The organism is Hungatella sp. L36 (assembly GCF_014288035.1).
Genome location: NZ_JACOPC010000025.1, coordinates 1 through 57,671, shown reverse-complemented (window position 1 = coordinate 57,671; position 57,671 = coordinate 1). Strand labels below are relative to the sequence as shown.

Genomic DNA, 57,671 nt, shown 5'->3' with positions numbered 1-57,671 from the left:
AACAACCTATTATATAAAAGAACTTGCCAGATCCGAGGGATACGAGCTTTCTGTCAATGGGAAAACAAATCTCATTACAAATGGTCAGAATAACTTTGAGGGAGAATTTAAGGCAGCCGATGTAACAATAGGGCCAATCACCCTTGATTTGACGAATAATGGCAACTATTTTGATATAACAGCACAGAATGTAGAACACGATATTACTTTGCAAGGAAATGACTTTCCGGCCGGGGCGGCCTTTTCGATATCTACAATCGAAAAGGTTCCAGAAAAAATAACGGTACCTGTGTATAGCATAATTAAAAAACCAGTTATTGCAACTACAGGAGCATTTGTTTTCCGCGACGGTCAGAAGGTATCGGCAGATATTGGAGATACTGTTTCATTTGCCAGCGGGCGGACCTACACAGTAAATGCGGTATCGGCCAAGACAGATAAAACGATTGGGGCCAAACCGCTAAATTATCACACGCTGGGGACGCCAACTGTAACCGATCTTCACTCCGGGGGATCTGCAGCCGCTTTCCAGAGTTTATACAATACAGAACTTGAAAATCTGGGATATAAAGAGCCAGGAACAGATGCGCCATGGATAAGAGTGAAATTATCAGGAACAACAGATACAGAGAGAATCACGGCAATTACAACGGCCATATTGAATTATGACTTACAGTATTTTAATGCTCTGCGGATCACGGATATGGAGCAATCAGGCGGCAGCCTGTACGCAGTTATGCAATACGAATGGCAGCTGTATGGTGATAGCCGTGATAATAGCATTTATGTACCAGACAAAGACCGGCTGTATATGAAGAAAGACAGCGGTAATGGATATTTTGTTTATGCCAGATATGATGATGTGGCTTCAAATCCTGCAGTTATATCCTTCCAAATGAAAAATGGCTTTCTGGAACGGGCTACATTGAAGGATCAGGAGGTTAGCGGCCTCAATGTAACGTATCCTGAACAGCTTCCGGAAATGTATACTCTGGTAACAGCACAGACGCCTTCATATTGGGTGTATGCAGCTGGTGAGCAGCAAATCGATGATGCTGGGGAATTAAAATATACAGAAGAGACAAAAGTGGAATATGTGCAGCAAGATGGTTTTAAAGAGGTCGAAAGGACAATAGAGCTTACCTCGCTATATGACGCAGCACAGAAAACTTATACCATTACGCTTCCGATGGAAGCCTTTGATAATGCGGAGAAGATTAAATTTAAAGTCTCTGATGATGGAAGCGGAGCCTATTCTGTGAAACAGGCGTATGTAAAACAGAGTTATTTTACTTATCTTCCTCTAAGTCAGAATGATGATTCCTATGTCATGTATATAACACTTACGCGGCCAGCAGCGGATCAGCCATGGCAGGATGGAAATACGAGAGTAGATAAAGTAGGTGTATTGCAACGTCCGATCCAGCAGAAAGTAAAAATCGTAAAGGATATCTCCATAAATGAGGACGGAAAATATGAAGATAATACTTTTGCGGGTTCTGGCCATGAGGATGGTTTTACCCAGAATGGAGGCGGCACAGAAGATAATGCAGCTTACCGGCCAAACTTCCGCTTTAAAATCTATTTAAAATCTAATTTGGAGCATTTATACAGAGATGAGGAAGGAAAAATTGACTGGCAGGATCGAAATGGAAATATCATAGATATTGCAGCGTATCGCGCGGCTTATCCGGAAAAAGTACAAAAAATATATTCGAAGGTACCACACCTGACGGATCCGTTGGTAAGGCGATCAAACGATGCAGCTATCGCAAATACTGAGTTATACAGTTATACGTCGGGCAAAATAAATGATAATCAGAATAATGGTTATACGTCAGTGTTGGAAACTACCATGCAAACTGTACAGGAGCCAGGCGGAGACGAAAGAACGATTGCACGTTACAACTACAGCAAATTCTTTCATGCAATTAATGTCGCCAATCAAGATAAATGGGACAAAGTGAATGATAGAAGCACATCATTTAAACCATTTGCTATCATAAAATCTTTACTATTTGGTAAAGATGGGGCTGAAAACGCATATCCAGCCGGGCATAATAACGCTGAGATTCGGAATGAGATTAACACCTCAGATGCCGCGAAGGAAAATGCAACACGATCTGACCATGTGAGGCAATTTGCAATTTCCTGGTATCTGGATGACGAAGTAAAAAAACTTGTGAAAGAAAACAATGCCGGGGAAACGGAGGGAGCAACGGGCAGTGAAAGCTACCAGGACGAAATATATGATATAGCTCTCTTTCAGGCCATTATGAAAGCAGAAAACTACTTGAAGCCATTCTTTACATACGATTTGGATGAAATTTATTCAATCGAGTGGGATGGAGAGGCGGATGGTGGTAAAGATGGCGACAAAACAACCCTAAGTGCAGATCAGGAAGATGCGGCAGCTGAATACTGTTATGGTGTATCTGAATATCTTCCCTACGGATCTTATGTAACTGTCGAACAGCAGCCAGCCGAGAAGGATCTGGACGATTTCTACAATAAACATTATAAAATCGATGAACCAAAAGAAATTGAACTTCCAGCTGTGTATGAAGGTGGAAAGGCTGGGGTCGATACAACTCCGGAGCAGTTAAGTAACCATTACAAATATAAAGAGAGTGAGCCGGTCGCAAAATTAACAGCAAAGTACTACATACGATTCAATGAAGAGTGGCCAGAGGTGGGAAACGAAAATAACTATATAATAAAAGCCCATGGCTATTATGGCGATTATGAGATCTACAAGTACGGCCTGGATCTGGATAAGCTGGACGGAACTGCCGCTGGCGATCCCACCGGGGCGGCGCATTTTCAAATCACCCAGTCTCCCATGGATCCGACGAAAGACTACTATAATACCATCGTCGATTCGGAAGAGCAGGGCGGCAATCCGGACAGCTACTATTTTGCTGACGACGGGAACACCGGGAAGACAACAGCCAACGGTGAACAATATGAAGCCGATGCGGTGGAACGGATCTATCACTATGGCTCTATTTCAGAGGACAAACAAGTTTATAATAACGTTTCTTACCCAACAGAGAAGGGAGAGGAGTATCAAGATAACATTACAGTCATGGAGGGGATGCAGATTGCGTATGACGGAAAATATGCTCCTATGTTGGTTCCCTGGACTGTAACAGAGCCAGTAGATGAACTGGTTGATATGGCGCAGAAACCGGATGGTTCTTCCAGCTATAAAGGATATGCATATCGCAAGTATCGGAACACCTATTATACAAGCAAACTCCGCATTGAAAAGCTCGATGCAGAGACAGGCGAGAATATTCTTCACGATGGTGCCTTTTTTGCTCTTTATGCAGCGGAGCGGGAAGACGGCCAAGACACGGATGGTCTGATAAAGTTTTATGAGCAGGAAACATTAATAAAGGGTTCAAAAGAGTTTTTAGAGGCCATGGGGGCTACACAGATCACGCCGGCCGCCAGGGCTCTTCCGGATATCGGTGGATTATGGACGGGATATGTGCCAGCCGGTACACCGATTTGCAGCGAGGCGGAACAAATTATACTAACCGATCAATCGGGCCGGCGGACAGGGCTGTTTGAGGCGTTCACGACGACTCGGGACGGTATACAAGCAAAAGAAGAAGATCTAACACAGACGGCCATCCAAGATCAGAATACCGGATATCTGGTAACTCCGCAGCCTTTAGGGGCAGGAACTTATGTCTTATGTGAAGTACGGCCGCCAGCTGGCTACGTCCGAACGAAACCGGTGGCTATTGAGATCTATTCGGACAAGATTTCTTATTATTTAAACGGCGACAGAGACAACCGGGTGGCAGCATCCATTTACGAGGACGAGACGGGTGAGGGGCCGCAGGGAATTGAAGACACGGCCAGAATCTATGTGGGTAATACCCCGATCCGTCTGGAGATCTCGAAGATCAAGGTCAAGGATCAGACTGTCACTTACAAAACAAATACGCGGGTCGAGGGAACCGAGGCGGAGCTGGGGGCAAAATACGGAAAAGAAAATCTGGAGTATGCCTATAAAAATGGTATGTACCTCGGGTATGCATGGTATAAGGGGACGCTGGAATATTTAGAAAGTCGGAAAGCGTCTGGAGAGCCAGTGGAGCCAGTATACATTGATGGTATTTTTGCTGGTTATGGGTTGGTAACGCGGCCGTTAGATACTGCCGATGATATTAACCGATACGTGGCCGGGGCCAGAGTAACCCTGTATGATGCCATCGAAGTGACGGCCAACGGGGACAGCGGCGATTACGGCTATGATGGAGTAGAGGTAGTCCGGGATCGTAATAATAATGTGCAGAGCATTAAGGTTCTGGAAGGCTATGCCGGGAACCGAGTAGAATTTGTCAACTTGGATGATGTAGCCGGGAGTGTTTCTGGATCAACGGGGCCGGGAACCTGGACGTACCAGACGATTGACCGGAAGGATTCGGATATTTTGTATTATTCGCTGGGAGGTTTGACGGTAACAGAGACGGGAGCAGATGGCCGTATTTGGGGATTTGACAGATATGGGAACCGTATACAAGTAAAAAATCAGGAATCAATTTATGTATTGAAAAATGGCCGGCCGATTTTCGAACTTACGGGAGGGGATCTGGAGCAGGTACAGTATTCTTCCGTGGATAAACGCTTTACGCTGCCGGCGGGAACAAGCCTCTATCATGTTTCAGATGGCAACCGGGATGCTATGGTGCATCCGACAACCGGCATGGCCTACATAACGGAAGATGCTATAAGTGCAGACGGGAAACCATACAAGAAAATTATGGTATGGCCTGTAAATGTTTCGAAAAGAAATGGCGAAATAATTGCGCAAGAAAAAATTAAAACTTACCGGATCGCGTCCATAGATGCCGATACAGAAAATGAATATACGATTGGTACCTATGATGGAGCAGGGCTTAAAAAGTCCGTAAACCCGACCATAGATGAGCATGGGCTTCCGGAATATTACCAGAGATCCGACCAAGAATACACGAAGGGAGAGCCAGTCTATGACATTGACAATGACTATGTAAGATATCGTTACTATGATCTTCTTCCCGCGTTCAATCGAAATGCTTACCGGATTAATAACGAACAGGAATTACGAGAGATTGGGGAAGAAGAGGATCCTGCAGATGACCAAAAGCTATATCACCGCCAGGGCGAAGCCTGGATCATGGAAAATACATGGATTACAGGAGAGAAATACCCAAATGATCCATTTGGGGCAGAAATGACAGTGGGACAGGTAGATATGTTGAAGCGTGTAATTCCTGGAACCTATATTCTGGAGGAGTTAGAGGCATCGGCCGGTTATGTGCAGAGCCTTCCCGTGGCTGTGACAGTAACGGAAACTACGGGCATACAAGCGGCAGAGCTGCAGGATGGGAAAATAAAAGTAGAAATAGTGAAGACGGATGCTACCGATCAATACCGAATCGATGTTATCAGCGATTATCAAACTGGATTAAGTACTACAGAGCCAAAGGGAAGCTATAGCTACGGGCAGATAGCGGGATCACATCTGACCATGTATAAGGCGCGGCGGGTATATACGACCGATACGGCAACTCATCCGAAGGGCTACTACCTTGAAAAAGTGGAGGCGCGGCCGGCTGAGTGGGTGGTGGAAAATACCGTTGATAATACCCCAGTAACAGTGGTTGCAGACTGGATAACGGACGGAACTCCCAAGTATTTTGAAGGGATTCCCGCCGGCGACTATATTTTAGAAGAAAAAGAGGCCCCGAGTGGTTTTGTGCGTTGTTCGATGGAAGTAGAGGTGAAGGCATCTGGAGAAGTCCAAACCTACAATCTAAAAAACGACCATGTGAAGCTTGAGATATATAAATATTATAGGGACTCGAATGGAAATATGAGTCAGCTATTAAATGACCACGCTGCAGGACTGGCACTTTATAGGGCCAAGACGGATGGAAATGGGAATATATTGATTGTAGATGGCCAGCCGCAATATGACGAGGCCCAGCTGATCGAAGAGTGGATGACTGATGATTTATCGGATTATACCGAAAATTATGAGACAAGCACTAATTTTGTAGATCGCATAAAAAACTTTTTAGGGTTCAGAGGCAATACCTCTTTTATCGCAAGCTTTGAAGAAAAATATCAAGAAAAGGGGGATCAGCTTGTATATATAACCTGGCAAACGAAAAGAGGTGAGAGATCCGCAAATAGGATTTCAGATAAACAGACCGGGCTGACAGACAGTGCAGTTCAATTGTGGCAAACCGATGAGGGCAAGACGATCCGGATTACGATTTACCGGAATGTGACAAATGGAGCCACTGACGATTCCGGCCAACTCCCATTAAACTTTGAATACCAATTTAACTACCGGGAACTGGCAGACATGATGAAGAGCTATGACACTCTGGAGGGGATGCACAGGATTGATTATCTACCTTTTACTGATGTACGGGATGGTATGAAAGTTGGAAATTATGTTCTCGTAGAAACGCAGGTTCCGGAAGGGTATGAAGCTGCAAAACCGAAGGCAATTACGATCACAGAAACCGGTGCCGTACAACGGTTCAGCCTGGAAAATATAGATAAGTATATACAGGTACTCAAGGTGATTACGGATGGCGTAGAGGATTACGCTGTAGAAGGTGTCAAACTGGCCCTGTATCGAGCCGATGAAAACGGGAATTTTGCTGAGACTGACACACTTCTTGTTGAAAGCTGGATTTCCGGATCGGATGGGCGATATACAGAGCAAGACAAGTTTGCAGGGGACATCCCGACAGGTTTTGAGGTTGGTGATCTAAGGCCCCATAAAATCAGCGAGATTCCATATGGGACATATTACATTGCGGAATTAGAGATTCCACCCTATATGGCAATGGCGGATCCAGTAAAAATTGAGGTGGGGGCTGAAACGGTACCGGTGTATCGGATTGTAAACAAACCGACACAAGGCCGGTTGGAAATTAAAAAGACGGCGGAAGATACTGGGGAAATGCTTGCAAATGCCCGATTCAAAGTAACAAATAAAGATACTGGGGAAATGTGGTATATAACTACAGGCCAATCCGGTCAAGCGGAATTGCCGGGGCTACCGGTTGGGGTAGTTCAGACCGACGGAACAATATCGCCATATACGTATAAAATCGAAGAAATATCGCCTCCAGACTTGTATCAGGTTGATGGTGGAGTGAAATACTTTCAGTTTGATGGAAATGTCAATAGTCAGGTAGTCACTTACACGCATGAAGTAGTGGATCGGCCGACGGAGATTAGGTTTAAAAAGACTAATTTTAACACCGGAATGGCTGTAAAAGGAGCCAGGATTGCGATATATAACGCAATAGTTGTAGATGGTCAGTATGTGAAAGATGGAGAAGCCATTGAGGAGATCATATCTGGAGCTGATGGTTTTACCGTAAAGAGAAAGTTATCAGCAAACCATGTATATATCATGGAGGAATTGGAAGCCCCTGCAGGGATGCATCTGGCGGATCCGGTGATCTTTACCGTTAATACCTTCGGAACTGGCCTTCGAAATATTGCAAATGATTTCAGCGTAATTAAATTTGCCGACGATCATGGAACTATTGAATCTATGACGGTTACTGGCCGAGTGGCGAATAAGGTTTTTACAGTCTTTAAAGATTTGGATGATGGAAGCGAATTGCCGGCATTTATAGGCAGCACAGATCTAAAACTGACAGAGGCTGATGGGATCCTGGAGGGGCATTTGTATGAAATTACAGAGTATACCAGGTACTCCGATGGTCATGTAGAAAAGAGCAGTAAAGAGACAAAACGAATTTATTTTGATGAGGAGGGTGGTTATACACAACCGTTAAGGACATATTTGGAGACGATGCAGGAGCTTACAGACCAGGAGGGAAGCACACTGGCGGCCTGGATTGTTAATCCGAATCAATTGGAGTATACAATCGAAAATCCTGTAGTGGAAGAAGCGATTGTTGCTCAAGTAACTGGAAACGTAGGAAAGGGATATGCGGCGGTTAAAAAGGGTGACGTAATGAAATATACCATAACCTACGAAAACCCGTCAAATCAGCCGGCAGACATAACGATTAGAGCAATATTACAAGAAAGCTTGGATTACATGAGATCTTCGGGATCATCGAGAGAACAGAATGGAATCGTAACATGGCAGATACAGGACGTAGAGCCTCATAAGATCGGGACGGTGGAACTGGTGGCAGCTGTAGTGGAAACCAAAGGATGGGCCAAAACAGCCTTCCAAGTTGGGGATATCCCGGAATTTGAATTAGGGAATCCCATTGCACCTGCAGGCAGCTTAACGATTCGAAACCATCTGTCAGGAACTGGAAAGGAGATAGAAGATATTTTCAAATATAAAATAAAGTTCTTTGATAGTTCAGGAAATATTCTGAGAGGGTATCAGAATTTCACCGGCTCCCGGAATGGGAGAATTAAAGGCGAAGGTATGATTACTCTGGCTGGAGAGGAAGCGGTGACATTTGAAAGCCTCCCGTATGGAACCCGGTACGAGATTAACCAGGAAGCTGCCTATGATTATGAATTAATTACGGAAACCTACACGGGTGAGATTACACCGGATCTGCAAAGTGCTGTGTTTGAAAATCATCGTAATGATGAGACGAAACGTAATATTCTGACGGCAGGAGCAAATTACCGGTTGATGGAGACAACCAGGTATAGTGATGGCGAAGAATGGCAAAGCGGTATCTACCGATTTAGCTTAAACGAATCAGGATCGGTTGACAATGTGGACATGGAGGATCGCCCGGTACAGGTATATTTCAGTAAGCGCGATATCACAACGGATGAAGAAATTTCTGGTGGCCACTATAGCCTTCTGGATGCCGCGACAGGCGGGCTCATTTATGAGTTCGACAAAACTGCAGATAAAGAAGTTCTGATTCCAGCGGATATTCTTATGCCGGGGAAGGAGTACATATTGCGTGAGGATCTGGCACCCACCGGCTATGCTTATGAGGAAGAAATAAAGTTTGCGGTCAACGAGGATGGAATACCAGAGGTAGTAATTATGCAAGATACTAAAACAGACGTGGCATTGTTAAAAATTGATGCTGTTACAAAGGAACCATTAAGTGGAGGGCGATATCAGGTATCCGACAGTAATGGTGCAGTTGTTTATCAGTTTACGGCATCGGGAAAGCCAGAACAGCTTAATGGTATTCTGCGGGCTGGAGAAAGTTACACACTTGAAGAAGTGGAACCGCCTTCGGGCTACGCATACAGCAAAAAAATCCCATTCACGGTACCCAAAAGCCCAAAAACAATAGAAATTGTTATGGAAGATAAGCCAACTAATCTATTAGTTGAAAAGTTGACAGAAGCCATGGTAGCCAGCCCTTCGGAAGCAGAACACCAATTATCAGGGTTCAAGCTGCAGATCCTTAATGCAGATAAGTCGCCGGCAATTGCAGCCAGGACAACCGAAGATTTTAAGGCAGGAGAGGAGCTGATATTTACTACTGGCAATCAGTTTAAGCAGCTTATCGGCCAGCTTATTGCCGGTCAAAGCTACTGGCTCCATGAAATAAGTCCGCGTGATGGATACGCCTATGCAGAGGATGTAATGTTCACGGTAAGCTTAGATGGACGCGAAGATATCGTCCTTATGGTCGATAAACCTACACAGGTAATTGTGTCGAAGAAGGCGATAACTGGTGACAATGAGCTGCAGGGGAATTATATGAGCATCCGCAACATGGCTGGAGCAGTGATAGAAGAATGGATATCAGCAGAAGATCCCCATATAATTACCGCTAAATTAGTAGCTGGAGAAACCTATCTATTGTGTGAGGAAAGACCACTGGAGGGCTATGCTTATGCATCTGCGGTCGAATTTACGGTAAGTCTGGATGGAACCATCGACAGAATTGAAATGAAAAATGAAATGACCAAAGTACGCATCATTAAAATGAATAGCTCGGGGAATCACCTAAAGGGGGCAGTGCTCCAGGTGCTTGACGCACAGAAGAATATTGTTATTCCTGATTTTGAGAGCACAGGTGACGCCATGGAGATTACAGGGCAATTGACTGCGGGCAGACAATATTATCTGCATGAGGTACAGGCTCCAGCTGGTTATTTATTATCAGCGGATGTCCCGTTTACGGTACCCAAGGGAGCGGAAGTAGTAGAAGTAAGGATGTCAGACCCTAAAAAACCAACATCGGGGCCAGACGTAAATCAGATGTACCTGCGAAAAGTGGATGCATTGACCGGAAAGGGGATAGAAGGTGTTGAATTTTCCGTGTATCAGCCGAATGGTAACTTATATTCTGTGTACGTGACTGGATATGATGGCTATGCAAAGTTTGATGTGCCGCGAGATGGCACATACACATACCGAGAAACGCAAGCAGCCCCGGGATATATTGTGACGGATGAAGTCTATAGTTTCACGATCAGGGATGGCCGAATTACGAATCAGAGTACGGTAAGTGTAGTAAATGTACCGGTACCAGATATCAAAATCGAAAAAATCGATGGAGTATCAGGGGAACGCTTATCCGGAGCCAAAGTACGAATATGGAATGACACATGGACGACAGTTGAACTAACGGAAGAGGATGGCAGCTTCACAATTAACCCGCCGGCCGCTGGTAGATATTATATCCAAGAAATAGAGGCCCCGGCCGGTTACAAACTAAATGATACGGTCTATGAATTTGTTATCCAGTTGGATGGCAGCATAACCGGCACCACGGTAATTTACAACTATCCAGAAGACGGTAAGCCTGAAAAGAAGATAGGCCGAGTTACAGCGGTATACCGATCCGGATTAAGTGGACGCGGATATACTGAGTTCGGAATACCAGGTATACATGTCCCAGGCGTAAAAACCGGTGATGATACCCCAATCAGGAGATATCTGTTACTGTGTGCTGCATCTTTAGCGGGTATCGTTGGAATTGCATTTATCCGGAGGAGGAAGAAAAAATGAAGCGGTATGTATGTGCCTTAATTGCGCTGGTTATTACTTTTTCCGGATCGGCTTATGCCGCAGAGGAGATCATGGCTACTACGGAGAATTCCGTAGTAGCCGACGATAACCAGAAAGTGAGCTTAACCGGGGAAGAATTGATTATTATATCTCCGTTCATTGCAGATCCGCGAGAATATGAAATATATCTGCCAGAAGCTCAGTACATCTATGAAAACCGTGAATATGATCTGGAGAGCTATGAGGTTATAGAAGCGGTTATAGAAGAACATACGAAATGTGCAGGGGATACCATCACCTATGATGCAGTTGAACAAATCGACAGGGTACCAGGGACTTGTGAAATCGAAGCAACGGATGACCTATCTGGACAGAAGAATACAGTGGAGGCCCCACTGATTAATTATGAATACGATAATTACCGATGGATTAACGACTTTGAATTTCCAGTAGTTGTAGAGGCTGCCGATGCGGATACATATGCAATCAATAATACCTTAATTCCGCAACGTGAAGAGGCCCCGTTTGCCGGTTACGAGGACTTACTTCTTGATTTGATCCACGTTGATCCAGAATATTACAGGATTGATAGTGTGGAATGGGACACGGAACCCTGGACGGAAAATGGGGTTGTGTATCGAAAAGCCACTGCGAAGGGCTCAAAGCTGGTGGCTGATGTGGTGGCATATTACGAGGGCGTTACAGTGTTTGAAAGTAGAAGGGGGTATGCAGTCAGATCTATTTATAGTCTACATGAAGACAGTACCATTGAACAGACAGAGGAACCGGTGGATCCGATAGATCAGGAGAAAAATCTCAGATGGTGGGAGTTTTTAAAGCGATTAGGGGATATGATTATCAACTTTATTAGGAACCATCCAGTAATCAGTATAAGTATAGGGCTTGTTATCTTAATATTTGCTCTTATCCTGATACTGCATCGGTTATCCAAAAAGAAGAAAGAGGAGAAAAAAAATGACGGTGGGAATCGCGGGAAGCCAAGCGCGGATTGGGACGACGACACAAGCTCTACAGATGATACTTAATCTCAAGGCGTTAGAATACGATGCGGCCTATGTTGAAATGGGCCAGCAGTATTTGAAAAAATTACAGGAGTTAGAAAAAGAAGATATTGTGAAAAAGGAACACTGTATTTCCTTCATGGATGTAGATTTGTATAGCAGCGGCCAGATCGTATATGCAAATCGCCAAGGATATGACTACATAATTAAGGACTATGGAAATATTCGTGATCCGGATTTTGAGCAGATATCGTTCTTAGAACAGGATCTGAAAATTATTGTTGGAGGCATAAAAGCAAATGAAATAGAGTATGTAGAGAAAATTATGCTGGAAAAATGTTATGAAGACGTAAAATATATATTTTCTTTTATTCCGGATCACGAAAAGCAAAACGTGAAGAGAGCCATGGGGCCATATAAGTTAGATACGTATTTTGCATTGTACACGCCAGATCCGTTTGCCTATGTTGAGAACGATATCTATGCGTATATTTTAGGAAACTGACTGTCAATAACCCGCTAAAACAGAACACAGGGCTTGTGTATGCATAAGCCCGAAACCCATTATCAAGAAAGGAGCGCCTGAAATAACGCCAATTCCTCCAACTGCCTAAAGAGGCGGGGGTATCCTTGGCACAGGATTATGGTGAAATTTGATGATAGGCTTGCCAATAAGGTTATAAAAAAAGAGGAGTTCGAGCAGCAACAGCAGAAGTTGCGAAAAAAATATGATGTGGAAGAGGAGGGAATTATCCGGATAGAGAAGAAGCGGCTGACAGAGGTATTAATAAAAAATATAACAATCCTGATTAAAACAATATTAGGAATTATACATATTTTGCTGTCAGCACTCGGAGCAATCTGCATCCTCTATCCGGATACGAGGGTAGCTATGTATAACGTTTTTAAAGATTTGATCCAGCAAGCGATTAACTTGTTGGGCCTATGAGAAATAAGATATTTGCGATTGTTCTTATGTGCTGTGCAGTGGGATTTTTGTATTCTGGCTATGGCCTGGTCACGGCCTGGAATACATATACATCTGCAGCGTTGTGCTACGAGACAATACAAGACCAAAAAAAATTGGAAGATTTGGTTTCGATTGAGGCAAAAACTGGTGATGTTCAACCAGAAGATAACTTAACTCATACTATGAAGCAAATAAATGCGGATTACATAGGCTGGATAACAATAGGTGATACGAAAATTGATTATCCCATAGTACATAGCAATCCTAAAAAAAACTATTTAGATCATGATTTCTATGGAAATAGGAGTGTCTATGGAACCTTATTTATCCGGCATGGTCAGAAATTATTCGAAAATCGAAATACGGTGATATATGGTCATAACATGAAAGATGGGGGGATGTTCGCAACATTAAAACGATATCTGGAAAAGTCGTGGTTCGATGAACATCCGGATGTGCAGATCAGATATGATGGACAGGCAGTCAATTGCAAAGTATTTTCAGTACAAATTATATCTGAAAATAATGATTATCCATATGCAGATCGATTTAATGATGTGGAATACAGTACATTTCTAAATGAAATGGTGCAGCTCTCTCGGATAGTACCTGGAGAGCTCCCGGATCCGGAATACCCCATCATTACATTATCAACGTGCTATGGACAGAAACGCCTTATAGTTATGGCTCAGTCTAAGGAGGAGAGGGAGAATGGCATCAAAACAATCACAGATAGATAAAGATATAGATGCAGCATTATCCAATATAGTCATGGGGATCGGCCATGGATTCAAAATGATATTTTATGGCATCAAAAAACTAAATTCAATAAAAAATGTGGTATTTCTTTTGGTTATGCTGGCTATATCGGTTTTAGCTTATGTTTATCGAAATCCTGTATTCGATTGCCTGAAATCAGTGGAGATGCCGGGCGTATTTCAAAAAATAGTATTTATTGTAATACTATGCCTTCCATTGATTTATCTAGCAATTATCGGTAGTTCGACAGATCGGAAAGCAAAGGAATTCTATAAGATATTTCAGGCAATCGAGTTTAAAGGGAGGGATGGAAAATATCCCTATTTTCTGGATATGTACCAGGATGAGGATAAAAGGACTATTTATACTTTTAAAACTTCAATTAGTGTAGGGGAATGGCGAAAGAATCAAGAACGCCTGGAGACGGCATTAGATTGTACGATTTTGCAGATTAATAATAAGGGCAGCAAGAAAATTGTTGAAATCATATCCCTTTCCAGCGATTACAAATTGCCGACATTGGTTGAATGGGAGGATTCGAGAGCTCCAGAAGGTGAAAGCCGCATGGCGGTAGGGGAATGTGTCATGGGCCAAGTATCATTTGACCTAAACAAAACGCCCCATGTACTGGTTGCTGGAGAAACAGGATCTGGTAAATCCGTAATTTTGCATGTCCTGTTATGGCAGATGATATTGAAACAGGCAAAAGTAATCATGCTGGATTTTAAAGGCGGTGTAGAATTTGGTCTGGACTACGAGGCTTATGGTGAGGTAATTACAGATAGGGAGCAGGCCGTAAAAGTCCTGGAAGAATTGGTGAAGGAAAATCAATTGCGTCTTCAACTTTTTCGACAATACCGAGCGAAAAATATAGCAGAGTATAACGAAAAAACTGATAGCCGCCTATGTAGGATCGGGGTGTTTTGCGACGAAATCGCAGAGATGATGGATACAACGGGGGTTCCCAAGAAAGAGCGCGAAATATATGAAAAAATCAAGGGACTGTTATCTACATTGGCCAGATTATCACGTTCAACAGGCATCAATATGATTATGGGAGTGCAGAGGCCAGACGCGAATGTACTGACAGGTCAGATCAAAAATAATATACCGGTACGTATATGTGGGAGATTTGCTGATAAGGCCGCTTCTGAGATTGTATTAAATACGACAGCCGCAATCAATTTACCGGACGTTAAAGGGCGTTTCCTTTTTCTACGCGGTAATGAATTGATTGAATTCCAGGCATATCTATTCGAGGATTCGATGATGCATGAGGTATATGCAGATATTGGTACTATGCTGATCGATCAAAAGCGGACTGGGAAAGCTCCTAAATACTATGAGCAGCCGCCAATTAATGCACAGGAAGATCCCGAAGATCCCGACCAGGTAATTGCAGCGGTGGATTATGGTCTGGATCGCTATAAGGATGTCGGAAATTTGGACTTTGATTTTGATGAGTCAATCGAATGGGGTGTGGATGATGTTGTTTAAACAAAAGAAAGATAAAGAGATAGAGCGTAAGAAGAAACTTACTAAAAAAGGAGAAAAGCCACAACCAGAAAGTGATCCCATAGCAGAACCGCAACAAAAGAAACTGAAAATAAAAGAAAAAAAGGTGGTCAAAAAAGAAAAAGACGATTCCTATGTGATGAAAAAAAACACGGGAATGAGAGTTTTGCGAGCGATATTTTGGCTTATCCTGTTTTTCATTTTCTTTCGAGGCGTCGTCCAGATCATCAAACCTGACAAAGTATCGGAAATTTCAAGAATAATCAATGAATTTAAGGAAGAGCAAAAAAATAATGGGGATCATGAAGAGGAATTAATGAGGTATGCTCAAGACTTTGTAAAAGAATATTTGACCTACACGAAATCAGGAGAGGAGGAGTTTAAGAAACGAATAAGCCCATATGTATCAAAGCGGGTTTTGAATATCGCTGGTGTCTATGGATTCCGCAGTAATGCAACGGCTACATATGTAGATGCCTACAGAAAAGAAAAATATGCGGAGAACATATACGATGTATTTGTGGCAGCCGAAGTTCAATATGATTTAATGGATGCGGCTACGGGGGAAACCTCGGAGATCAAAGAGCGTTGTACCCTAAAAGTCCCCGTAGTAGTTACTGATAACGGATACGCTATAGAGGCATTACCTGTTTATGTTACGGATGTACGCCAAGACACTGATTACAATTCACAAGAATCTGTTTTAGGAAATGAGATAGACAGTGAACCATTAAAGTCGGCAGTCACTAATTTTTTGGATGCCTATTACTCACAGGATCAAAGCATGATTAATTATTTACTTGCGGCGGGTGCCGATCAGAATAAATTCATTGGCTTATCGAAGCGGTATACATTCCAGAAATTAGAATCAATACGATCCTACATGCCAGTGGGAAATGATATTATCTGTCTTCTGAAAGTGAAAATTCAGGATACAGTTAATGAAGAAATTATATATCAGGAGTATAACATTACGATGGTGAAGGAGGGCGATCGGTATTACATCAAAGATATGAACTCCAAAATAAGTAACATTAACTATTAAAATCAGGAGGAAGAGAAATGTGTAAATTATTGAGAAATGACAATTTTAAAAGGTGTGTACTTATGGTTTTAACCATCCAGCTTGTTTTTGCTATGACAATGATGAGTTTTGCGAGTGGTGGTGGCAATTACGCTGAATCAGGCGTCAAATGGTTTCTGGATCAGGCGTTTTGGGTTGTGATTGCGATTACGGTTTTTGGAGCAATCGCGGGAGTCTTAAAGCACGCGACATCTGCAATTATTATAACAATTATAGTAGGAGGTCTTATAGCTTTCTTGTGTAAACAGCCAGAGACAATAGCAAATATTGGAGATACGATCGGTAGAATTGTAACAGGTGGTTGATATGGAAAAGCCAAGCGAAAAAATTACATTATACAGTTATCATAAGATCTGGAAAATTGAAAAGAAGATATACGCAATCCAAAATATAGTTCTTCCTATACCGATTGATCCCTGGGAGCTGTTGTATTTTGGAGCTACATGGGTCGTATGTAATGTGATTTTTGGATTATTACCGGGAGTTTCAAATATCCCGGTAATGATCCGATCCATTATGCTTCCATTTGCAATCAGTAAATTTTTAATGACAAAAAAACTGGATGGTAAGAATCCATTACGGTATATGTTAGGTGTCATTACATTTTTATTTGTTGAACAAGGAAAATCTGTTGAGTTTTTTCAGACGACGCCAGATAAAGAAGCTACCATAAAGCTCACATGGAATTGTAGTGAAGGTAGAATATAGCAAAGGAGAGGGATTATGTATCAGTGTCCAATTAATTACTTTGTAGATAATCTTATTTTTAATGCAGATGGCAGCTGCTGGTCGGCATATAGATTACATGGTTTCAATTATGATTATCTCAGCACGCAAGGGAAGGTTAATAAGCTCTTGCAGCTGGCGAGATTATTTATGGGTATAATGAGCGAGGCCCAGATATTAATAATTCCCGTTGAGCAGGATCTGAAAGAGCACTTTGATAATTTGAGAAAACGAATCAAAGAGAACGATATATTATATAACACAGCACAACAACAAATCAAATTGACAGAGGAATATCTACAAGAAAAAACTAAGAAGGCAGGACTGACAAATGACTATAACACTTACATAGTCATAAAACTAAATAAAGCAGCGGAATATGAGGCGGTTGAAAAACTTTGGGATGCGGTGCAATACTTTTTCCGGGATCCGATAAATGCCATAAACGTGCAGATGAACCTGGATACAAAAGATATCCTACAAAGTAAAATCAAAGCTTATCAAAAAATGGCAAAAAGATGGTTGGATGAAAATGAAATTAAGATGGCCATGGAAGCAACTACGACAGAGGAAACTCAATGGCTATTCCGGAGATTACCATATAGAGGGACAGGAAAATCCGCAAAATTATTTTATAAGAATCTGAGAAAAGAGAGTTGGAATCCAAGATACGATGAAGTCGATGTTGAGAAAGAAAAAATTGTACGTCCATATCATCGGGATGTAGTTAATTTGTTTAATGGGAATATTTCCCGTGAAGATCGGCGCCTTAAAATAAGTACCGGGTTTACGACTTCCTATCAGACTTTCTTAACATTGGCTCACATCCCAGATGTTACGGAGTTTCCGGGAAATGAGTGGATTTACATGCTGCAGAAACAAAATCTGCAGACAGAAATATGTATACAACTCAAATTGATTCCGCATAAATCAGCATTGCACCGCCTGGATCTTAAAAATCGAGAAATTAATAGCCAAATTGAACATATTACAGAAGCAAAAGCCAAAGTACCGGAGGACTTATTGGAGGCAGAGGAGTACGCAGGATACATGGAACAGGAGCTAAAAGTCAACAAAGCCCCCATATTGGAAACATCGGTAACAATATGCGTAGCAGACGAAAATCCAGAAGAATTAGAGCGGAAATGCAGCTACATACGGGAATTATACGATGAAATAAACTTTGTTGTCGAACGGCCTCTTACGGATCAGTTTAAGCTATATATGTCATTCATACCATCTGTAAGAAATATGATGAAGGATTTTGTGCTACCGCTTACCCCGATGACTTTGGCAAGCTCTATTGTAGGGGTTACACGGGAACTGGGGGACCGTAGAGGCGGTTTTATTGGTACCACCGGCGGCGAAGAAAAACCGGTATTTTTTGCACCAGAACTGGCATGTCTCACGAATTTATCACCGGCCATTACACTTTTTGGAGATTTAGGTACTGGAAAATCGTTTAATGCCAACCTACTGATATATCTATTGGTACTGTATGGGGGATATGGTTTAATCATAGATCCCAAGGGAGAGCGGAGCCATTGGGAAACTGCAATGGTTGCACTCAGAGGATTAATTACTATTGTAACATTGGGGCCAGATGAAGCAGATCGGGGAAAGTTGGATCCATATATTATGTATCCGGATAATATGAGCGAGGCGAATGAATTAGCTCTTAATGTCCTCTCGGATCTACTGGCAATTGACCCTAAAAGTGACGAAAATACGATCTTAATTGAATCAATGCAGAAGATTAATCAGTTTCCCGGAAAAAATAGTATGCTGAAATTAGTGACCGTACTGGAGGCAGTACCAGAAAAAGATGAACTCCATGGAATCGCTCAAAAATTGGCCAGGAAGATCCGATCACAGCGAGAGAATGGAATGGCCGGCTTACTAATCGGGAACGGTAACGAGGAAGCCATAAGATTAGAAAATCGGCTTAATATTATACAGCTGCAGAACCTTAAAATGCCAGATCCGACAACCTCAAAGGAGGATTACAGCAGGGAGGAGATCCTTTCCGGTATCATTTTTGGCCAGGTATCAGCCTTCGTCAAAAAGTTTGCTCTTGTGAAACGTCCGGTTCCCAAAGGCATTTTGATTGACGAATCCTGGTTTGTCTCTAAATCAAAACAGGGGCGGAATATGGAAGAATTCATATCACGTATGGGACGATCCCTATTTACAATCATTATGTATAATGGCCATTCCGTGACGGATCTACCGACAGAGGGCATTAAAAATTCAATTACATATAAGTTTGTTTTTCGCTGCCGCAATAACAAAGAGGAAGCAGAGCGGCTCCTGGAATATATTGGGCTGGAAGTCACACCGGAAAATATGGCAATTATACAGAATCTACGTTCCGGGCAGTGCCTGTTCAAGGATATGTATAATCGTGTGGGCGTACTTCAATTTGATGCAGTTTTCCAAGATATTATAGACGTATTTTCAACAACTCCGAAGGAAGATGAGGAGGATAACTATGCAGAGGAGGAACTGGAAGAAGAGACGATAAAAGCCGATGATGAAGAGCAGGAAGAGGTATATCTGCCAGAAATAGATTATGAAGCAGATACTGAGGATCCGTATACGCAGGATCCATATGTAGAAGATTCTGGCGGATATGTAGATGATAACGATGCTTTTTCCCTGGAGATTGCTTTCTCGGAGGAGGATATATTTCAAAAGGAGCAATTATGAGTGAGAAAAAGAATAATATACTGATTAAACTTTTGGCTCCGTTGGTTGCGATTGCACTTTTGGGGGGATTATGTATTGCTGGATTATTTGGCGGATCTGGAAATGCATTGCCTGCAGAAGAAGATACTGCAATAGAATATCAAATGATAGGAGGCCAGATGCATGTAAACTGGCAATGGATAATGCTCATTGACATGTTTTTTGCACAGATGGAGGGGCAGCTGGATATATTACAACAAAATCCAGTATACACAGTACTCAATTGTCTTCAAGTTGAGATAAAAGTGTATGATTATGACTATGATCCGGAAACGCAGACTGGGGGCTGGAAATACGATTATACGGATTATGCGAACGGAGCAGAAGAAATACTAAGCTATTTTAAAATTCCGGCAAACACGAAAGACATCAATGTAATTGTACGGACTATCGGCAGCAAAAATTCGGATGAATTTCAAGTTAGCATAGAGCCATATGCATCGATTGAGGATGTTTTGAGCAATTACTATTCTTTCCCAGAGGATATATTAAACGATATTATAAGCTTGAGTGAGAGCAATTATTTGGCGGATGCCTTTGGCCTGGATGCCTGGACTGGATCCGGTGGGATATTCGAAGGCGCGGTAGGTGATTTTGGAGAGCTACCAGAGATCGGGATGCAAATCCCCTTATATTATCAGTATCAATCCCCATGGGGGAAAATCAAGTTTGGAGACGGTAACATAGCATCTTCTGGCTGTTCAATCACATGTCTGGCCATGGTGCTGAGTTATCTAACTGACGATACTGTAACTCCAGATGAACTTGCTGCCTGGGCTGGTAATCGATTTCATGTCCCGGAGGTCGGGCAAGGGTGGGGGATATTCCCGGCGGCAGCCCGGCAATATGATGTTAATTGCGTGGGTCTGGGAGAAAGTATGAATAACGTATTAACTGCATTAAAGAGTGAAAAACCGGTAATTGCCAGTATGGATACCGGTACGTTCACAAAAAAAGGCCACTTTATCGTTTTGCGAGGCATTGATGAGAACGGAAAAATTCTGGTCAATGATCCGAATGACAATGGAAATAAACGGCATTTCTATCGATCATTTGAAATCGGGCTCATACAGAGAGAAGCGAAACAGTTCTGGTGTTTTGATTAATCGGAGGAAGTAAAATGAGATATGGTAATGTATACAAGATATTAATACTCCTATTTGGCATCGGTTTTCTGGCTCTGATATATATACGACTTTTCGGTGCAGAAGATCTAAATAATAATCAGCCTATCCAATATACGCAGGAAGATTTTACAAAGAACGGAGCTGGAGACTATGTGGAACCTGTGGAACCAAAGCCAGAATCGAAAAGCGAAAATGTAGATTATACAGTTGAAACTTATCCAGATATAGCACAGACTGTCCCGGAAGAAAATATATTTCCAGAAGCAATTACGCTGGCTCCGGATGATATCACTACGTCGTGTTATTTTTCTAATACTGAGAACGTGATCGACGCAGTGCTGCCATTATATGCACAAAAAATATTAGTAACTGAAATGCAGAAATGGCTTAATGAGCAGGGGATGAGCGATATCGAGGAATTGTTGTGCATTGAGGGATCCTTTCAGGAAGAAGAATATAATATGATTTTCCAAGTGGCGGCCGATAACGAGAAAACTATCACATGTAAATATAATACCGAAAAACGTACATGGAAGTTCGAGGCCGAATAGAAAGAAGGGCGAGATCATGAAAAAAATTACCGTGGCATTTCTTATGGCCCTGGTTATATGTATATTTTGCATCCCCACAAAAACATATGCCTCGAGCGGTATTATGATATCTGATGAATTGGATGATCTGGAGGGAGATGGAAAGTACGTAGGCTCAGAGTACCGTAATAACTATCAGCTGGATGTCGAAAAATTAGGGGTCACGGAAGTTGCCGAAAAGGCATTAAATGCATTAGCTAATATAGTTTTTTCCGTGATCTCGTGTTTAGGATTTTTAACAGTGGCAATATTTTATCATGCCTTGAGCTTCGATTTGGCTGCACTATTACAACCTCAAATCGATAGTATACAATTGGCATTACATGATAGTGTTTTTACACCATTGCTGCAAGTTGCGCTTATGGGAGCGATCGTACTTGCGATTACAAAATATGCCAAGAGGGATTTTTCGGGCCTTTTGGGGCAGTTAGGAAAAGTAATATTTATCATGGTGTTATCATTGATGATAGTACGCGATTCGGCTACATTACTAAGCTATGCGACATCAGTGACAAAGAGCGTATCGGTTTCGATATTAACAGGCATAAGTGGCACTAATGTCGAATCTAATATCAATAATTATTCTGCTTCGGCAGCTGGGATATTATGGGTTAGTCTTGTACATGAACCATGGAAGTCGCTGGAATTTGGTGAATATGATTACACAAGTGAGGATGTAGAATTTTTTCTTTCGACATCTTCTGAAAAGGATCGGGCGGATCGGGTCGAGGAAATGATGGAGGGGGACAGTGGGCCCTTCGCAAAAGGGCGATCGGCCACGAGGATCGGCCAGGGGCTAATTATTTTAATCACCATGTCTGTAAAATGCGTAGTATATATGTTGGTCGCCATTATGTACATCGTGTTTCAGTTAATTGCTGTGTTCTTTACAATGATGGCCCCACTGATATTACTTTTGGCCTTGATACCAGGCTATGATTTTGAAATCTTGGGAATATGGGTCAGAAAAATTATTGAGACTCAGATCGGAGTGTTAATCATTACATTTTTGATGGGGGTCATGATAATGATAGACGGGTTATTGTATAATTTGGCGAGTGAGATGGGGTGGTTTGTTGTGCTTATTCTGCAGATCGGAGCAAGCCTAGGACTGTATGTGTTCCGAGGACAGATATTTTCAGCCTTCAATTATGCGCAGCGAGGTGTACAAAACCCTTGGCTCGTGAAACGTGATTTAGCCCGTAGCGGAAATCCTTATCCAGGGATCGAGAGATTATATATGCAAGCTCAAAATACAATGAGATATCGGAGGAAAAAACCTCAAGCCAACAAAGAATATACGACTCAAGAAATATTAGGGAGGCAGATGGAGGACCAAGGTTGGCAGCCTGATCCCATGGGCGGCCAGAGCCAACAAGATAACCGGTACGATAGGCAGAGGGACGGGCAAGACCGACAAAGGCGATTAGAAAGTTCAGGGGGATCTCATAATCGGCAGAACAACCAGGTCGGCGGTCAGAACCAACAATTAATCGAAGATGCTGGAATTAGGGGGGAATCCTATTATGCTTCCAGGGCTGTTACCGACAATTGGCATGATATATGGAATAGCGCAGAACCTGTGTATCGTCCTCGTACGACCGACAAGTCAAGAAAATCGAATCGTCGCCCCATCCTGACAGAAGCAGAAAAGGGCTTACAGAGGCCTCAGATGGCTCATACAGCCCCGGAAAGTGGTCAGGCGGAGCCAAAATCGAGGAGGGAAGAAAAAGGGCTTAAAAAGGAAAATTATGTAGAAGATGAAGTGGTCAGGCCAGTAACTACACCTATACCACAAAGAAATCCTGCAGATGCTGCGCCGGCAGTGCGGGCGGCACAACAACAAGTAAAAAAACGCCGGCCAGAGCCAATATCGTCAAGTGAAATTGGTGTGGAGGAGAAAACAGAGCAACCAAGGAGGGATACTAATACTGCAGCGTTGGAGCGGCCAACTACGGCAGAACATATAAAAAAGCATGAAACGATTACTGCAGCTCAGGAATTTGGCGGTTCCGAGATGGGTAATTCGAAGAATAATGAAATTTCTCAGCCAAGGCCAGTGATGAAGCCTGGATCAGCTGAGGTAGATAAGAGCAGTACAGTAAATTATATATCTCAAGAAAATGAGATCCCTGCAGATCGGCCTCATAGCCAGGATAAAATAAAACGGCCGAATATAGGTCAGGTTGCACCTGAACCCGAATTAAAACAGCCTGGCCAACCTTCTGGAAGGCTGCAGAAGGAAACTCAGGTTAAAAGACCTAGTATACAAAATTATACAGGGAATAAAGATGGAAGTGCTATGAAAACAGGAATGAGGGGGAGACATACTGAAAAAACACCTTTAAAAGCCTCCAGAATCCATTCAGATGGCTTCAAAATCAAAAAGTGAATAATTGGGCGTGTACCAACAAAAACGTCTTAAAACGCCTAATAGCAGGCTTGAGAAAAAAATGCATTGACAAATATTTCTAATCCGTGTAGAATTGCAGTAATGATTGTTGTGGATAATGACAAGTAGTTTGATAATTTCCATGAAAGCTTATCCACAATGCGGAATTTTTAACTAAATAAAAAATGAGATGCACCTGGACGATGCATCTCGGATTCGGTTCTCTGTTACTGTCGCCAAACGGTAACGGAGCAACTCAGGTATCAAGCGCCGATACGGAATCTTTTAACCGATTTAGTTGTTAGCATAAAGCTACTGACTAGATAATAGCAGACCTAGCGGAAACTGTCAAGATGGTTGAAATTATTTTTGTATATATTTTGCCCGGATACCTTATGTATTCGGGCTTTTTTGATGTTTTTTTTATGAATTATTTTTAAAATTAATCATGGGTAGAAAAGAGGTGACAGAATGAAAATTAAATATAGTCTTTTAGACAGACTTTGTAACCTTACGAACAAAGAAGTTGATTTTCTTCTGTACGTCGCCCATTACCAGGATGACTATGGCCGGATACGGGGAATCTATTATCGTGACGTGTGCCAGGCATGTGATATGTGCAAGCAGACTTTTTATGATGTACTACGCTCTCTGCAGCAAAAAGGTGTCATAACATACGTGAGGGCGGATCGGGACTACAATATAACGATTTTGGATAATGATTTTTCGTATAAGGGCTCATACGAAGAGGGATATATTAATGTTTCTAGATCTGTATTTGATACGGACAAGTTCAATAAGCTCCGTGCCAAGGAGAAAATTTTTGTGCTGCATCTAATGAAGGTTACGCATGAGAATGCAAAGAGCTTCCAGATCAGGACGGAAAATTTCTACAAGAAGTATACGGAGCTGCTGGGGGTCACGAAGAAGGTGCTGCGTGGGTACCTACACAGTATGCGGAGTTTTTTCAGCGTAGGGAAGAAGGATGGAAAGTATTTCATTACATTTTTGGCCTCCGTTTTTAAGTCCAAGAGAAATGTGTCGGAGACGGATCAGCTTCTCGGCCACGAGGTCAAAACAGATTGCCGGCGGAGTAAGATCAAAGAAATTGACGATCAAGCAGTGGAAGATACAATGCAGCTGGTAAAGCAATATAGGCACGATGCCAATGAAAGGGGCGTGAATATCCTAGAAATCGTACAGGAATGTATATGGACAAGCGTACAGGGATTTAAAAATCGAGTGTTAAATCCTAAATACGTGCATAAACTGATCCGTATTAAGTTAGGATTAGATTATGGTTCATGGCCTGTGATTGCGGGACAGAATTAAATATGACACGATAGGCTTGTCAGAGACAAGTCTATCTGGCGTTGTAAAAAATACAGATAGTAAATGATTTTGAGAAAGAAAAGAGGGGATCCGGCTGCAGCCGGATCTTTTTTGTGTCTTCGGGTAAATTTTTAGTCCATTTTTAAGGGCATACAAAAATAGTAGTCTATTTCTAAGGGTATACTATTTTTATATAGTCCATTTTTGAGGGAATATTTAGAAAAAATAGTCTATTTTTAAAGGTCTTATAAAACCCTAGAAACCCTTGATTCTATAAGGGTTTCTAGGGTTTTTTGTATTGAGTATATTATTTCTAATTTTATATTCTTTCTATCTCTATAAATACAATCTTACACAACTATATATTCAAAACTTACGTGATTTATTTGCTTATGCTACCAAAACACTACAGATCACCCGCAAAGATGCTCTAAATCAAAGTCAAGGGTATATAAACGGTGGCAAGCCACCGCCCTTGACTTTGATTTTTCTATGTGCTAACCGACATATAAGCGATGTGAAGGGAAAAGACAACATAACACTTAACCTTCTCATCACTCTTTATATTTTAGCACATAGAACCGCGCATCTTTATCATCCTTCGCACCAAAATTAAGCTCAGATCAGCTAAAAAAACAACATAACACTTCTAGCGATATTGCAATCTCTGATAAGATAGTGTATAATTACAATATAATAATAACTAAATTATGAATAAGAAGGAGGAATCTTATGCAAATTAAATCATCTGCAGATCTCAGAAATAGTTACAAGGAAATATCTGATCTGGCCAAAGCGTCCGGGGAACCGATATATATAACAATTAACGGAGCCGGGGATGGTGTCTTTATGTCCATGGAAGCGTTTGAGCAGATGGAAGAAACACTGCTCATGAGGTCGCGGGTACTTGCTGCGGAACATGCACGCCAGGCCGGGGCCAAAACCTATAGTCAAGAAGAAGTAGATGAAAGGTTTAGGAAACGCTATGAGAATTGAATATTTAGAAGCCGCGCTTTCTGACCTGGATAATATAACAGATTACTATTTTGCATTATTTGGGATCGAATCAGCTATGAAAGTATACGATCAGATCCGCGCGTCGGTGGGGCAGCTGGATGAATATCCTGGCTCCGGGGTGCCTTGCAAAGATCGTCAGCTGAAAAATTTGGGGTATAGGGAGCTCTTTTCTGGCCGGTTTGTAATTGTATACCGCGTTGATGAGGGGGAACAGAAATTATATATTAACCATATTGCGGATACGCAAACCGATTATCCGCACTTATACAAAAATCTATAAATAGAAAAGAAGGCTGGAGGCTTTTCCAACCTTTTTTTCTATGACAAAATATAAAAACATAAAACAATAAAAATGTAAAAAACGATGTCTCGCTGATAGTCTTCCTGCAAGCTGCCGCTTCCGCACCGGTGTTCTATCTGGATGGTGCTCTCCACCGGCTCTGACATGCCGGCTCTCAGGCGGTATGTGCTGTCTCATCCGTGCGCCGCCGCCCTCGACCTGGTGTATACCAGTATTACCGGATAGAGGATCCGGAAGAGATAATGGAAAAGCTGGAAAAGGCTATGGAAGCGAATTGCCTTGGATCTCTGGTTATCGTAGGCGGCCATCGTGCGGCATACATTCCTACCCGCCCATTCCGTAAAAGTGACCGGAGCAGCTGGCGGCCGCGGAGGCAAAACTGGAGTATGTAGCTATGATGGGCCGCCTTAGACATTATACTTTTGGAACGTTCTTTTTACTTTTTCGCCGGCTTAGTATCTCTTCACGGTAAGCTTGATAATATCGCTTGTTATATTCTCTCATTTCAGAGAGCCGTTGTTCACGGCTTTTTAACTTATGTTGTATTTCGCTGTCTTCCTCATGGCACTTTTTTCGATTCTCTTTTCGGCGTAAATTAATTTGTTGACGAGTCTCTTCGTAAGTTCCGTCTAATTTTTTTCGCGCTCGGTTTAATAATGTTCCTATACCTGCAGAAACTTGTAATTTTTCTCCGATTTCTCGGTATGTAAAACCGTCTAGCCACAGCAAAAATACTCTGCTCTCTGCCGGGGTTAAAACAGATAAGCTTTTTCCGAGATATCGTTCTTTTCTATATAACTGTGTTTCTTCCTGTCTTTTTCTGGCTGATTCCCGTTTCCTTCTGGCTGATTCCTGTTTTCTTCTGACTTCTTCCTGTTTTTTTATAGTTATTTTTTCTTGCTTTTTTAAAGAAGGTATAAACATTTGTTTAGAGCTGCTCTTTATTTCTACTTGGTTGCCTGCACTTTTTAGCAGCTGGCTTACATTTTGCTTCGAACACCCTAATATTTTACTGATTTCAACGTATGATTTACCTTCAAGCATTAATATAGCAGCTTTTTTTTGCCTCAAAGTCAAGTACTTTAAGTTATCAGCATTAATTTTAGTCATCATATCAACCTTTTATCCTCCAGGTAATATTAGAGCCCGATCATATTATTATAATACATGGATGTTGGACTTTTTTTAGTATAACATACTCGCCGGCAGGTTTCGACCGATCTGCTTATATTATTTTGTGCCTAAATTAATAGAGACACTTGCATGAAAAATATATTTATATTTTAATGTTTTAATATATTTATATATTTGTATATTTATATATTAATACTTTAATATATTTATATTTTTTCGTTATTGTGAGTGCCTTTATTAATTTAGACACAAAGACTAGAGAAAATTTCTCTAGCTTTTGTGTCCAATTGCTTAGTACTGTTTCTGTATAGCGCTTTTTCCTACCCCTCGCCGGCAGTTAGGGCATTTTATGATAAATATACTAAAATATTAAAATATAAATATATAAAAATAGAACAGGTAGTTATTGAAGGAACCAACTTTAAAATCCAAACGGCCAGCTATGGATCCGTTCAGGAGCATGGGATGGAAAAATTCATGAAATCCCCTATGTACAAGAAAGAGACAACGGATGAGAAGTATCATGAAAATCCGTTCCGGGCAGTAAATTTTAAGACAGATTCAGGGGAGGAGCTAATCTGTCCAAACGGAAGGAAATTTCACTTAGCGTATCGGAAACCAGTGAAGGGGAATCAATACGGCAGACAGGAAGAATACTATACCTGTGAAGACTGCAGCGAATGCCCCTATGCAGAAAGATGTAAGAAGACAGAAAAAAACAGGACGGTCCGTATCAATGCGGAATTAAGTTCCATGCACCAGGAAGTATTAGAAAATCTGCAGAGCATTCATGGAGCGCTGCTGCAAATGAACCGTTCCATACAAGCGGAAGGAACCTTTGGAATCATCAAGTATGACCGTTGGTATAAACGGATTGTAAGAAGAGGACTGGAATCGGTAAGATTAGAGTTATTTCTAGTTTCTATCGGCCATAATCTCTATAAATTTCATAATAAACAGAAGAGGCTAAGGGAAGTGGTTTAAAGAAGAAAAAGCATACTTTTATTGGGGTAAGGGGAAGTATGCGCTCTTTATGGCGGTTCTTCTGCATATTTATAAAAATGAAAGGGCTGTGGAAAAATGGAATTAGATCAACTCCATTTTTACACAGCCCCTTAAATTTACACATTTAACTTGACAAACCCCATAAAATCGCCCTGGCCATAAAATGATTTATACTTTTTATCAACTAACGGTTTTCTAAGGCACGGTTTACACATTCTACTGTAAAACTTGTAATATCCGCTATGCTTGTTTTTTCATGTCCACGTACATAAGTTAATAGTTCTTCCGGTAAAGGTTTCAGCCATTTTTCAGAAATAGCCTCAATTCCATACGCCGCCCCAAACATAGTTGCCACCTGAGCGGCATTACAATCTACATCCTGCCCCATCATACTCATCATATTGATACATCGGTCCAGACTGTTCTCACAGTAATACAGAGCTATCACTTCAATAGCAGCATTAGGATATGCATGAATCCAGTTATACTGCCAAAATTTCTTCTCGCATACCTTCCAGGCCTCCAGATAATGATCAAACTGTTCACACTGATCCAGTGCAAATTTCACAACGGTATAATATTCGCTGTCCGTTGGGATCATTCTAATTGCCTTCTTTACAATCGTCTGCATCTCCTTCTCTGCATATGCCATTGATACCATCATAGCATTGAAGATTTCTCCAATCACCCCATTATTGTGGTGAGACACAACCCCATCTCTAAAAGCCAGACTTGCCGCCATTTCCGGATTCCCCGGAGCTGCCATACCGCAGACAGCACCTCTCATCTGCGCGCCAATCCATTCCCTGAACGGATTAGACCGACAGCCGCTCTCCGGAGGAAAAATACCCAGCATAACATTCTTTAACGCGATATCCTCTGCGGACCAGCCTGAAGGAATCCTTGCAACCCACTCCGCAGCAATATCTTCCGAACTTACTTGATATCCCTTTTCAAAAAATGCATCTAAAAATGCCAGCTCATAGGTAATATCATCATTATACGTACTTGGCTTTCTTACATAATCGTTAATCTCGCCAAAAAACTCAAGGAGTTTCTCTGTATTATATCCCTCCAACGCAGTTCCGACTGCAGCTCCGACAATCTGAGCAGTCCAGCCTGCATACGTTCTATCATAGAACTCCTTAGCTTTTGTATCCGGTAGCGTATACTTCTCAAACTCAACTGCATTTCTGTACTTTTCAAAGGTATCATAGCATGTATAGGAATGATATGGATGATCATCGATTTTTTCAGCATTGTTCAGAATATGAAACACCTTTGCAGTAAGCCTGGAGAGTCCGATTCTATCCTCCTCCTCTCTCATGCGAATTGCCTCCGGTATCAATTTTTCCGCTTCCGTCACATCATATCCCATATTGTACATAGACAATATACCGCCCAGCAGCACCCGCTCCGGAGCATAAGATCCCGGCACATGACTTCCCCAAAGCAGCTTCACAGCCCCCCAATTTGTCTCTTCTACATCAAAGGCATCCTCCCACGTCTGTTCTTCCTCAGTCAGAATTTTAGGGATAGCCTGAGTTATAATTTCATGATTATATTCATATGCTCTTTTCATTTTATTTTTTCTTCTCCTTATAGTATAAAGCTTTATGGCCTTACAGAATTTCTTATTTTCTGAATTTCATCTGTTGTCTTACCAAAAGCTGTATCAACTGTAATTTTATCGGAAAGGATATCTGCCTCAAGTTCATCCACCTTCTGCCTTACATCTTCTGGAACAAGCTTTAAATAAATATCATTTTTAGCAATCCCTACAGCCCCCTCTTTAATACCCATAACCTCTCTCGTTCCCCATGGCAGAGTACCCTCTTTCTCCATTTTTACAGCTCTGAAAATAGATATATCTACACGTTTTAATGCAGAAGTAAGGAGGTGCTCCGCTTTATCCTTATCCGTTTCCAGGAAGCCCTCTGCCTGATCACTGTCCACTCCGATCGCAAACTTATCTTTCTCGGTGACGCCATCAATAACGCCCAGCCCAGCCGTACTGGCAGCTTGATATATAATATCAGCATTCTGATTTATCTGAGCCAGACACAATTCTTTTGCCTTTGCACTGTCATTAAAATTGCCTACATAGCCAATGGGAATCTTGATTCCCTCATTAACATAACGCGCCCCCTGAATATATCCTACAAGGAAATCATTAATCACATAATTTTCCATTCCACCAACAAAGCCAATTGTTCCCGTCTTTGTACAGAGTCCTGCCACTGCTCCTGCAAGAAATGAGCATTCATTCTGCTTATATTCAATCGAATATACGTTATCAAGTCCTCCCAGCGAATAATCCACGGACGAATCATAAATAATGTATTTTTTATCCGGATACTGCGGAGCAACCTCCTGAAGCTTTTCCGACATCTGCCAGGTACCCATGATAATAATATCCGTATCCTTATCTTCTGAAAAATCTATCAATGTTGGCATCCACTTAGTCTCATCGTAACTCATCTCTACAACCTTTACGTTATCTCCAAGCTCTTCCCTTATCATTTTTCCGCCATTTGCCGCAGAATCATAGAATGCTTTATCCCCCAAGTTTCCATTTATCAGGATTACTACATTTAAGGCATCGTCAACTGCCGCTTCACTTTTCTCCGCCTCCTGTTTTACAGCCTGGCTTTCGTCCTTGCCAGACGAACAGCCCATCAGCATACCCGTTGTCAGCGCAACGGCCGCCAGAGTTACATAAATTCCTTTTTTCATTTTGAATCCTCCTATCTCACACTTGTTTTTATTTAGTCAAATGCTTGTGTTTCATCGCCGAGTAAAGAACTAGCCCCACAACAGTAAATACATATGGTAACATCTGTACAAACTGTACCGGGATGTCTAATACCTGCAAATTACTTCCCAATGCGTCCGCTGTTCCAAATACTAAAGAGGACAGAAGAGTACCGACAGGAGTTCCTCTTCCCAGTGCTTCTGCCGCTAATGCAATAAACCCCCTTCCTGCTGTCATATCACGCGCAAACTTATCCATATATCCCATAGACATATAAGCCCCGCCCATCGCCGCTAAAATACCGCTTATAGCTAGCGCTATATACTGAACTTTCTTCACATGGATTCCTACGCTTTCAGCGGCATGGCTATTTTCCCCCACCACCCGGATTCTCAGTCCCAACGGGGTTTTATAAAGAAGAATCCACATCGCTGCCACCGAAATAAGTGCCAGATATGTCAATAAATTATGACCGGATATAACCGTGCCAATTACAGGAATATCCTGAATAAAAGGAATATTGATTACCGGCATCGTCAGGCTTTTCAGCGAAGTAGACATACCTTTATCATTCGCCACTGCATAGAGAACAAATACCGTACCGCCTGAAGCCAAAAGATTCATAGCAATGCCCGTCAGAACCATATCTGTTTTTAAATGTATAGCAAAATATGCCATCAAAAGTCCCAATGCCATTCCAACTAAAAGTGCAAACAGAAACCCTAAAAATGCATTCTGCGTCATCGCGCTCCCTATAACACCAGCCAGTGCAGCGCAAAGCATAATCCCTTCCAATCCAATATTCATAACCCCCGCGCGGTCTGTAATCAGAGCTCCTAATCCAGCCAGCAGTATAGGTGTAGTCAGCCTCAATACAGAATAAACAAAATCAGCCGAAAAAATTGCATGTAATAAATGTTCCACGCTAAACCTCCTGTCCAGATTGAAGAGTCGAGTTTTCCACAATCTTTTTATGTTTATAGTGCTCTAAAAACAGCTTCGCTCCAACCAGCAGAATAATCAACGACTGCACAATTGACACAACCTCAGGTGCAACATCCGTTCTTCTGGACATAATATCTGCTCCTATTCTCAGATATGCAAGAAATAGTGCTGCAAACGGAACAAACAGCGGATTATTTTTTGCAAGAATCGCAATAATAATTCCATCAAAGCCGTATCCAGGAAGACTCGTCCAGGAAAATCTTGTATACATCCCCAAAATTTCTACCGCGCCCCCCATTCCAGCTACAGCACCTCCAATTACCTGGGATAAAACAATAGCCCCGCCCACGCCGATTCCTGAATACTTAGCAAACATACTGTTTTTTCCAGTCATACGGATCGCATAGCCCCATTTCGATTTATAAATCAGTAAATACGTTATTATCACGAGTGCCAAAGCCAGAAAAAGCCCTGTATGAACTCTTGTCTTTGGAATAATAACCGGAAGCTTCGCTGTCTTTTCAAATTGTCCGGAGGCCGAATACCCTGCGCCGGCATCCAGCATTACATACTGTAATATATATGTTCCCAAATATAACACAATATAATTCAGCATCAATGATGATACTACTTCATTCGCACCCCACTTCACCTTCAATAAAGCAGGAATCGAGCAAATAACTATTCCAACTGCGCCGCCTGCAAAAATTGCAATTACGGGATGGATTCCTGCCGGAAGAATAAAGGTTGCAGCTACATAGCTCGCCGCCAGTCCACCAAAGAAAAATGCCCCCTCTGCTCCCATATTAAACTGATTACACTGAAACATCACGCAAACAGCCAATCCTGAAAATATTAAAGGGATTGTAAGTTCAATTACATTGCCAAAATTTCTTCCGGACATGAGCGGTCCGATCAAGAACTGTCTCAAGGCTTCCGCTGGACTGCTGCTTACAATGGAGATCAAGACAAACGCGATAACCAGAGCAATGCAAACAGCAACAAACACTCGTATTACTTCAAATTTTTTCTCAATCCCTTTTGTGCTCTGCCGCTTATTCTCCATAAATAGCGCCTCCAATCTGCTCGTTGGTCATACGTTTTAATCCAAGCATATATTCTCCCAGCTCCTGCTCCGACACTTCTGAACTTTTAGAAAAATATGCCACAATCTCCCCTTCACATAAAACCAGCAAGCGGTCTGAAAGTTCCAGAATTTCATTCAAGTCAGCAGATATCAGCAAAAGCGCAGCTCCCATATCGCGCAGTTCCACCAGATGTTTTCTAACAAACTCTATCGCCCCTACATCAATTCCTCTCGTAGGCTGATTTACAACAATAATATCCGGCTGTGAGGAACATTCTCTGGCAACAACCACTTTCTGGATATTCCCTCCCGACAGCATTCTCACCGTCTGTTCCCTTCCATCGCACTTTACAAGATAATCATTAATCAGACGGTCAACCTCTTCAAAAATCTTCTTCTTTTTCAGCATACCAGAATTGTTGTACTCTTTTTTGTAAAAACGATTAGATATTATATTATCCAAAATAGACGAATCCGCAGATACGCCATAGGTCATACGGTCCTCCGGTATATGTGAAAGACCCAAATCCCTAATTTTACGAATGGACTCCTTGCTTATATCATGATTTTTTACCGTTATATTACCGTTATAATGTTTTATCAGGCCTGTAACAGCTTCTGCAATTTCCCTTTGACCATTACCTTCGATTCCCGCCACCCCAAGAATCTCTCTCTTGCAGATATCAAAACTGACCTTTTTAACCATGGCCTTACCCCAATCGTCCTGTACGCACAGGTCTCTGACTCTCAATACCCTCTCCCCTCGTTTCACCTCCCCCTTATCTACCTTCAAGACCACATCCCGGCCAACCATTAATTTTGATATATCCTGTTCTGACAGATCTTTCACCTCATATTCCCCCATAGATTTTCCATGGCGGAGGATCGTTATTCGGTCACAAATTTGCTTAATCTCTTTCAGCTTATGTGAAATAAAAATTATTGTATGGCCATTCTCCTTTAGCAGCTTTAGCTGAACGAATAATTCGTCTGTTTCCTGAGGTGTAAGAACCGCGGTCGGTTCATCCAGGATCAGTATTTTCGCACCGCGGAGAAGAGCCTTTAATATCTCCACCTTCTGCTTTACTCCTACAGGCAGACTCCCCACCTTTGCCACAGGATTAACTGAGAAATTGTATTTTTCCGCTACCTCTCTGCACATTTTTACTGCTTTTTCCGAATCAATAAGCCCCAGACGTTTCGGTTCCATTCCCATAATCATATTCTCAGCAACCGTCAGCGAAGGAGCAAGCATAAAATGCTGATGCACCATACCAATTCCATATCGTATGGCAGTCATAGGATTATCAATCTTCACTTCCTCATTATTAAGCAGAATTCTTCCATAATCCGGGACTTCTTCTCCAAACAGTATTTTCATCAACGTGCTTTTACCTGCTCCGTTCTCACCAGCCAGAGCATGAATTTCACCTTTCTTCAGTGAAAAAAACACATCCTGATTAGCCACAAATCCGTTACTGTAAACTTTGGTAATATTCTCCATTAATAATATCGGTTGTTCATTCATCTTTTCACCTCACCTCTACGCCTTTATCTGCTTTGAAGTTACGCCGCTTATCCGTTCTTCAGACGCCATTTCATCACGATATGGCAGCGATTCTATGGCCCCCCTTCTGGTAACAGCTATAGCCGCCGCTTTATTTGCAAAAGAAATTGATTCCTCCAAAGGCTTACCCTCAGCTAACGCAACAGCTAATGCTCCATTAAAACAATCCCCCGCAGCAGTTGTATCGATCCCATTGACTTTTTCAGCTTCAAGCAACAACTGTTTTTGTTCATTAACCAGTAAAGCTCCCTTTTCTCCTAAAGTAACAATTACATTTTTTACTCCTTTTTTCACAAAGTATTCTGCCATTTGACTAAGCGAATCAGAATCCTTTATTTTGCTTTCACTTAGTTTTCTAAGTTCAGTTTCGTTAGGAGTTATATAGTCAATCAGTTCCAAGAGCTCATCAGGCAATCCTTCCGGTGCTGGTGCCGGATTTAATATAACTGTTTTTCCTTCTTCCTTTGCTTTCCAGGCAGCATAAAATACTGTTTCTTCTGGAATCTCCATCTGTAGTATCACATAATCGCACCAGCGAAACAGTTCCTCCTGTTCCTTTAAATAAGTAACATCACACTCCCTATTGGCGCCTGGAATCACTATAATACTATTATTTCCCTGCTCATCAACACTGATCACCGCTGTCCCTGTCGGCTCTTTTTGACTCTTTTTTAAAAAGGATACATCTACCCCTGATGTCTTCAAACTTTCGATCTGCTTTTCTCCGAATTCGTCCATTCCAATGCAGCCCAACAGCTTCACTTGACCATCTAATTTCCCGACGGCACAAGCTTGATTAGCTCCCTTTCCTCCCGTCTGATAGGAAAGAGATTTTCCTAAAACAGTCTCTCCTACCGCAGGCATAGCGGCTACCCTTACAGACATATCCATATTCAAACTTCCTACAACCAGTATTCCTCCGCTCATCAATTCCTCCCACATTTATTATTTACAAATATACTCTTTATAATAGTTAAGAAAATATTTTCATAAATAGTTTTCATAGTTATATAGTAACATGTTTTTTTACATTGTCAATATTTTTTTGGGCATTTTATTTCAAGAAAATGTTTTAATTAAAAACTTTATTATAATTATTATCATATTATTATACTTTATCAATTGACAAAAAAAGCAATTTACACCATAATAGAATTACAATTTAATATTTTATCAGTTAACTACAGGTATAGGGAGATAGATATGACTATAAAGGAAATTGCCAAATTGGCAGGCGTTTCAATATCCACAGTATCAAAGATTGTAAACAAGAAAGATGAAAATATTAATTCCGAAACAAGAAATCGGGTATTAAAAATAGTAAAAGAATATAACTATACCCCTTACGGAACTGTAAAAATTACTTCAGAGGCAAAAACATTTACCCTTGGAATTCTGCTAAAATTCGCCTCCAATGTCCCCCAGTTTCTCAATGGTGTTATTTCTCTGGCACAGCAAAACGGTTATAGCATACTTCTTTATGACAGTGATAACAGTGCTACGATCGAATTAAAAAATATTACTTCCCTTTGCAAACATAATGTCGATGGTGTTATTTGGGAACCGGTCAGTCAGAAAAGCCTGGAATATGATCGATATTTCAGAGAACAGGGTATTGAGGTCTGCCGCATTAATGACAGAAAAGACCCTTCTTCTTATTTCATAAATTTTTCTCAGATGGGATATGAAGCAACCGAGCTATTAATACAAAAAGGCCATACAAAACTCGGTTGTCTGACAAAACAGAGCAGCACGCGCTCCGAAATGTTTTTGGAAGGTTTCAAGAAATGTCTGTTTGATCACGGTCTCCCCTATCATGACTCTATGAATCTTCCATCAGAAGGAACCGATTGGTACAATGGCCTTCTTTCCCATATCCCAACAGGAATACTTAGCAGCCACTATGCATCTGCTCTTAGCCTTATGAAGCACCTGAATAAAATTCAATTTCATGTACCACGCGATTTATCCCTTATCAGCCTTCAGGAATATACCAATGAGAGCTTAACTTATCCTGATATTTCAAATATCAGGATACCCTATTTTGAATTTGGGGCCTTTGTCTGCGAACGTCTAATAAGAAAATGTGAAAAGAAAGAATGCCCTGACACCCCTTTTTCCATGCTCTGCTCATTAGAAAACACCGCCGGCATAAGTATCCCATTCTCCACTCAGGCAGATCGAATCATTGTTGTAGGAAGCATTAATATTGATGTCACATTAAATGTAGATGAGCTCCCCGCCTCAGGCAGGACAGTAAGCACCAATAAACATTCTCTCATTCCCGGAGGTAAGGGAGCGAACCAGGCAGTCGGCGCGGCAAAGCTCGGCAAAGCAGTATCTCTCATTGGTAAGGTTGGTAACGATTATGATTCAACCATTGTTTACTCGTGCATGCAGGATAACCACATAGATATCCAGGGCATCCGGCGCGATCCTTATTCCGAAACGGGAAAGGCTTACATTCACGTTCAGAATGACGGCGAAAATATGATTACAATTCTGACTGGAGCAAACCAGGCTTTAAGACCATCTGACATTCTATGTTATGAGAAACTTTTTACAAGTGCCAGTTACTGTCTTCTGCAGACCGAAATCCCTGAAGATACAGTTGAAGCTGCCGCCCGGCTGGCACGCAGCCGTGGTGTACAGAATATTTTAAAGCCAGCAGCAATGAATCGTATCAGTGATTCTTTGATGGAACTCGTTGATATATTCGTCCCCAACAAAAAGGAAGCCGAACTTCTTTGTCCTAGTGTTTCTGATATTGAAGGAAAAGCCGAAGAATTTTTTAAAAGAGGAGCAAAAACAGTCATCATTACACTGGGGCACTCTGGCTGCTACATGAAAGCTCCCGAATTCACCGGGTACATTCCTGCCGCAGACTTTACACCAATTGACACAACAGGTGCCGCAGATGCCTTTATCTCAGCATTAGCCAGTTACCTCTCCTTTGGTTATCCTATTGCCAAAGCCGCCAAAATTGCAACCTACGCCGCAGGCTTCTGCGTATCACGTCAAGGAGTCATTCCTGCACTTATTGATAAAAATTCATTGGAAACCTATATTAAACGAATAGAGCCGGATATTTTACAAAATGACACTTTTTTATAAAGTCCCATAAAATGTCATGTTTTTAAAGCCATATATCCTCTGCTCTATCTATACACAGAAAAGCGGAAGAGAGGATTTCCTATCCTCAGACTGCTCTGAAAAGTTAATTATTGAAAAAAGTAATATGATAGCATACTAAATAAGCCCATGGAGATCGTGGGCTTATTTAGTATGCTATCATATTACTTTTTTCAATAATTAACTTTTCAGAGCAGTCTGACTAGAGAAAATTTCTCTAGCTTTTGTGCCCAATTGCTTAGTGCTGTTTCTGTGTGGCGCTTTTTCCTGACCCTCGCCGGCAGTTAGGGCATTTAGTTCCTTTCCCAATGCTCCAGCCTAATTTCCTTAGATCCTGGGTTAGTTCTTTTTTGGTACGTATAGACTTATAATAAGATGTACGACCGCAACGCTCACATTTAACTCCACTAATAAATGGCATGTCTATTCTCCCTCCATAAAATTGTTTTTGATAATATCTATGGTGTCGAGTGCTATTTTAAATCCTTCAATTACCTTCTTAATCTCATTAGGTGGAACGGATCCATAGCTGGCCGTTTGGATTTTAAAGTTAGGTGTTGTGTTATCATAATCGATAAAGATTGAAGGTAAATAACAATCATCCATAGGCCGGATCATGAGTCTGTATCCTTGATGAATCCATGAACAATGTTCCTGTGCTACGTAATAACCATTCTCTAAATCATATAACTTTGCTTCCTCTGCTTCCATGAGTAATTTCATAACATCTCTCCTTAAAGTATTTCTTTAGATTATATACTTGCGCAAGTATATAATCAATGGGAAAATCTTACAAAGTTACGCAAGTATATATGTGAAATATGTATACTTGCGTAACTCTGCAATTAATGTTATACTTGCGGTATAGTTGGAGGTGAGTGGGATGCCAGATACTCGTAATAATGGGAACTCCAGACCCAGCACAAGAGCAAAAAATAAAAATAATAGTAAAAATTATGATAGATTATATCCGTTTGTAAAAAAAGGCGGAAAAGAGGAAATCAAAAGAGCTGCAGCTGCAGCGGAAGAAAATCTTAATGAATATATAGTTTCATCGATTTATCAGAGGATGGAGAGAGAAGGGCGAAGTCACATGGCCCCCCCGGGGGAATTGGAAGACTCCCAGGTAGATTAAGTTTTAATATAATAGGGTAACAGCAGTATATTTAATATACGGATCGGAAGGATCGGATTCTATCCGATCCGGAAGATGAGTATTGACAGCGGGGGGGGGGGTGCTTTACCAAATTCATTAATAATATTTACTACATATTTTTATGTGGATATGTTATACTATAGCGGTATAGAGTGGCTGGAAAGGATGGCCACATCATGAAAAGAAAAAGAAAAAATAAGTCTTTACGGAATGTAAGTATCTTTAAACTTAACAATTCCTTCGATCTAATCTCAGATTGTGTGATACCTCATACAGATTTTTCCCCTAATCAAGTAGTGCAAGCAATAAACTATAAAAACAGAATCGTCATTAAACCATATAAAAAATCTGAATAAATAGTCAAAGAAGCCACTCTATATAAAAATATGGAAACATAAAAACGAAAAAATATAAAAATATTAAAATATAAAAATGTTTTTATATTGACATTAGAAAAAATAGTCGGTATGATGAAAGGGTGAAGGATATGATACAAATAAGATGCTATAATGTAATGTTCATTTTAAAATGTAAGAATGAGTCCGAATACTATAAAATTGAGTGTTTCGGAAAACGGCTGCAGCATGAAACTATAAGGATGACGGATATTTTTAAATGGTGTAATATACAGCATATACAGTATCGCACGTACTTTATTTACAGAAAGGATTTTCCATTAAGCGCAAATCTCTGGAACTTGTATACATATATCAGAGGAAGCATAGAACAATATCTTAACAAATATGAGGAGGAAAAAATATGATATTCGCAATTGCGAACCAAAAAGGCGGCGTATTGAAGACTACAACAACTTATAATGTTTCGAAGGCTTTGGCCGAAGCAGGAAAGTGTGTATTAATGGTTGATTTGGATAGCCAGGCCAGTTTAACTATTTCGACGGGGCATGAGCCGTCAGAATATCAGAATACAATCTGTGATCTTCTGAAAAAACGCCCAGAAAATGTAGAAAAATGTATCTATAATATAGCTGAAAACTTAGATCTAATACCATCCATTATTGATTTGGCATCTCTGGAGATGGAACTTATGTCGAGAACCGCAAGGGAAAGTGTGCTTTCAAGAGCACTTGAAGAAGCAGCTAAATATGATTTTATACTGATTGACTGTCCGCCTCAACTTTCCATACTGACCTTGAACGCACTTGCTGCAGCTGATGCGGTAATTATACCATGTAAGACAGATTACCTCTCCTATCGCGGCTTAGAGCAGCTGGAAAATACAATAGATGAGGTTCAGGATCTCGTTAATCCGGATTTACATATTTTCGGCATCGTGGCTACTCTATACGAGATGGTAGTCAAAGATCACAATGAAATTTTAGATATGCTGAAAGAAAAGTATAATGTAATTGGAGTAACAAAGAAATCAGCGTTGGCCACAAAAGGTATATATGACGGTAAATGTGTGGTTGAAAGAGATCCGAGATCTGAAATTGCAAAAGAATATGTCAAAATAGCAAATATTATCATGAAGGGGTGTAAATAAGATGGGGAGCCTGGCAGATAGAGAAAAACGTAGAAGTGTTGTCGGAAGTATGGTAAGTGAGATGCCAAAAACGGAAGTGGAATATAAGAATCCCACATATAAGGTTAGAGTCGATACTTTTCGAAAAGTTAAAATGAAAGCCTTAGAGGAGGGGAAACACGATTATGAGATCGTCCAGGCTGCATTGGACGCCTATCTTGAGGACAGATAAGACATGAAATATGATATCTTGAACAATTATAAGGCATATTTACAAGCCAACTTAAACAAGAATACTGCTAAGACATATTATTCTGCAGTAAATAAGGTGTTTGATGGTATCGTTTTTAATGACCTGCGGGAGGTATCTGAAACAAAGATCCTCGACAGAATAAAAAATCTAAAATCGAAAAACCAAGTGAGCGCAGCTAAAAATGGTTTAAAATATCTGCAGGTGGTTAATAATCATCTGCAGATGCCATCCGATGCCCAAATAGCCGAGATATCAAAACACAAAAGGAATTATGTAAAAAGTAGAGGTAAGGCAGTTGACTATGACCAGATGCTGCGAAAAGTCAATGTTTTGAAAAATGAAAAACTGAAATTAGCGTATCGGTTGGCGGGCATATCTGGGCTCAGGGTGTCAGAGTTGGCGGATCTGGAGGCTAAGGATATAGAATTTCGAGATGATGGTCGTATCTCTGTATCCGTGCGTCATGGAAAAGGAGGTAAGCCTGGGACGGTAGAATGTCTGGATGATACTTATGTCTATAACAAATTGAAAGATTATTGCCGGCAGAATGAGACTGGAAAACTATTTTATAGTGAGAGCTATATGCGTGAGAAGGCCCACGGCCTGGGTATGGAAATGCACGATTTTAGACGTGCATACGCAAAAATAAAAAAAATAGAGTGTATGGCTGCCGGGGCAACCGCTTATGAGGCCAACGGAGCGGTTCAAGAAGGTTTAAGGCATGCTCGCTTTTCCACCACAAAACGTTATCTATATGGACGGAAAATAATAACTAAGAAAAAAATAAAAACAGTAGATAAAAAAATTACGGAAAAACCGTCGGAGCCAGCAGAAACGGTTCGAACCTTCAAGGAATGTAGTCTTTATAATTATGAGCTCATGAGTGTAGTGGATGCGTTTGATCTGCAAGAGCCAGAAAAGCAGGCTCTTGAAAAGTACAGTCAATTCGATTATGACCCTATAAATGAATCTTTATATAATCCGGACTTTCCGAATCCGGAAAAATTTAAAGAAAGCATTGATATAATAACTAGCTGTATCGATAGAAAAACGATTTCAGATGATATGATCGTTTATAGAGGTGTTCCCGATCCGAAGTTCTTCTTTAAAATGGATGTCAATAATATGAGTGTGGAAGAGCTGAATGATCGATTTAAAAATCAGCTGGTTCGCCATAAAAGTTTTATGTCCACCACTATAGAAAAAGATGTGGCCAAGTACTTCGCTGGCGGTAGAGAATCTGGATTAACTCTTATTATCAGGGCGCCTAAAGGAAGTAAAGGCATATTTCTAAACGATGTTTCAATACATAAAGAGGAAAAAGAAGTACTATTCCAGCGCGGATCATTTTTGAGAATTGATAAGATAGAAAAAAAAGAAAATCTGGTAGCGTACGTATCGTTAGGTAAGCAATTAGGGAAGGGCAGCTTATGAAAAAAGAAAACTGTGAAAAAACCGGAACAAAGTTTCAAATCAACGATAAAGAGGAAATTGAATATGTGTCCTGGGATGAGTACAATAGGGAGATCGTAGAAGGAAAATTGACTGGGGTCGATTTCCCAGATTATAAGGAGGGGGATTCATGAAGAACTGGATTTTAATGTCAAAAGAGGTGCCTTCTGAGAGCAAGATCTATAATATTACGTATAAGAGCACAAGTGGCCGTAGACGATCAGATTCTGCCTTTTACAATTCTCAGAAAAAGATCTGGTACTGGGATGAAGAGGAAGAAAAAGAAGTAATGCGTGAAATTGTAGCCTGGGCCAGCCTTCCAACACCATGTAATCCGCCATATCCTATTTATGGAGCTATTATAGGAGATATTGTAGGATCGGTATACGAATTCCATAACATAAAAACAAAAAAATTTGAGTTTTGGAATCCGAAGGCTTGTTTTACGGATGATACTGTAATGACCATAGCAGTATACGAAGCAATGGATATGCATATTAAAAGCAATGGTTCATTGGATTTGAAATCGCTATTGGTGAATAAAATGAGATCCTATGGAAAAAAATATCCTTATTGCAGTTATGGTATGCGTTTTAATATGTGGCTTAATGGTGATTATGAAGAACCCTATAACAGTTTCGGGAATGGATCAGCAATGAGGGTTTCTGCTGCGGGCTTTTTTGCAGAGTCATTGGATGAGGCTCGTCAATTGGCCAGGGCCTCGGCGGAAGTGACGCATAACCATCCGGAGGGGATCAAAGGAGCTGAGTCGGTAGCTACGGGGATATACCTAGCATTATCCGGGGTAGGAAAGACGGCGATTGCCGCGTCGCTGACTGAATACTGGAACTTACATTTCAGCTTAAACGAGATTCGATCCGATTATGAATTTGACGAGACATGTCAAGGGACAGTTCCCCAAGCTATAGTTGCTTTTCTGGAATCAACAGATTTTGAAGATGCCATCCGTAATGCTGTATCCCTGGGAGGAGATTCGGATACGTTGGCAGCCATTACTGGTAGCATAGCGGGTGCTTACTACGGTATACCTGATGATATGATATTACGAGCTTTTCAATATCTGGACGAATACCTTTCTAGTAAAATTGAATTTTATTAAAGGGATTGTAAAATAAGTTCTTAATGAAGAATCGCCAGTTCCGATAAATGGGAATTTATTGTTGTTTTGGAAAATCGTCTTCGGCCTTGAACATGGTCTTTGGGTCCACTGCCGGATTTCTGCCTTTGGCAGAGTAAGCCTGATAAAGCTTTGTATAGTCTAAATCCTCCAATTCGTGGCTCAGCAGTCGGACAGAATCATCGTTCGGAGCCCGCTTTTCTGTTTTTTTGACGCAGAAAAGGAGCTACTGCAAAGTAGATTATTTATCTACTTTGCAACAGCCCCATCTCCTCCAGATTAAAATATCTGAATATCCTCAAGATCCGGCTCTTCCTCCTCTTCTATCTCGTCTGCTGAAACCCCGTTTCCTTTATTCTTTGCAATTACCGCATACAGACCTCCGGTGACAACTACTTTTACCGCTATCGCCAGCAATCCTCTGCAGTATTCATCCAAGCTCCTACGGATAACGTCTTTATTGATTTTCTATCCGGTTTGTTTTAAAATAAAATCAATATCAAATCTTCTTCTGCACACGCGGATGTTATAACAACAGCGGAAGGGAATAGGAAGATGCCGTTATGAAAAAAAGTCCCCCAAAGTTTCGTTCCCAGCTCATCACCATGACAATGGTTACCTGTATTTGTTCTGTTTTGGTGCTAGGCATCACCCTGATCCTTATTTTTATAAGTTCTTTTTCTAAAAATGCAGGAAACGACATGAAGTTCTATCTGGAAAGTACGACGGAACAGTTTGACTTACGGATGCAGTACCTTGAAGACATTATCACCGACCTGCGGCACAGCGTGGAAATCCGGGAATTCTTTGACGACGGTTCCCTCGACAGCCAGGAGACTTCCAGACTGCTCTCCTACAACTGCGATTTATTTTCCTCCCGGAATATGGTGGACTCGTCCTATCCCTTCGTAGAGCGTCTCTATCTTTTTAATAATTATGGAAAACATGCAAGCTGCTATTACTATCCGATCACGCTGGCCGCCCGGGACAGTAATGACAGGACTTATCAGGATATTGACTCCACTTTCCGGAAATCCGGGGAGGAATTTAGTTATGTTACAGAGGAGGGGCAGCTGATCCTGTGTATGTGGATTTATGACGAGACTATGAATCCGGTGGGAACCTGCCTCGTCTCTTTAGGGACGGATTCCATAAACCGTATTTTCAGCACATCCAGACAGTATGATGATTCGTTCTGGTCTGTCTTCGGACTGTATGGTGTACCGCTTATCGGCAATGCGGACAAGATGCCGCCAGAATTGTTGAATGGAATCAGTACAGAAAAAAAAGAAGGTACTGTCAGCACAGCGCGCCATCTAATAAGCAGCCGCGGCAGCGGTTTTGGAATCAGCTGTTGTATCGGGGTTCCAGGTTCCACTGTTTATGATTCCATTCGGTCGACGATTGGCCTGTTCGCTGTCGTATTCTTCCTTGTGTTGGGGATTGTGGCCGTTACCGTGTTTTTTATCTCCTATTCTTTCACTAGGCCGTTAAAAACCGTTGCAGATAAAATTAAACAGTTCGGTGGCGGTAGCTTCGATACAAGGCTGGACAGCTTTGGCACGCAGGAGTTCAATGATATCTCCATTGTATTTAATGAAATGACAGAGCAGATTAATTACCTGATTACTCAGGTATATGAAAAGCAGCTTCTAGCAGCCCGGTCACAGATGCGCTTCCTGCAGGCCCAGATCAATCCCCATTTTATGTTTAATATCCTGGCCATGATCAGTATGAAGGCCGGACTGTGCGGTAACACGGAGATACAGAAGCTCCTGTCCGCCTTCTCAAAGCTGCTTCAGGGTAAAATCTTCCGTAGCGGGGAAATACTGATTCCTCTATCCGAAGAACTGGAACTGGTGGAGTTTTACTTGTATCTTCAGAGCAATCGTTTTTCCGGCAAAATCAATTATGAGATCCAATGCGGTGATGGACTGGAGCAGGTAAAGATACCACGGCTCTGCATCGAGCCGCTGGTGGAAAACGCAGTCTCACACGGACTGGAGCCAAAATCGGGGAACGGTAAAATCCTGGTATCGATCTGGAGAGAAGAAGATTTCCTGTGGATTCGTGTGGAGGATGACGGCGATGGCTTCGATGTGGAAGAATGGAAGAAACAGCACGGCCAGAGCACGACGGAAAGTGAAGGGCTGCATACCCACGTCGGCCTTTCTAATACCGAAAAGCTGCTGCATATTTTTTATGAGGACAAGGCTGTCATGAATGTGGAGAGTCAGACAGGAAAGGGGACCCGTGTGACAATCATACTGCCGCCGGACTCCGGAGAGGGGAAAACATTATGTGGAATGTAATGATCGCGGATGATGAACCGCTGATACGGGAGGGACTGGAAAAATTAATCGACTGGAAAGGACTGGGATGTGAACTGGTTTACATAGCGGAAAATGGCCAGCTACTGCTGGAGGAAATAAAGCGAAGACCGCCTGATATCATAATCGCGGATATCCGTATGCCTCTGATGACCGGTCTGGAGGTTGCACAGTTTATCTATGAGCAGCACATGAATATACAGGTCATCATTCTGACCGCCTACGCTGATTTTCAGTATGCGCATGAGGCAATCCGCTGCCAGGTAAGCGACTACATTGTCAAGACCTCCGCACTGGACGATATTCCGGCAGCTGTGGAAAAAATCACCGCCAGACTGGAGGAAAAGCGGCTGGCCTCTTACCGGATGCTGCTGCTTCCCACCGCAGCGGCCGGAGAAAGTGGGGATTCGATCCGCCGTTTTATGCGGTCGGCATTTGAGGGCTGTGAATACCACCCCGCCAGAACAGGTTCAGGTGAAATATGTATGATTTTTACCATGCGCCGGCAGGACACACTTCAATCAATGACTGCGGCCGCCTTAAAATTTTCATCGCTGTATAGAAGTTTTCTCGGCAGATCTATCCCTGTACTGATTAGTTCAGAGTATGAAGACAGCCAGGCGGGGGCTTCCATCTATGCGGTGCTACTGCATTACTGGAAGCAACATGTGCCGTCCGCTGATGATCCTTCTGTTCATGTGGTGGAGCTTCCATCTTTGCAGGAGCCGACGGAACAGGAAGAGACTTCTGTCTCCCCCGACGAGGAAGAGGACTTATTGGGGCGAATCAAGGTATATGTCCACGATAATTACACCAAAAAGATCAGTCTGGATGATATTGCAGAAGCCATACACGCCAACCGCAGCTATTTAAGCCGGCTTTATAAGCAGAGAACCGGTAAAAAACTGTTCGATGAGATTAACGGGATGCGGGTGGAAAAAGCCAAAGAACTAATCCGGGTGGGACACCGCAAAATCTATGAGATCGCAGGTCTGACGGGCTTTGACGACACCGCCTACTTCTCCAGAGTATTCAAAAAATATACCGGACAGTCGCCGAAGGAATATGAAGCCTCTTGCCACGTGAAACCAGATGGGAGGACGCGGGTATGAAACTATCAGTATGGATCGCGGCCGTTCTGACTGCAGTCTGCTTATGCGGCTGTGCCGAAAAAGTGAAGGAACCGGTAGAAATCATACTGATCCACGGCTGGGGAACCTCAGAACCGGATCATACAGCCATGAGGCAGATTTACAAAGATTTTGAAAAAGAAAACCCCGATATCCGTCTGAATCTAGTATCCATGCCCTCCTCCGATGAAGTTATAAGAAAGGCTGACGATATGATGGCAGTCGGAAGTATCCCTGATCTGATTTTCCTCGGCGGCAATGGGCGTGATACCATCTACCGCTTCGCAAAGCAGAAGGATTATGCAGTTGATATGATGCCCTACATAAAAGATGATCCTGAATTTTCAGCGAATATCGCGCCGGAACTGCTCTCTTACTGGACTACGCCTGACGGACAGTTGTATACGGTATCCGATGTTCTGCTGCTGAGCGGCGGTTACTGGTACAATGCTGAATTATTTCAGGCTGCCGGAATTGAGAAAGCGCCGGAGACCTGGGAGGAATTCTTCGATGTTTGTCAGCGTCTGGAGACGTATGCACATACCCATCAGCTTGCTGTAACACCGATTCAGATGAATCCTGAAAACAGCATCTATTTATTAGATGCATTTCTGGCCGGGAAGCTTTCCTATCCGGTTGAGATTGAAACGGATACCTTTCTGGCCGCTCTTGACCGCTTGAAAGAAGTCAGCAGGTACAGTGGCGGCTCGGCTGGTAATTACGGCTATCGGGATGTCCTGGAGCTTTTCAACGAGGGAAAATCCGCCATGTACATCAACGGCGTCTGGGGCAGCGCACTGATTGACGAAGACCTTGATGTGCGTTATTCCGCATTTCCATATGAATGCGGCGGAAAAAGCGCCTGTGTTTCTGCCTGTCTGGGCTACCTCGTGGGAAATACCAGGAATGAAAAAAAGATGGAAGCCAGCATCCGCTTCGTCAAATACATGGTCAGTGAAAATGTGCAAAAACGAGTCATCGCAGAAACTCAGCAAATACCCGCCAATCCAAATATACGGCTTGAGGAGTATGAAGATGAGATGCCGCGCTTCTGCCAGGGAACCGCGGAGGTTCTGGGAAGTAATTATATTATGGAAGTTCCGGACAACATCTGGAGCGGCCGGCAGATAAATCTGCTGAAAGAAAATATCATGGCTGTCCTGGATGGCTCCCGTTCCGGGGAAGAGTTGGACCAACTGTTGCGGGAACCATGACCACAGACAGTTAATTGCCGCATAATCAGAGAATTAGTGAATGGAACCGCTGCTGCCCCGCCTCACCACCTCAATAAAATCCAACATGACCACAACAAAATCCTATTCTTCTTTTTTTGTACACTTTTACTAACTTGTTTTTTGCTTTTTAAATGATCAGTATATAAAATGCAATATTTTAGTCAATCTCATCCATAGATTACCGTGTTTTTTCGTGATACTATCTAAACAGCCCAAAGCATTTTGGAACATCATCACAAAAAAACAGAGGAGGAGATTACTATGAGAAGAAAACAATGGCTGGGTCTCATGCTGGCAGGGGTTATGACAGTTTCGCTTGTGAGTGGATGCGCAAAATCCGGAGGAGACGCCACTGCGAAAACGGAAGCCGGGACAACGGCAACCGTTCAGACCGAGGCAAAGCCGGAAGAAACGGCAGCCACTGAAAAGACGGGAGATAAAGAGGTTCTTGAATTCTATCACGGATACTATCACGATGAAAGTGAGTGGGCTCCAGCAAAGGCAATGCGTGATATCTATGATGAATTTGCAAAACAGCACGCGGATGGCCCAGTGAAATTCAAAGCCATTCCAACAGAAAATATCCAGTCGGTCGTAGACAACAAGGTTGCCGGCGGCGCATATCCGGATATGATTGACCTCGCAGGAAACTCCGTTTCTCTGGCAGCGATATCGCAGGGACTTTTATACGACATGAAACCCTACATTGACGAGCAGAAAATCCAGGAGCAGGTTGGATTAAACTATGCGCAGAACGATACCGGCGCAAAAATCTATACCGTTCACGATCAGTTAAACACCCTGGGGTTCTGGTATAACGAAGATATCTTAAACCAGGTCGGAGCTACTCTTCCTGACACCTGGAAGACCTGGGATGACTTTGCCGCCGCCATGGAAAAGGTTCGCGCAATCGGCGGCGATATTTACGCTTATGGCGCAGGCGAGGGCTCTGTTCACAGCTTCAACGCGGCTCTCGGACGGACAGAAACAGGCGCCGCCATGCTAGCGGGCGAATTAACTGCAGATACAGTCAATTCCGAAGAATTTGCAGATGCGTTCCGGACTGTGGCGGCTCTTGACCAGGCCAACGGCTCTGCCAATACAAGCAGTTCTGCCAACGACTGGTCTGCTGATTTCAACGCTGGAAAATCCGCGGTATTCTTTAACGGCGTGTGGGCGGCCGGCGGATTTGAAGGGGAAGCCGGATTCCAGCCGGCGATCTTCCCGGGAAGCGTGGCATTATCCTCTGCGGGCGGCGGCATCACTATCGCCAGTGGCATGAGTGAAGACAAGACCGCTCTCGCTCTCGAATTTGTTAAATATATGACAAGTGAAGAAGTTCAGACGAAGATTTTCAAAGAAGTTGGTGCAAATCCCTGCAACGCTTCCCTGAATTTAAACACTCTGGCTGAAGGCGCTGACAGTAGTGTCGTACTGCTGGCAAAGGCATGCGCCCAGGCAAACAGCGCCGATACCATCGTTCCAACCGTTGACGCAGTATGGGGAACCGACATTCGCAACGCCCTTGCTAACCGACTGATGGAAGCCGCGATCAGCGGTACTGATATCGAGGCAAAGCTGGAAGAGTTAAAGAGTGAACTGGTAGCCCTGATCGGCTGATCGACTCTGAAAAGGACTGCTGTGTATTTTGGCGGCAGTCCTTTTTTCATTCTGCTGCGAACGATTTCAAGAAAAGAGGAGCGCCAATGAAGCAAAAAGAAATATCTCAAAAGACGCGGAAAAATATCTTTATCACCCTGTTTCTTCTTCCAACCATGATATGCTTCTGCGTATTTTACTTATACCCCATTCTGACCGTGTTTCTTTCTTCCTTCCAGAAATGGGACTATACCAACTTAAATCAGCCGGAGTTTTATTCCCCCGGTCATCTGCTGGATAATTACAATTACATTTTTACCCAGTATCCCTACTTTTCAGAAGCGCTGCGCAATTCCTGTATCTGGGCGCTGTGCGGCCTGGTCATCCAGGTGCCGATCGCTGTCCTGGTGGCTCTGGCGCTGTCGAAGCATCGGAGAGGATGGAAAATCGCTCGAAACGTATACATTATACCCAGCATCATCTCTTCTGCTGCCATGGGACTTATCTTTTTACAGCTGTACAATCCCAAATACGGTGTAATCAATCAGATTATCCGCCTGTTCAATTCTGATTTTGCAGAAAATATCCTGATCATGCCAAAAGTCAACTTTATCGCCCTGACATGCGCGTATATCTTTTTTGCAGGCACCATCATGATCATGATTCTGGGACAGATTTCGGCGATTCCGACGGAGATTTACGAGGCCGCGGTTCTCGATCGGGCGATCGGCTGGAGAAGGGATATCTATATCACGCTCCCTCTCATCAAGGATACGCTTAAAACAGTCAGCATCCTGGCCGCGACCTCCGGTTTCCTGCTTTACAACGAGGTCTTCTTCCTCACCAACGGCGCGGCAGGCACCAGAAGCATCAGCTTTATCATCCGTGAGCTGGCCGTTGTAAGCCCCAGGGCGCAGTACGCCAGGGCCAATGCGGTAGGTACCATTCAGATCATAGGCGGAGCCCTGATCATACTTGTTATCAATTTTATCTTCCGTGAAAGGAAAGAGAAGGGAGGGAATGTCTGATGAAAAAGAAGCGTTCAAAAGGCGGGGAGGGCGCTGTTCTCAGTAGCCTAAGCGGAACGGGTAAGGTACTCAACTATATCGGAATGGCTGTCATCTGCTTTATTTCTCTCTTTCCTGTTATCTGGGTGTTTATCTCTTCCTTAAAAGCAGACCCCATGGCGGAGCCAGGATTCACTCTTCCAAGCCAGATCTGCCTCGACGGATATGTGGGCGTGTTCCGGGATATGCATATCATGCGGTACTTTTTTAACAGCTTTAAAGTAGCCGGGCTTTCCGTTATCTTCAGCATTATTATTATCTCCATGTCGGCCTACGTGGTTGCGCGCATGGATTTTAAGCTGAAGCCGCTGATCAGCGCTCTGCTCATGTCCACGCTGTTTATTCCCGCCACGGCCATGACCTTTCCGGTTTATAACCTGGTCAATAAGCTTCATATCAATGACAGCCATGCGGGACTGGTTCTCATCTATACCTGCAGCGGCATAGCCGTCAGTTTTATGGTGATCCGAAATTACTTTGCCACCATACCGAAGGAGCTTGAGGAAGCGGCCAGAATTGATGGCTGCACCTATTTTCAGACATTTGCAAAGATTATGTTTCCTATCGCCCGGCCCGGGATTATGACGGCGGCGATTCTGGCGTTTATGAATTACTGGAATGAATACTACTGGGCCTCCATGGTATTGACGACAAAAGAGTTAAAGACAGTGCCTGCTATTCTGTCACAGTTTACTACCGCATTCTCCACCAACTATAACGGACTGTTCTCGGCAATCGTGGTAATTCTCCTTCCGGCGGTGGTCGTATACTGCTGCTGCAGTAAATTCTTCGTGGAAGCGCTGGCAGGCGGCGCAGTGAAAGGATAATCATATGAAAAAACAGATTACGGCAATCTTACTAGGCGCGGGAAACCGCGGGGAAAAGAGCTACGCGTCCTACGCACTCAATTATCCCAATGAGCTAACCTTTACAGGTGTGGCCGAACCACGAAAAGACCGCAGGGACGCATTTGTGAAGGACCACCAAATCCAGGAGGAGAATGCTGTTTCCTCCTGGGAAGAGCTGTTAAACCGCCCACGTATGGCAGACTGTGTCCTGATCTGTACCCAGGATCAGATGCATTATAAACCGTTAAAGATGGCGGTGCAGAAAGGATATCATATTCTTTGTGAAAAGCCGATCACACCGGTTAAGGAGGAGCTTTCAGACGTTTACCGGCTGGCGTCGCAGTATGATAAGACAATCAGCATATGCCACGTGCTGCGCTACTCCCCATTTTTTATCGAACTAAGAAAGCTTCTTACCTCCGGAGCGATCGGGGAATTAATCGATATTCAGCATATCGAGAGCGTCGGATACTGGCATATGGCTCACAGCTTTGTGCGGGGTAATTGGAGGAATCACAGCTTAAGCAGCCCCATGATTCTGCAAAAATGCTGCCACGATTTCGATATCCTGCTATGGCTTGTCGGAAGTCCGTGTGTATCGGTCAGCAGCTTCGGCGGCCTCAGTCATTTCACAGAGGCACATGCTCCCGCGGGCAGCACGCCGTACTGTATGGATGGATGTGAGGCCAGGGACAGCTGCCCATTCTTTGCACCGCGGTTTTATCTGGAACACCAAAAGGCCATACAAGACGGCTTCGCCCAGACTGTCAGCCTCGATACGAGCCGTCAGGCACTGCTCTCCGCTCTGAAGGATGGCCCCTACGGCAGATGCGTCTACCGCTGTGATAATGATGTGGTGGATCATCAGATTGTAAATCTTCAGTTCGCAAATGGAGTAACTGCAGGCGTGACAATGTGCGCATTTACAGAAAAATGTGAACGTATCATCAACCTCATGGGAACCCGGGGGCAGATAAAAGGCAATATGGAAGAAAACACGATCGAATGGACGGATTTTGTGACCGGTCACACCACGCAGATCCGGCTTCATGTCCAGGAGGGCGGCCACAGCGGCAGCGATGTCTCCATGATGAGGCAGTTTGTAAAACTGGTCGGCAGCAATGGGAAAGAGGAAAATAAAAGCGCTGCCACCGAAGCGGTAGAGAGTCATTTCATCGCTCTTGCAGCAGAGGAAAGCCGGCTGGCCGGCGGCGCTGTCATCACATTAGGAGGTACCTTATGAATCAGGAAATGTTAGAGCGCACCAGATGGTTTATGAATGATCGTTTTGGTATGTTTATCCACTGGGGCTTATATGCGATTCCGGCGGCCGGGGAATGGATCATGTCGGAGCGGCGCATACCCGCAGAACAGTACGAGGAGTATTTTCACCAGTTTGATCCCGTTGATTTTGACCCCGTATCGTGGGCAAGGCTGTGCAAAAAGGCAGGGATGAAATATGCGGTTATGACAGCAAAGCATCATGACGGCTTCTGCCTGTTCGATTCCGCTCTTACCTATTATAAATCAACCGCTGCAAAGGCAGGACGGGATCTTGTCCGGGAGTTTCTCGATGCATTTCGCGCTGAAGGGCTCAAGGTTGGTCTTTACTACTCTCTGTTAGACTGGCATCATCCCGATTACCCTAAATACAACGATATCAATCACCCCATGCGCGGCAATGAAGCATATCGGAATGAAGTGATTGATTTTAACCGTTACCTTGACTATATGCACGGTCAGGTCCGTGAACTGGTGAGCGGATATGGTAAACTGGATATTCTCTGGTTTGACTTTTCTTACGATGATATGTGCAGCGAAAAATGGCGTGCCGCCGAATTAATCCGGATGGTTCGTTCCTATCAGCCGGATGTCCTCATCGATAACCGTCTGGAAGGCTCCGGAGAAAAAAACGGCAGCATCGCGACAGATCACCCTTCTGTCTTCAGCGGAGATTTTGCGAGTCCGGAACAGATCATTCCTCCGCAGGGAATGCAGGATGAATCAGGACTTCCAATCCCCTGGGAGCTGTGCGCCACCATGAATAACCACTGGGGATACTGTTCCTGGGATTCCTTATATAAAACGCCTCAGACCATCATACGCAAGCTGGTGGAATGTGTCAGCAAGGGCGGAAATATGATCCTCAACGTAGGACCTGACGCTAAAGGGCGGATTCCTGATGAGAGCGTTAAAATTCTGGAGAAAGTCGGACATTTCATGGACCGAAACGGGGAAAGCATCTACGGCTGCGGTATCTCAAAAACCGCAAAGCCCGAGTGGGGCAGATATACTCAGAATGGAGATACCATCTACGCCCATGTTTACGAGACTCCTCTCGGCGCCCTGCCTCTATATGGCATCGGCCCTGACCGGGTAAAGCGAGTCACGCGGCTGGCCGACGGCAGCGAACTGATCCGCGGGGAGGCGTGGAACACCGCGATGTATCCTGACGTTGCCTTTGTCTCACTGGGCGACAATCCGGTATTCTCCTATCCGCTTCCGGATGAGGATGATACTGTTTTAAAAATTGAACTGGCTCTTTAAAATTGCAAAACAAGCGCATCCGAATAACCGGATGCGCCTTGTTCTGTCATTCCATATAAAAGATACCGGACGCGTTTCCAAGCTTGTGCCCCTGGATCAGCCAGGTACGCACCCTCTGCCGGAACGGGGTATCTGCCGGGTAATCCTCCGGATTATCCATTACTTTCTGAAAAATCCGCTTTTCGGCATCCCTTTCCTCCTCTTCCGTCTCATAAATCAGAAAACGCTTTTGAAATAATATCGTGTTCGCAGTCTCTTTCATCACCGCAGCCAGCCCCGGGTAAAGCATCCATGACTCGCAGTGAAAATAATGATACTCCGGGAACATGGCGCGTGCCAGCCGGAACGCCTCCTCACAGGCGGCCGGATCGGCCGGCGATCCCTGGGGAATATGAACGTTTAAAAGCATCTCCCCCGCAGCAATTGAAATTCCAGGAACCTCGATCCCATGAGGCGCGTTATACAATTCAAACTGAAGCCTGCCCAGGCGGAACAACCGGAGCTTTACGTGCCGCCAAAGCCAGTCATATTCCATCAGTCCAGTCACGCCGTAATCCCTGCGGCAGTTTTCACACCAGATCGTAAGATCGGAAAAAGTGTCCCAGTACAACTGGTCGGAAAGCCCTCTTTTTACGTATTCTTCGTGGGCCTCGCAGGAAAAATGGACAAAATAATAGAGAAACCATGCCGCCGCATCCTTCTGCCCCGCAATCATACGGGTAAAAGCTTCATAATCATTATAAAAACAGTCTTTTACCTCTTTATATGTATTCGGATCCGCTGAATATGCGTGAACCAGTTCCGCAGCTTCTTCCTGAAGATGAATCCCATTGCAAAATTCCCTTATATTCATATGTACTTCCTCCTGTAACATAGTTTACCACAATCTTAATGGAGAATTCCATAGCAAATTATTCTTTCGCTCTCACTTGAAATAATGCGACCGCAATCCCATTAGCTTTAGATGATGGGTTAAGGTCGCGAAAAGTAGATTGGTGTGTTATACTATCATTATGGGAACATGGAAATCTAAAAACAGACACAAATATTTACTACAATACCATATTATTTTCGTATGCAAATACAGAAAGAAACTACTGGTTTTAGAACGAATATCAGATGATATAAAGCAGTTGTCATATGAGATATGTCAAAAGCATCATGTAGTAATAAAATATATGGAAACCGATAAAGACCATATTCATTATCAAGAGTGTCGTAAAACCCCTAGCTTTAGCTATGGGGATATAAGACACTTCCATCGAATTTACGCAAGTAATTGAAAATGGAATAAGTGTACTTGTATCAGGTGTAACAACACGATATAATACATGTATGAATATAACATATAAATCAAATAACAATATTGTCTATTCTTGTAAATATCATATAGTATGGTGTCCAAAGTATAGGCGTAAAATCTTAACAAACGGAATAGATACCAGATTAAAGGAACTGATTCTTGAGTGCGCTGCGAATATTTCTGTAGACATCATGGAAATGGAAATCATGCCAGACCATGTACACATACTCATGGAAGTAGATCCACAGTTTGGCATCCATAAGGCTGTAAAGTCATTCAAAGGATATACTTCAAGGGTGCTAAGAAGTGAATTTCCTGCTTTAAAAACAAGAATGCCATCACTGTGGACAAACAGCTATTTTGTATCTACCGTAGGTGGCGCACCACTTGATGTAATTAAACAGTATATTGAGAACCCAAAAAACATCGCAACGACAAAAGGATAAACAAGGCTGATGCAAAAAGGTGTAAAGTTTCGGATTTACCCCAATAGGGAACAAAAAAACTTAATCAATCAGACATTTGGCTGTTGCAGATTGGTTTATAACAGAGGTCTTGCTATGCGCGAAGAGGCGTATAAAAATGGAAACAAGATAGGGTATTCCCAAACATCTGCAATGCTTACAGACTTAAAAAGAAGTGGAGATTTTACATTCTTAAAAGCAGTTGATTCGATAGCATTGCAACAATCGCTGCGTGACCTTGATAGGGGATATGTGAACTTCTTTCAAAAACGTGCATCACATCCAACATTCAAGAGCAAACACAATAACCATCAGTCTTACCGCACAATCAATCAAGGCGATAATATTCGTATTGCAGGAAAATATGTCAGACTTCCCAAGCTAGGATTTGTTAAGGTGCGTCAGTCTATGGAAGTAGGAAAAATCAATAATGTTACAATTGAACGTACCCCTACAGGAAAGTATTTTGCAGTTTTGAATGTGGATTTTGAACCGCAGCTACAGCAAAATAATGGTGCTGCTATTGGTATTGATGTAGGTATTAAGGAGTTCTATTCTGACAGTAATGGAAATGTAGTATCTAATCCCAAACACCTTGAGAAATCAATGCATAAGCTCATTCGTGAACATAGAAAACTGTCACGGAAAGAAAAAGGTTCTAATAATCGAAATAAACAGCGCGTGAGAGTGGCACTGGTTCATGAAAAGATTACCAATCAAAGAAAAGATTTTTTACAGAAACGATCCACAATGCTGATTCGTGAAAACCAAACAATCTGTATTGAAGATTTGAAAGTGAAAAACATGATGCGTAATCATAAATTGGCAAAATACATAAGTTCTGTATCATGGTCTAAATTCTATGATATGCTTACATATAAGGCGACTTGGTACGGAAATGATATTGTGAAAATACCAACCATGTATCCAAGTAGTCAGACATGCTCCTGCTGTGGATATAAAAATCCATTGGTAAAGAATTTGGCAATACGTAAATGGGAATGTCCCGAGTGCCATGCCACGCATGATAGAGATACGAATGCAAGTGTGAATATCTTGAATAAAGGACTCCAAATGCAGTCAGCATAAAACATACAAAACTGCACCGTAGGGCATACGGAAACAGTATAATCTAGCTTGTGGACACTGTGTAAGACATAGCAGTACCGTTAGGTATTAGCGATGCAGTAGTGGTAGAAACAAGAATCCCCCCTGCTTTAGCTGTGGGGAGTGTCAATTAATCGATATTAACCGACCGGCGGCGGATACGCCCTGGCCCGGGAATAGGCCGGGAGAATATTATAAGAAAAAGAGCCGGGGATTTGCCCTGGCTTTTTACAGTCTAAAGATATTAGTGTTTCATTCTACATCATAAAAAATGTAATATAAGATAAATTTTCTTACATAAATCCATTTATTTTCATATCTTTACTATATATGTAAATTAAAAAAATGTCAATAATCTTATTCAGATACTTTTTCAAAAACTTATTATA

The 57,671-nt window shown here is 42.5% G+C and carries 43 protein-coding genes and 2 pseudogenes (1 of these 45 running past the window's edge); 35 read left to right on the top strand and 10 right to left on the bottom strand.

Annotated elements, in window-relative coordinates:
- The 16 genes from H8S80_RS31870 to H8S80_RS31795 all read left to right on the top strand — a co-directional run.
- Positions 1–10,960, top strand: the 3' portion of a protein-coding gene (locus H8S80_RS31870) for a SpaA isopeptide-forming pilin-related protein (RefSeq protein ID WP_118033332.1). Its footprint begins 3,005 nt before the window's first position; only the last 10,960 of its 13,965 coding nucleotides appear in the window; its start codon lies off the left edge, out of view; it ends in the stop codon at positions 10,958–10,960.
- Positions 10,957–12,006, top strand: coding sequence for a hypothetical protein (locus H8S80_RS31865; RefSeq protein ID WP_118033333.1), 1,050 nt, complete (start codon positions 10,957–10,959; stop codon positions 12,004–12,006). Before H8S80_RS31870 ends, H8S80_RS31865 begins: the two co-directional genes overlap by 4 nt.
- Complete coding sequence (locus H8S80_RS31860; RefSeq protein ID WP_055649203.1) at positions 11,936–12,487, top strand: hypothetical protein; 552 nt, start codon at positions 11,936–11,938, stop codon at positions 12,485–12,487. The genes H8S80_RS31865 and H8S80_RS31860 overlap by 71 nt, the downstream gene beginning before the upstream one ends.
- Positions 12,488–12,625: 138 nt before the next feature.
- A complete protein-coding gene (locus tag H8S80_RS31855) occupies positions 12,626–12,931 on the top strand; it encodes a hypothetical protein (RefSeq protein WP_118033334.1) in 306 nt (101 codons plus the stop codon).
- A complete protein-coding gene (locus H8S80_RS31850) occupies positions 12,928–13,692 on the top strand; it encodes a class B sortase (RefSeq protein ID WP_055649205.1) in 765 nt (254 codons plus the stop codon). Before H8S80_RS31855 ends, H8S80_RS31850 begins: the two co-directional genes overlap by 4 nt.
- A complete protein-coding gene (locus H8S80_RS31845; RefSeq protein WP_117623784.1) occupies positions 13,664–15,208 on the top strand; it encodes an FtsK/SpoIIIE domain-containing protein in 1,545 nt (514 codons plus the stop codon). Before H8S80_RS31850 ends, H8S80_RS31845 begins: the two co-directional genes overlap by 29 nt.
- Positions 15,195–16,271, top strand: a complete 1,077-nt coding sequence (locus H8S80_RS31840; RefSeq protein ID WP_187049090.1) for a conjugal transfer protein — start codon at positions 15,195–15,197, stop codon at positions 16,269–16,271. Before H8S80_RS31845 ends, H8S80_RS31840 begins: the two co-directional genes overlap by 14 nt.
- Positions 16,272–16,288: 17 nt before the next feature.
- Entirely contained in the window at positions 16,289–16,615 is a 327-nt protein-coding gene (locus H8S80_RS31835; protein WP_055649208.1) for a TcpD family membrane protein, read from the top strand.
- 1 nt (position 16,616) lies between these two features.
- Positions 16,617–17,018 (top strand): TcpE family conjugal transfer membrane protein, encoded by a 402-nt coding sequence (locus tag H8S80_RS31830; protein WP_055649209.1) that lies wholly within the window; start codon positions 16,617–16,619, stop codon positions 17,016–17,018.
- Between the two features lie 15 nt (positions 17,019–17,033).
- The gene (locus H8S80_RS31825; RefSeq protein WP_118033336.1) at positions 17,034–19,745 is read left to right on the top strand and encodes an ATP-binding protein; all 2,712 of its coding nucleotides are present in this window, start codon (positions 17,034–17,036) and stop codon (positions 19,743–19,745) included.
- Positions 19,742–20,890: a C39 family peptidase gene (locus H8S80_RS31820; RefSeq protein ID WP_118033337.1), complete on the top strand. Its 1,149-nt coding sequence runs from the start codon at positions 19,742–19,744 to the stop codon at positions 20,888–20,890. The genes H8S80_RS31825 and H8S80_RS31820 overlap by 4 nt, the downstream gene beginning before the upstream one ends.
- A 14-nt stretch (positions 20,891–20,904) precedes the next feature.
- Positions 20,905–21,462 carry a hypothetical protein gene (locus H8S80_RS31815; protein WP_055649212.1) on the top strand — a complete coding sequence of 186 codons (558 nt, stop codon included), beginning with the start codon at positions 20,905–20,907 and terminating at the stop codon, positions 21,460–21,462.
- A 16-nt stretch (positions 21,463–21,478) separates the two neighbouring features.
- The gene (locus H8S80_RS31810; RefSeq protein WP_055649213.1) at positions 21,479–23,893 is read left to right on the top strand and encodes a CD3337/EF1877 family mobilome membrane protein; all 2,415 of its coding nucleotides are present in this window, start codon (positions 21,479–21,481) and stop codon (positions 23,891–23,893) included.
- 471 nt (positions 23,894–24,364) lie between these two features.
- Positions 24,365–25,225 (top strand): hypothetical protein, encoded by an 861-nt coding sequence (locus H8S80_RS31805; RefSeq protein ID WP_055649214.1) that lies wholly within the window; start codon positions 24,365–24,367, stop codon positions 25,223–25,225.
- Positions 25,226–25,957: 732 nt separating this feature from the next.
- Positions 25,958–26,221 (top strand): type II toxin-antitoxin system Phd/YefM family antitoxin, encoded by a 264-nt coding sequence (locus H8S80_RS31800; protein WP_055649215.1) that lies wholly within the window; start codon positions 25,958–25,960, stop codon positions 26,219–26,221.
- Entirely contained in the window at positions 26,190–26,522 is a 333-nt protein-coding gene (locus tag H8S80_RS31795; protein WP_081034805.1) for a type II toxin-antitoxin system RelE/ParE family toxin, read from the top strand. Before H8S80_RS31800 ends, H8S80_RS31795 begins: the two co-directional genes overlap by 32 nt.
- A 435-nt stretch (positions 26,523–26,957) precedes the next feature.
- On the opposite strand, the gene H8S80_RS31790 is transcribed toward H8S80_RS31795, so the two are convergent.
- On the bottom strand, positions 26,958–27,656 hold the full coding sequence (locus H8S80_RS31790) for a sigma factor-like helix-turn-helix DNA-binding protein (RefSeq protein ID WP_055649217.1): 699 nt from the start codon (positions 27,654–27,656) through the stop codon (positions 26,958–26,960).
- Positions 27,657–28,097: 441 nt separating this feature from the next.
- On the opposite strand from H8S80_RS31790, the pseudogene H8S80_RS31785 reads away from it, so the two are divergent.
- A pseudogene (locus H8S80_RS31785) lies at positions 28,098–28,661 on the top strand (transposase); the annotation flags it as partial.
- A gap of 205 nt (positions 28,662–28,866) precedes the next feature.
- Here H8S80_RS31785 and H8S80_RS31780 read toward each other — a convergent pair.
- From H8S80_RS31780 to rbsK, 6 genes are all read right to left on the bottom strand, one after another.
- A complete protein-coding gene (locus H8S80_RS31780; protein WP_207662662.1) occupies positions 28,867–30,009 on the bottom strand; it encodes an ADP-ribosylglycohydrolase family protein in 1,143 nt (380 codons plus the stop codon).
- A gap of 287 nt (positions 30,010–30,296) precedes the next feature.
- Positions 30,297–31,418: a BMP family lipoprotein gene (locus H8S80_RS31775; RefSeq protein ID WP_055652452.1), complete on the bottom strand. Its 1,122-nt coding sequence runs from the start codon at positions 31,416–31,418 to the stop codon at positions 30,297–30,299.
- 28 nt (positions 31,419–31,446) lie between these two features.
- Positions 31,447–32,361, bottom strand: coding sequence for an ABC transporter permease (locus tag H8S80_RS31770; RefSeq protein WP_055652451.1), 915 nt, complete (start codon positions 32,359–32,361; stop codon positions 31,447–31,449).
- A 1-nt stretch (position 32,362) separates the two neighbouring features.
- Positions 32,363–33,448 carry an ABC transporter permease gene (locus tag H8S80_RS31765; protein ID WP_055652450.1) on the bottom strand — a complete coding sequence of 362 codons (1,086 nt, stop codon included), beginning with the start codon at positions 33,446–33,448 and terminating at the stop codon, positions 32,363–32,365.
- Positions 33,438–34,997, bottom strand: a complete 1,560-nt coding sequence (locus H8S80_RS31760) for an ABC transporter ATP-binding protein (RefSeq protein WP_055652449.1) — start codon at positions 34,995–34,997, stop codon at positions 33,438–33,440. Before H8S80_RS31760 ends, H8S80_RS31765 begins: the two co-directional genes overlap by 11 nt.
- A gap of 15 nt (positions 34,998–35,012) precedes the next feature.
- A complete protein-coding gene (rbsK, locus tag H8S80_RS31755; RefSeq protein WP_055652448.1) occupies positions 35,013–35,963 on the bottom strand; it encodes a ribokinase in 951 nt (316 codons plus the stop codon).
- A 276-nt stretch (positions 35,964–36,239) separates the two neighbouring features.
- Here rbsK and H8S80_RS31750 point away from each other — a divergent pair, with 276 nt between their 5' ends.
- Positions 36,240–38,150, top strand: coding sequence for a PfkB family carbohydrate kinase (locus H8S80_RS31750; RefSeq protein ID WP_055652447.1), 1,911 nt, complete (start codon positions 36,240–36,242; stop codon positions 38,148–38,150).
- A 441-nt stretch (positions 38,151–38,591) separates the two neighbouring features.
- On the opposite strand, the gene H8S80_RS31745 is transcribed toward H8S80_RS31750, so the two are convergent.
- Positions 38,592–38,891, bottom strand: a complete 300-nt coding sequence (locus H8S80_RS31745) for a hypothetical protein (protein WP_055652446.1) — start codon at positions 38,889–38,891, stop codon at positions 38,592–38,594.
- A gap of 160 nt (positions 38,892–39,051) precedes the next feature.
- Between H8S80_RS31745 and H8S80_RS31740 the strand changes: the two genes are divergently transcribed.
- From H8S80_RS31740 to H8S80_RS31715, 6 genes are all read left to right on the top strand, one after another.
- Positions 39,052–39,303 carry a hypothetical protein gene (locus tag H8S80_RS31740; RefSeq protein WP_055652445.1) on the top strand — a complete coding sequence of 84 codons (252 nt, stop codon included), beginning with the start codon at positions 39,052–39,054 and terminating at the stop codon, positions 39,301–39,303.
- Between the two features lie 780 nt (positions 39,304–40,083).
- Positions 40,084–40,830: a ParA family protein gene (locus tag H8S80_RS31735; protein ID WP_055652443.1), complete on the top strand. Its 747-nt coding sequence runs from the start codon at positions 40,084–40,086 to the stop codon at positions 40,828–40,830.
- 1 nt (position 40,831) lies between these two features.
- Positions 40,832–41,041, top strand: a complete 210-nt coding sequence (locus tag H8S80_RS31730) for a hypothetical protein (protein ID WP_055652442.1) — start codon at positions 40,832–40,834, stop codon at positions 41,039–41,041.
- Positions 41,042–41,044: 3 nt separating this feature from the next.
- Positions 41,045–42,496: an ADP-ribosyltransferase gene (locus tag H8S80_RS31725; RefSeq protein ID WP_187049089.1), complete on the top strand. Its 1,452-nt coding sequence runs from the start codon at positions 41,045–41,047 to the stop codon at positions 42,494–42,496.
- Entirely contained in the window at positions 42,493–42,648 is a 156-nt protein-coding gene (locus tag H8S80_RS31720; protein ID WP_187049088.1) for a hypothetical protein, read from the top strand. Before H8S80_RS31725 ends, H8S80_RS31720 begins: the two co-directional genes overlap by 4 nt.
- Positions 42,645–43,634, top strand: a complete 990-nt coding sequence (locus H8S80_RS31715; RefSeq protein ID WP_243010383.1) for an ADP-ribosylglycohydrolase family protein — start codon at positions 42,645–42,647, stop codon at positions 43,632–43,634. The genes H8S80_RS31720 and H8S80_RS31715 overlap by 4 nt, the downstream gene beginning before the upstream one ends.
- Positions 43,635–43,931: 297 nt before the next feature.
- Here the strand turns inward: H8S80_RS31715 and H8S80_RS31710 are convergent, their stop codons facing one another.
- Complete coding sequence (locus tag H8S80_RS31710) at positions 43,932–44,090, bottom strand: hypothetical protein (RefSeq protein WP_187049087.1); 159 nt, start codon at positions 44,088–44,090, stop codon at positions 43,932–43,934.
- Between the two features lie 125 nt (positions 44,091–44,215).
- On the opposite strand from H8S80_RS31710, the gene H8S80_RS31705 reads away from it, so the two are divergent.
- The 8 genes from H8S80_RS31705 (at position 44,216) to H8S80_RS31670 (ending at position 54,408) form a co-directional block, all read left to right on the top strand.
- Positions 44,216–45,964 (top strand): sensor histidine kinase, encoded by a 1,749-nt coding sequence (locus H8S80_RS31705; RefSeq protein WP_118033310.1) that lies wholly within the window; start codon positions 44,216–44,218, stop codon positions 45,962–45,964.
- Positions 45,952–47,094: a response regulator transcription factor gene (locus tag H8S80_RS31700; RefSeq protein WP_243010384.1), complete on the top strand. Its 1,143-nt coding sequence runs from the start codon at positions 45,952–45,954 to the stop codon at positions 47,092–47,094. The genes H8S80_RS31705 and H8S80_RS31700 overlap by 13 nt, the downstream gene beginning before the upstream one ends.
- Positions 47,091–48,326: an ABC transporter substrate-binding protein gene (locus tag H8S80_RS31695; RefSeq protein WP_118033311.1), complete on the top strand. Its 1,236-nt coding sequence runs from the start codon at positions 47,091–47,093 to the stop codon at positions 48,324–48,326. Before H8S80_RS31700 ends, H8S80_RS31695 begins: the two co-directional genes overlap by 4 nt.
- Before the next feature lie 282 nt (positions 48,327–48,608).
- Entirely contained in the window at positions 48,609–49,967 is a 1,359-nt protein-coding gene (locus H8S80_RS31690; RefSeq protein ID WP_118033312.1) for an ABC transporter substrate-binding protein, read from the top strand.
- Between the two features lie 86 nt (positions 49,968–50,053).
- On the top strand, positions 50,054–50,974 hold the full coding sequence (locus H8S80_RS31685; RefSeq protein ID WP_118033313.1) for a carbohydrate ABC transporter permease: 921 nt from the start codon (positions 50,054–50,056) through the stop codon (positions 50,972–50,974).
- A complete protein-coding gene (locus tag H8S80_RS31680; RefSeq protein ID WP_118033314.1) occupies positions 50,974–51,840 on the top strand; it encodes a carbohydrate ABC transporter permease in 867 nt (288 codons plus the stop codon). The genes H8S80_RS31685 and H8S80_RS31680 overlap by 1 nt, the downstream gene beginning before the upstream one ends.
- 4 nt (positions 51,841–51,844) lie before the next feature.
- Complete coding sequence (locus H8S80_RS31675) at positions 51,845–53,104, top strand: Gfo/Idh/MocA family protein (protein ID WP_118033315.1); 1,260 nt, start codon at positions 51,845–51,847, stop codon at positions 53,102–53,104.
- Positions 53,101–54,408, top strand: coding sequence for an alpha-L-fucosidase (locus H8S80_RS31670; RefSeq protein WP_118033316.1), 1,308 nt, complete (start codon positions 53,101–53,103; stop codon positions 54,406–54,408). The genes H8S80_RS31675 and H8S80_RS31670 overlap by 4 nt, the downstream gene beginning before the upstream one ends.
- A gap of 46 nt (positions 54,409–54,454) precedes the next feature.
- Here H8S80_RS31670 and H8S80_RS31665 read toward each other — a convergent pair whose 3' ends face one another.
- Positions 54,455–55,261 (bottom strand): acyltransferase domain-containing protein, encoded by an 807-nt coding sequence (locus H8S80_RS31665; RefSeq protein WP_118033317.1) that lies wholly within the window; start codon positions 55,259–55,261, stop codon positions 54,455–54,457.
- A gap of 160 nt (positions 55,262–55,421) precedes the next feature.
- Here H8S80_RS31665 and H8S80_RS31660 point away from each other — a divergent pair.
- From H8S80_RS31660 to tnpB, 3 genes and pseudogenes are all read left to right on the top strand, one after another.
- Positions 55,422–55,620 (top strand): annotated as a pseudogene (locus tag H8S80_RS31660) (transposase); the annotation flags it as partial.
- A gap of 123 nt (positions 55,621–55,743) precedes the next feature.
- On the top strand, positions 55,744–56,157 hold the full coding sequence (gene tnpA, locus H8S80_RS31655) for an IS200/IS605 family transposase (protein ID WP_118033318.1): 414 nt from the start codon (positions 55,744–55,746) through the stop codon (positions 56,155–56,157).
- Between the two features lie 9 nt (positions 56,158–56,166).
- Positions 56,167–57,264 carry an IS200/IS605 family element RNA-guided endonuclease TnpB gene (gene tnpB / locus H8S80_RS31650; RefSeq protein ID WP_118033319.1) on the top strand — a complete coding sequence of 366 codons (1,098 nt, stop codon included), beginning with the start codon at positions 56,167–56,169 and terminating at the stop codon, positions 57,262–57,264.
- Positions 57,265–57,671: the final 407 nt, after the last annotated feature.

What these genes read in the sequence shown, in the direction of transcription:
- H8S80_RS31865 (WP_118033333.1), top strand. Translation starts at nt 10,957, where the DNA reads ATGAAGCGGTATGTATGTGCCTTAATTGCGCTGGTTATTACTTTTTCC.
- H8S80_RS31860 (WP_055649203.1), top strand. Translation starts at nt 11,936, where the DNA reads ATGACGGTGGGAATCGCGGGAAGCCAAGCGCGGATTGGGACGACGACA.
- H8S80_RS31855 (WP_118033334.1), top strand. Translation starts at nt 12,626, where the DNA reads ATGGTGAAATTTGATGATAGGCTTGCCAATAAGGTTATAAAAAAAGAG.
- H8S80_RS31850 (WP_055649205.1), top strand. Translation starts at nt 12,928, where the DNA reads ATGAGAAATAAGATATTTGCGATTGTTCTTATGTGCTGTGCAGTGGGA.
- H8S80_RS31845 (WP_117623784.1), top strand. Translation starts at nt 13,664, where the DNA reads ATGGCATCAAAACAATCACAGATAGATAAAGATATAGATGCAGCATTA.
- H8S80_RS31840 (WP_187049090.1), top strand. Translation starts at nt 15,195, where the DNA reads ATGATGTTGTTTAAACAAAAGAAAGATAAAGAGATAGAGCGTAAGAAG.
- H8S80_RS31835 (WP_055649208.1), top strand. Translation starts at nt 16,289, where the DNA reads ATGTGTAAATTATTGAGAAATGACAATTTTAAAAGGTGTGTACTTATG.
- H8S80_RS31830 (WP_055649209.1), top strand. Translation starts at nt 16,617, where the DNA reads ATGGAAAAGCCAAGCGAAAAAATTACATTATACAGTTATCATAAGATC.
- H8S80_RS31825 (WP_118033336.1), top strand. Translation starts at nt 17,034, where the DNA reads ATGTATCAGTGTCCAATTAATTACTTTGTAGATAATCTTATTTTTAAT.
- H8S80_RS31820 (WP_118033337.1), top strand. Translation starts at nt 19,742, where the DNA reads ATGAGTGAGAAAAAGAATAATATACTGATTAAACTTTTGGCTCCGTTG.
- H8S80_RS31815 (WP_055649212.1), top strand. Translation starts at nt 20,905, where the DNA reads ATGAGATATGGTAATGTATACAAGATATTAATACTCCTATTTGGCATC.
- H8S80_RS31810 (WP_055649213.1), top strand. Translation starts at nt 21,479, where the DNA reads ATGAAAAAAATTACCGTGGCATTTCTTATGGCCCTGGTTATATGTATA.
- H8S80_RS31805 (WP_055649214.1), top strand. Translation starts at nt 24,365, where the DNA reads ATGAAAATTAAATATAGTCTTTTAGACAGACTTTGTAACCTTACGAAC.
- H8S80_RS31800 (WP_055649215.1), top strand. Translation starts at nt 25,958, where the DNA reads ATGCAAATTAAATCATCTGCAGATCTCAGAAATAGTTACAAGGAAATA.
- H8S80_RS31795 (WP_081034805.1), top strand. Translation starts at nt 26,190, where the DNA reads ATGAAAGGTTTAGGAAACGCTATGAGAATTGAATATTTAGAAGCCGCG.
- H8S80_RS31790 (WP_055649217.1), bottom strand. Translation starts at nt 27,656, where the DNA reads ATGATGACTAAAATTAATGCTGATAACTTAAAGTACTTGACTTTGAGG.
- H8S80_RS31780 (WP_207662662.1), bottom strand. Translation starts at nt 30,009, where the DNA reads ATGAGAGAGGAGGAGGATAGAATCGGACTCTCCAGGCTTACTGCAAAG.
- H8S80_RS31775 (WP_055652452.1), bottom strand. Translation starts at nt 31,418, where the DNA reads ATGAAAAAAGGAATTTATGTAACTCTGGCGGCCGTTGCGCTGACAACG.
- H8S80_RS31765 (WP_055652450.1), bottom strand. Translation starts at nt 33,448, where the DNA reads ATGGAGAATAAGCGGCAGAGCACAAAAGGGATTGAGAAAAAATTTGAA.
- H8S80_RS31760 (WP_055652449.1), bottom strand. Translation starts at nt 34,997, where the DNA reads ATGAATGAACAACCGATATTATTAATGGAGAATATTACCAAAGTTTAC.
- rbsK (WP_055652448.1), bottom strand. Translation starts at nt 35,963, where the DNA reads ATGAGCGGAGGAATACTGGTTGTAGGAAGTTTGAATATGGATATGTCT.
- H8S80_RS31750 (WP_055652447.1), top strand. Translation starts at nt 36,240, where the DNA reads ATGACTATAAAGGAAATTGCCAAATTGGCAGGCGTTTCAATATCCACA.
- H8S80_RS31745 (WP_055652446.1), bottom strand. Translation starts at nt 38,891, where the DNA reads ATGAAATTACTCATGGAAGCAGAGGAAGCAAAGTTATATGATTTAGAG.
- H8S80_RS31740 (WP_055652445.1), top strand. Translation starts at nt 39,052, where the DNA reads ATGCCAGATACTCGTAATAATGGGAACTCCAGACCCAGCACAAGAGCA.
- H8S80_RS31735 (WP_055652443.1), top strand. Translation starts at nt 40,084, where the DNA reads ATGATATTCGCAATTGCGAACCAAAAAGGCGGCGTATTGAAGACTACA.
- H8S80_RS31730 (WP_055652442.1), top strand. Translation starts at nt 40,832, where the DNA reads ATGGGGAGCCTGGCAGATAGAGAAAAACGTAGAAGTGTTGTCGGAAGT.
- H8S80_RS31725 (WP_187049089.1), top strand. Translation starts at nt 41,045, where the DNA reads ATGAAATATGATATCTTGAACAATTATAAGGCATATTTACAAGCCAAC.
- H8S80_RS31720 (WP_187049088.1), top strand. Translation starts at nt 42,493, where the DNA reads ATGAAAAAAGAAAACTGTGAAAAAACCGGAACAAAGTTTCAAATCAAC.
- H8S80_RS31715 (WP_243010383.1), top strand. Translation starts at nt 42,645, where the DNA reads ATGAAGAACTGGATTTTAATGTCAAAAGAGGTGCCTTCTGAGAGCAAG.
- H8S80_RS31705 (WP_118033310.1), top strand. Translation starts at nt 44,216, where the DNA reads ATGAAAAAAAGTCCCCCAAAGTTTCGTTCCCAGCTCATCACCATGACA.
- H8S80_RS31700 (WP_243010384.1), top strand. Translation starts at nt 45,952, where the DNA reads ATGTGGAATGTAATGATCGCGGATGATGAACCGCTGATACGGGAGGGA.
- H8S80_RS31695 (WP_118033311.1), top strand. Translation starts at nt 47,091, where the DNA reads ATGAAACTATCAGTATGGATCGCGGCCGTTCTGACTGCAGTCTGCTTA.
- H8S80_RS31690 (WP_118033312.1), top strand. Translation starts at nt 48,609, where the DNA reads ATGAGAAGAAAACAATGGCTGGGTCTCATGCTGGCAGGGGTTATGACA.
- H8S80_RS31685 (WP_118033313.1), top strand. Translation starts at nt 50,054, where the DNA reads ATGAAGCAAAAAGAAATATCTCAAAAGACGCGGAAAAATATCTTTATC.
- H8S80_RS31680 (WP_118033314.1), top strand. Translation starts at nt 50,974, where the DNA reads ATGAAAAAGAAGCGTTCAAAAGGCGGGGAGGGCGCTGTTCTCAGTAGC.
- H8S80_RS31675 (WP_118033315.1), top strand. Translation starts at nt 51,845, where the DNA reads ATGAAAAAACAGATTACGGCAATCTTACTAGGCGCGGGAAACCGCGGG.
- H8S80_RS31670 (WP_118033316.1), top strand. Translation starts at nt 53,101, where the DNA reads ATGAATCAGGAAATGTTAGAGCGCACCAGATGGTTTATGAATGATCGT.
- H8S80_RS31665 (WP_118033317.1), bottom strand. Translation starts at nt 55,261, where the DNA reads ATGAATATAAGGGAATTTTGCAATGGGATTCATCTTCAGGAAGAAGCT.
- tnpA (WP_118033318.1), top strand. Translation starts at nt 55,744, where the DNA reads ATGAATATAACATATAAATCAAATAACAATATTGTCTATTCTTGTAAA.
- tnpB (WP_118033319.1), top strand. Translation starts at nt 56,167, where the DNA reads ATGCAAAAAGGTGTAAAGTTTCGGATTTACCCCAATAGGGAACAAAAA.